Raw genomic sequence first — 56,207 nt, forward strand, 5'->3', positions numbered from 1 at the left:
CCCTACCGTGAACAGGCCCGATAGCAGTCGAATGGGCTTCATGAGGCAGCCCGCGCGGCGCCTTCAGTAATGGCTTTGCGCAATTTGGCCTCAAGCCCGCGCTGCTTGCTTTCGGAATAGTACTTCAATCCGAACATGTCCTTGACATAAAAGGTATCGACCACCTGTTCGCCATAGGTCGCGATGACCGCGTTGGCGATATAGATATTGGCGGCGGCCAACGTTCGGGTCAGGTCATAGAGCAGGCCGGGCCGGTCGCGGGTGTCCACCTCGATGATCGTATAGATCTCGGACCCGTCATTGTCGAAGGTAATATGCGTCGGTACGTTGAAAGCCTTTTCGCGCTTTTTGATCTTGTCGCGCGACTTGAGCGCGTCCCGCGCCACGACTTCGCCCTTCAGCGTCTTGTGGATCATCTGCGTCAGGCGCGGCAGGCGCGCGGTTTCAAACGGGTGGCCCGCAGCATCCTGAATCCAGAAGGCGTCGGTGACATATCCATCCTTGGTGGTGTAACTGCGGGCGTCGACCACGTTGGCACCCGCCAGCGCCAGCGCGCCCGCGATGCGGGCGAAGATGCCGGGGTGGTCACCCATCGCGAAACAGGCGCGGGTGGCATCACGGTCTTCGTCCGGGTGCAGCCGGATTTCCATCGCGCCTTCATCGCCGCTTTCATCCAGAATCCGCAGCATGTCGGCGAATTCCACGTGGGTCGACAGTTTCAGGCCCTGCCAATATGGATCGTAATGCCGCGCGGTTTCGGTTTTGAGATCGACCTTGGACCAAGCCCCCAACGCCTCACGCAGCGCCTTTTTGGCTTCGGCGCCCCGGTTGGAGCGGTTGAGATCCTCCATGCCCGTTTCCAACGCGCGTTTGGTCTCGGCATGCAGCGCCCGCAACAGCGTGGCCTTCCAGTTGTTCCAGGTGTTCGGTCCGACCCCGCGAATGTCACAGACGGTAAGAACCGTAAGCAGGTCCAGCCGTTTGACAGTCTGAACCGCCTTGGCGAAATCGCGAACGGTGCGCGGGTCCGAGATATCGCGCTTTTGTGCCATGTCGGACATCAGCAGGTGATACCGCACCAGCCATTCCACGGTCTCGCTGTCGGCTTTGTTCAATCCCAGCCGCGGCGCCACCTTGCGGGCGATCCTTGCACCCAGTATCGAATGATCCTCGGGCCGCCCCTTGGCAATGTCATGCAGCAGCAGGGCGACATACAGAACCTTGCGGTTCACGCCGCGCTTGAGGATGGACGAGGCCAGCGGCAATTCCTCGATCAACTCGCCCCTTTCGATCTGGGCCAGATTGACGATGGTCTGGATCGTATGCTCGTCCACCGTATAGCTGTGATACATGTTGAACTGCATCATCGCGACGATGGGCTCGAATTCCGGTAGAAAGACCGACAGCACACCCAGTTCGTTCATGCGCCGAAGGGCACGCTCCGGGTTGCCGTGCTTGAGCATCAGGTCAAGGAAAATGCGCTGGGCTTCCTTGTCGTGACGCATGTCCTCATCAATCAGATTAAGGTTTGCTGTCACCAGCCGCATGGCGTCGGGGTGAATCAGCATTCCGGTCCGCAACCCTTCTTCGAAAAGGCGCAGCAGGTTCATCTTGTCGGCCAGAAACTTGTTTTCATCTGCCACGGCCAGCCGCCCATGCACCACCCTATAGCCGGTCTTCAGCCTGCGGCGGCGGCGAAGAATCCGTTGCAGCAAGGGGGCGCTCTTCATATGCGCGGCTTCGAGCTTGGTCAGGAAGATGCGGGTCAGTTCACCGACGCGCGTGGCTTCGCGAAAGTATTTCTGCATGAAGATTTCGACGCCCCGCCGCCCGGCGCGATCCTGATACCCCATGCGTTCGGCCACTTCGACCTGCAGATCAAAGGTCAGTTGTTCGGTGGCCCGTCCCGTCACCAGATGCAGATGTGAGCGGACCGCCCAAAGAAAATCCTCGGCCTGTACGAATGTGCTGAACTCATCCTTGGTGAACAGGCCCAGCGGCACCAGTTCCGCCACGTCCTGAACGTCATAGACATACTTGGCGATCCAATAAAGCGATTGAAGGTCGCGCAGGCCCCCTTTGCCTTCCTTCACGTTCGGTTCGACCATATAGCGCTCACCCTGTTTGTGGTGGCGCTCGTCCCGCTCGTTGAGTTTGGCCTCGATGAATTCGCTCTCCGATCCCTTGAAGAGGTCGGAACGAAGGCGCTTGTCCAACTCTTTCGCCAGCGCCCGATCTCCGACCAGAAAGCGATGTTCCAGCATCGCCGTGCGGATGGTGAAATCGTCCGCGCCAAGACGCAGGCAGTCCTTGATGGTGCGCGAGGAATGCCCGACCTTCAGCCGCAGGTCCCACAGCATGTAGAGCATGGACTCGATCACGCTCTCGGCCCAGGCCGTGATCTTGTAGGGTGTCAGGAACAGCAGGTCGACATCCGAAAACGGCGCCATCTCGCCGCGGCCATAGCCGCCAACAGCCAGAACCGCGATACGCTCGCCCTGTGTCGGATTGGCCAGTGGGTGCAGGACCTCGATGGCGACATGCAGCGCGGTATGCACCATCCCGTCGGTCAGATAGGTGTAGGCCCGCGTCAGCGGCCCCGCGGCGAAAGGTTGCCCGGCAAAGGCATCGGCAATGGCGGCGCGGCCCGTTTTCTGGACGTCGCGCAGAATCCGCACGACCTCGGCGCGCAGGGCCGTGTTGTCGTCACAGGTTCCCTGCAACTCGGCGATGCGCGCGCGCACGGCGTCATGATCAAAAATCGCTTCGGGCGCGCAGATCAACTCGCCATCGGGTCGGGATAAGGTTGCCGGATCAGAAACCGGCGCCGGAGAAGCTTGCTGGGGCAGGGTCAATCACAACCACCTGTTTGTTCTGGATCGTGGCCACGGCCAGTCCGCGTTCATTTGTACCATCGGGCCGCAAACGGAATATGCCGCCCACCCCCTGAAAACCCGCGCCTTGCGTCAGGGCCGCACCCGTCAATGCATCCGATTTGCCCGAGTTGACCAGTGCGCCGATTGCCGCGATACCGTCATAGGCCAGACCGCCGATGGGATGCGGCGAACCGCCATAGGTCGCCTGATAGCGCGCGTTGAAAGCCTGGGCCTTGGATGGGTCGGGCAGGGCGAACCAGCCTCCCTGAACGCCCGGCAGTTCCAGCGTCTGCGCCGGGATGTCCCAGCGTGTCAGTCCGATGAACTGCGTGATTGCGGGCGACACGCCCGCTTCGGGCAACAGCTGGCTGTAAAGTGGCAGGGCACCGGCTGTGGTCGCGGTCAAAAAGAGCGAATCCGCGCCTGATGCATCCACCGTCGACTTGATCGTCGGAACCGAGTTGATGACCCCCTGTTGTGAGCGTTCATATCCAACATCACCCGCCTTGCGCACACTGGTCTGGCCAATGGCACGGTCGATGGCGGCTTTGCCGACTTGCCCCGCCTCGTCATTGCTATAGACCACAACCATGTTGGTCTTGCCCTGCCGCGCTGCATAGTTGGCCAGGCGGTTGGCGGTGTTGTCGAAGGTCGGCCCAAGAACAAAGACGTTTCCACCGGCGATGTTGGTGTTGTTCGAAAAAGACAGCAGGTTGACGTTGTCGTCCAGCACGGCCAGCCCCGCCGAGTTTGCGGCCTGCGCATAAACCGGACCGAGGATGATCTTGGCCCCGTCATCCACCGCCTGTTGCGCCACCGCTGCCGCCGTGGTCGCATTGCCCGCCGTGTCATAGACCCGCAGATCGATCTGAACGTTCTGTAAATCAGCGATGGCCAGCCGCGCCGAATTCTCAAGGCTTTGCGCGAGAACCGCGTCGCCCGACTGCGGCGAGCCGAGCGGCACAAGCAGGGCGACCGGCACCGGTTTGGATGTGTTGATCGACGGACCGCCGCTGGTGGCGACAGGATCGCAGGCCGAGAGGAAAAGGGTTGTTGCAATTGCAATTGAGGACAGGGCCAGTTTGCGGGCGGGCTTGCCAAGGCTGAACATCTAAATCAAAACTCCCTGATCTGGCGGTCTGAGGTGCCGCCTTGTGTCGAGCCGCGATAATAAACGTCACGCAGAAGGGGTCCAGCGTTGAATTTCCAAAAGACCAGATTGTCGCCCGGCCTGTACTTTGTCGCAACGCCGATCGGTACTGCCCGCGATATCACGCTCCGGGCGCTGGACGTTCTGGCCTCGGCGGATGTGGTTGCAGCAGAAGATACCCGCAGTCTGCGCCGGTTGATGGAGATACATGGCGTCCCACTGGAGGGGCGGCGGATTCTGGCTTATCACGATCACAGCGGGACGGCGGCACGGGAAAAACTGCTGGAGGCATTGTCCGAAGGCGCGTCCGTCGCCTATGCCTCCGAGGCGGGAATGCCGCTGATTGCCGATCCGGGATACGATCTGGGGCGGCGGGCGACAGAGGCCGGGCATATGGTTACCTGCGCGCCCGGTGCTTCGGCGGCCTTGACCGCGCTTACGTTGGCGGGGCTGCCGACGGACGCTTTCTTTTTCGCAGGCTTTCTGCCCAACGCATCCGGGGCGCGGCGGACGCGCCTTGAGGCGTTGCGCGAAATACCCGGAACGCTGGTCATCTACGAATCCCCCAAGCGGATCGCGGCGAGCCTGTCGGACATGGCCGAGGCGCTGGGCGGCGACCGGTCGGCGGCGCTGTGCCGGGAGTTAACCAAGAAGTTCGAAGAGGTCCGGCGCGGATCGCTGAACGAGCTTGCCGAGGCGTATAAGGGGGTGCCCGTCAAGGGAGAGATCGTGGTGCTGATCGACCGCACGCGTTCACAAAGCGTTAGCGACTCGGATGTAGAAGAGGCCTTGCGGACCGCGCTGGAAACCCATTCGGTGCGGGATGCGGCGGATCTTGTGGCCAAGATGTATGACCTGCCGCGCCGCCCGATCTATCAAATGGCGTTGAAGCTGGGAAAAGGGTGATATGGGGAACAATTCGGCGCGCGGATCGACGGCTTATCATTCCGGTCTGGCCGCCGAAGACCGCATTGCGGCCGATTATCGGCAGCGGGGTTTTATCATCGCTCAAAGGCGCTGGCGCGGCACCAGCGGCGAGATCGACCTAATCGCGCGGAACGGGGAAGGCCTGGTTTTCATCGAAGTCAAGAAAAGCAGGAGTTTCGACCGCGCTGCCGAGGCTCTGAGTCGCAGGCAAATTCAGCGAATCGTGATCTCGGCCGAAGAATTTCTGGCAAGCGAGCCGGACGGACAACTTACCAACATCCGGTTCGATGTCGCCCTTGTCGATGCGGCGGGCACGTTTCAAATTCTCGAAAACGCGTTTGATTTGACCTGAACGCCATTGCGCCCCCCGGCCCGCTGCGCCATGTATCTGGCGTGAAATTGAGGGACGCGCCATGAAAATCGCCTTTCAGATGGACCCGATCGGGGCCGTGGACATCAACGCGGACAGCTCGTTTCGCCTGGCCGAGGAAGCGCAGGCGCGCGGGTATGAGCTTTTTTTCTATGGGCCGGACCATCTGGCCTATCAGGAGGGGCGGATCACCGCGCGCGGCCATGACATGACGGTGCAGCGGGTTGCGGACAACCCGGCGGTACTGGGCCCCGAGCGCGAGGTCGATCTGGGCGAATTCGATGTGGTCTGGCTGCGGCAGGACCCGCCATTCGACATGCACTATATCACCTCGACCCACTTGCTGGACCGGCTCAGGGGGCAGACACTGGTGGTGAACGATCCGTTCTGGGTCCGGAACTATCCCGAAAAACTGCTGGTTCTGGACTTTCCGGATCTGACACCTCCGACCACGATTGCGCGCGACCTCCAGACCATCAGGGCGTTCAAGGCCAGACATGGCGACATCATATTGAAACCGCTCTATGGAAATGGCGGGGCAGGCGTATTCCGGCTGGATGAGAATGATCGCAACCTGTCCTCGCTGCACGAGCTTTTCACCGGTTTCTCGCGTGAGCCGCTGATCGTGCAGAAATTCCTGCCGGATGTCCGCAATGGCGACAAGCGGGTGATTCTAGTCGATGGCGAGGCGGTCGGCGCGATCAACCGCGTCCCGGCCGAGGGCGAGACCCGGTCGAATATGCACGTGGGCGGCCGTCCGGAAAAGATCGGCCTTTCCGAGCGTGATCATGAGATTTGCGCGGCCATCGGACCGTTGCTCAGGGAAAAGGGGCAGATCTTTGTCGGCATCGACGTGATCGGGGATTACCTGACCGAGATCAACGTGACCTCACCCACCGGCATTCAGGAACTGGAACGCTTCAACGGCGTCAACATTGCCGAAAAGGTCTGGCAGGCCATCGAGGCCCGGGTCTAGGCCGTTACACGGGCGCTAATCCGAAAACTCAGAGCTTCGGCCACATGAGGGCGGCGTACATCGTCTGCGCCGTCCAGATCGGCGATGGTGCGCGCCACCCGCAGAATGCGGTGATAGGCGCGGGCCGAAAGACCAAAACGGTCGGCCGCCTTCAGCAACAAATCCTTGCCCTGGGCATCGGGCGTGGCGATCTGTTCCAGCGAATTGCCTTCCGCATCGGCATTCTGGCGGATCGACGGATGGTCGCGAAAGCGCTCCGCCTGTATTTCGCGGGCTGCTGCGACCCGCGCCGCAACGGTGGCGGAATTGTCGCCCGAGGGCGGCAGGTCAAGATCGGTGAATCCGACCGGGGGCACCTCCATTCGCAGATCGAACCGGTCCATCAGCGGGCCTGAAATTCGCCCCAGGTAATCGTCGCCGCAATTGGGCACGCGGGCGCAGGCGCGGCCGGGGTCGGTCAGATATCCGCATTTGCACGGGTTCGCCGCGGCCACCAGCATGAAACGGCAGGGATATTTCACATGTGCGTTGGCGCGGGCGATCATGACCTCACCGGTCTCGATCGGCTGGCGCAGGGTTTCCAATACGGTGCGCGGGAATTCGGGGAATTCATCCATGAACAACACGCCGTTGTGCGCCAGCGAAATCTCGCCCGGCTTCGCCCCCTTGCCGCCGCCCACGATGGCGGCCATCGAAGCGGTGTGATGCGGTTCGCGAAAGGGGCGCGTTCGGCTGATGCCGCCTTCGTCCAGCAAACCGCATAGCGATTGGATCATCGAGGTTTCCAATGCCTCCGGTGCGGTCAGGGGGGGCAGAATGCCGGGGATGCGCGCGGCCAGCATGGATTTACCCGATCCGGGCGTACCGATCATGATCAGGTGGTGCCGCCCGGCGGCGGCAATCTCGAGCGCGCGTTTGGCCCGTTCCTGACCTTTCACATCACGCAGGTCGCGCGAACAGGGCGACAGGTCGACCTCGCCCGGTTTGGCCTCGGGCAAAGGCGACTGGCCCGAGAAATGCCTGACAACCGCGCCCAGACTGTCCGCTCCGATCACCTGCGTCGCCCCGACCCATGCCGCCTCGGCGCTGGAGGTGCTGGGACAGAGCAGGATACGGTCATGCGCGGCGGCGGTCATGGCGGCGGGCAGAGCTCCGACGACCGGCATCAGCGCCCCGTCCAGTGACAGCTCACCCAGCGAGACCGCGCCTTCGACCGCGTCCAGCGGAATGATCTCCAGCGCCGCCAAAAGCGCCATGGCAATGGGCAGGTCGAAATGGCTGCCTTCTTTGGGCAGATCAGCAGGTGACAGGTTGATCGTTACCCGCTTGGACGGCAGCGCGATGGCCATCGAACTGAGCGCGCTGCGCACTCGATCGCGGGCCTCGGACACCGCCTTGTCCGGCAGGCCGACGATGGAGAACGCGGGAAGGCCCGGTGTGACGGCGCATTGCACCTCGACCGGGCGGGCCTCGACCCCTTGAAACGCGACGGTATGGGCGCGGGCGACCATTTTTCTCCTGCTCGTGGTTAACAGAAGATTGCTAAGCCCATTTGAGTTTAGGAAAGGTTAAGACATTGCCTTCTATTGCCCGATCATTTGCAGGAATTTGGGCCAGGCGCCCGGATCGGCCACGGTTTTGTCGCGGCAAAAACGGTTGCACATGCCCCAGTACTGCCCCTCGAATTCAAGAAAATCTGTTACGGGTTTGCCGGAATAGGGACAGGCCGAGTTGGCCGATGGGCCGTTTTCGACCGGCCTGGCTGACTGAATTGTGCCGATGGGCCACGGTTTCGTCGGCAGGTCCCTGGCATAGGGGAACGGATCATATTGAACCGTAAGCCCCATTGCCCGCCATTGCCGAACGGAAATATTCCCGAGCAATTCAAGGCAATATTCGCGACTGGTCTCTGAGACCGGCAAACCATACCCGATGATCCGGGCGGCGACGGGAGTATAGAATACATCAGCGAGCGAATAGGCGCCAAACAGGGGTCCGGTTTCCGCACCGGACGCCGCGCGGGCGTGCTCCCAAAGGGTCTGAATCCGGTCCAGATCCACAAGGGTTTCGGAGGATGGGGAAAAGCCAACGTAACAATGCTTCAACTGCATCGGGCATTCCCCGCGCAGGGCGTGAAACCCGGCCGACATTTCGGCGCAAAGCCACCGGGCCGCGGCGCGCAGCGCCGGGTCTGATGGCCAAAGCCCGGCATCCGGATGGTGCTCGGCCAATGTCTCGGCAATGGCCAGGCTTTCACCGACCACGGTTCCGTCCGGCATGCGAAGTGCCGGAACAAGCCGGGCCGGGGCCAGAGGCTCCATATCCGCGGCCATCGTGCCGGAATAGAGGCCCACCATATTCGAGCGGAAGGGGATGCCGAATTTCTCGAGCATCAGCCATCCACGCAGCGACCAACTGGAAAACAGGCGATCACCGATGAAAAGATCATAGGTCATGCGCCAAGGTTATTCGCGGATCCGGTGATCAGAAAATGCTCATTTGTTGGCGATGCCATCACGGCTGATGATTGATCCGTTCCACGGCCCATGCGTTTTCCAGCCGGATAATCTCGGTAACGGACAGGTTGTCGATCCTGTGGCTGAACGCCGCTTCGGCGTCTAAGCCCAATGCGCGCTGCACCTGACTGAGGATGACCCCGAAATGGGCGACCACGATCAGATCCCGGCCGTGATGGCCGGAAATCAGGGCATCGATGGCGCGATCCACACGGGCGCGAACCTGGTTCCAGCTTTCGCCCTGCGGTGGGCGGACCTTTCCGGGGTTGTCCCAATAGGCACGGGCCAGGTGCGGGTCTTCGGCTTCGATCTCGGCATAAGTGCGCAACTCCCAAGTGCCGAAATTGATTTCCCGCAGGTCGGCGAGATGCGGCAGGCGCGTTCGAACGCCCTGGATGGCGGTTGCGGTGTCGGCGGCGCGGGAAAGATCCGAGGAGATGACCAGCGCATCCTGCGGCAGATGCGCCTCCAGACGCGCAATGGCCGCGTGATCGCTCAGATCGGCGGCCAGATCGGACCAGCCGACCATGGTTTTGGCGTGGGTGGGGCCATGGCGGACGAAGTGGAGTCGGGTCACGGCATTTGCCCTTTCAGAACCAATGGCAGACCGGCAGTGACCTGAACCACCAGATCGGCTTGCGCGGCCAAAGCGATATTCAGCCGCCCCTGCGCTTCGCGGAACTGTCGCGACAGCGCGTTGTCGGGGACGATCCCCTGTCCAACCTCGTTGCTGACGATGACCACTTGCGCCGCACAGTTGCGCAACGCCGCCAAAAGATCCACCACCGCCTGCTCCAGATCGCTCTCGGCAAGCAGGTGGTTTGTAAGCCACATCGTGGCGCAATCGATCAGGCAGATCTGATCCGAGTCGAGTTTGCAAAGGTGGGGCTCAAGCGCCAAAGGCGCCTCGATTGTGGTCCACCCATCGCCGCGTTGTGCAATATGTTGCTCAATTTTTAGGCGCATCTCGTCATCAAACACTTGTGATGTGGCGAAATAAACGCGAGATTTACTAGTGGAAACAACAAATTGCTCGGCAAATGCCGATTTTCCCGAGGCTGCGCCGCCAAGAATAAAGGTTAAACTGGGGTGCACTTTTATTACCTTTCTTAGTGATCCACCCGGTTTTGTCCTGCGTATCGACCGTATCAGCGCATTACAAGCCCGCCCCGAGCCTGCAATTTGGGAGAGATGCATGGCACTGGACCACCCGCAAGATCTGTCGATATCGCGACAGGCCATGAAGGCGGAATTGCTGGACGCCGAGACCGAATTGCGTCTGGCCTATGCCTGGCGCGATGATCGGGATGTCGAAGCGCTTCACCGTCTGATCAACGCCTACATGCGACTGGCGATTTCGATGGCGGCCAAGTTCAAGCGCTATGGCGCACCGATGAATGATCTCATTCAGGAGGCAGGGCTGGGATTGATGAAGGCCGCCGACAAGTTCGATCCCGACCGTGGCGTGCGGTTTTCGACCTATGCGGTCTGGTGGATCAAGGCCAGCATTCAGGACTATGTCATGCGCAACTGGTCGATGGTGCGCACCGGGTCGACGTCGTCGCAGAAATCCTTGTTTTTCAACATGCGCCGTGTGCAGGCGCGGCTGGAACGCGAAGCCGTGAATGACGGCGTGGCGCTGGACAAACATCAGCTGCACCAGATGATCGCGGCCGAGATTGGTGTGCCCCTGCGCGATGTCGAGATGATGGAGGGGCGGCTTTCGGGTTCGGACTTTTCCCTCAACGCGGTGCAATCCGCCGAAGACGAAGGACGGGAGTGGATCGACACGCTTGAGGATGACAGCGAACAAGCTGCAGAGGCAATTGAAAACAAGCATGACACCCGGCAGTTACGCGAATGGCTTTTGTCAGCGATGCAGGATCTGAACGAGCGCGAGCGGTTCATCGTGCGTGAACGCAAATTGAGAGAACCGGCGCGGACGCTGGAAAGCCTTGGACGCGAACTGAACCTGTCGAAGGAACGCGTGCGGCAATTGGAAGCCGCAGCCTTTGCCAAGATGCGCAAGAGCCTTGAAGCGCAATCGCGCGAGGTGCAACACTTCCTCGTATGAGACATATTGCGATTCTGGTCAGTGCCTGTGCGGCATTCCTGGCCGCTCCGTTCGGGGCGGCTTTGGCGTCTGATGCAATCCCGGCGGATGTGCTGGGACAAATGCAGCAGGCCGATATTGTTCTTCTCGGTGAAACCCATGACAACCGGCATCACCACCTGCGGCAGGCCGAGGCCGTTGCGGCAATCGAACCCGGGGCGATGGTCTGGGAGATGCTGACCGAAGAGGGCGCGGCACGGGTCACCGCACAGGCGGTGTCGGATCCGGAAAAGCTGGCCATAACATTGAAATGGGCCGAACTGGGCTGGCCGCCGCTGAGCATGTATCTGCCCGTCTTCAAGGCGTCGTCCGGCGCGCCGGTCTATGGCGGTCTGGTGCCGCGAGAGGCCGCTCAGGCCGCGATGAAAAGCAGTGCCGTAGCCGCAATGGGCGCGGATGCGGCGCGATATGGTCTCAACATTCCTTTGCCGGAAGAAGAACAGGCCGCGCGTGAGGCCGACCAACAGGCGGCGCATTGCGATGCGATGCCGCCCGAGATGCTGCCCAACCTCGTCGCCATTCAGCGTTTGCGGGATGCGGTTCTGACCCGCGCGATTTTGCGGGCGGTCGAGGAAACCGGCGGCCCGGTTGTGGTCATCACCGGCAACGGTCATGCCCGCAAGGACAGGGGCATTCCCACGTATCTGGAACGAATGGCGCCGGGTCTGCGCGTGTTCGCGCTGGGTCAGTCCGAAGACGGGGCGGTTGTAGGCACGTTTGATGCAGTGATCGACAGCCCCGCGGCAGAGCGAGACGACCCCTGCGAGGTTTTCCGGAAACAGGACTGAGCCCGCCGGGATTATCCACTGGCGCAAGGATGGGGTCTTGCCTAATGTCGGGGCCGTCCGGGTTGTGAGAGAGGCAGGAAATGCTGGCGTCGAAACGTATCTTGCTGATCATCGGGGGCGGGATTGCCGCCTACAAGTCGCTCGACCTGATCCGGCGGCTTCGCGAACGTGGCGCGTCGGTGGCATCGGTTCTGACGGCTGCGGGCGGCGAGTTCGTGACGCCGCTTGCAGTGTCGGCACTGGCCGGAGAAAAGGTCTACCGCGACCTGTTTGATCTGACGGACGAGGCCGAGATGGGGCATATCCAGCTGTCGCGCTCTGCCGACCTGGTGGTGGTCGCGCCTGCCACGGCCGATCTGATGGGCAAGATGGCGGCGGGTCTGGCGAACGATCTGGCCTCGACCCTGCTGTTGGCGACCGACACGCCGGTCTTGCTCGCTCCCGCGATGAACGTACGCATGTGGACCCATCCGGCGACACAGCGCAACCGGGCGCAACTTGCGGCCGATGGGGTTCGTTTTGCCGGACCGAACGAGGGCGACATGGCCTGTGGTGAGTTCGGTCCGGGGCGCATGGCGGAACCGATGGAGATCGTGGCGGCCATCGAACAGGTACTGTGCGACGGCCCGCTGAAGGGCAAGCGGGTACTGGTCACCTCGGGGCCGACACATGAGCCGATCGACCCCGTTCGTTATATCGCCAACCGGTCGTCGGGCGCACAAGGCGCGGCCGTTGCGCGGGCGCTTGCGGCGCTGGGCGCCGAGGTGGTTTTTGTCACCGGTCCCGCCGAAGTGCCGCCACCGGATGGGGTGCAAGTGGTACGGGTGCAGACGGCGCAGGAGATGTCGGATGCAGTGGACGCCGCCTTGCCGGTCGATGCCGGAATTTTTGCGGCGGCGGTGGCGGATTGGCGGGTGGCCAGCGCCTCGGATCGCAAGCTGAAGAAAAGTCGCGATGGACTGCCAGTGCTGGAATTCGCCGAAAACCCGGACATTCTGAGGCGTGTCTCTCGGATGGAAAACGGGCGGCCGGGGCTGGTCGTGGGATTTGCTGCCGAAACCGACAACGTGGTGGAACATGCCACGGCAAAGCGGGCGCGCAAGGGCTGTGACTGGATCGTGGCCAATGACGTCAGCCCTGAAACAGGGATCATGGGCGGGGCTGAAAACGCCGTTGTTCTGATCACCGGCGCTGGGTCCGAGGAATGGCCGCGCATGGCTAAGGAGGCCGTCGCCGCCCAATTGGCCCAACGGATCGCGGCGGCGCTGAAGGAATAAAGTCGCCTGTGGCGACCGAGTTGAGAACGAGAAGATTCAGGGGGCATGAAAATGGTGGCAATCCGCGTGATCCGGGAAGCGGGCGCTGATCCCGAAGTGGCGTTACCGTCTTACGAAACGGTGGGCGCGGCGGGGGCGGATGTGCGCGCCAATCTGCCGGACCGCGGTGTCGTTCGGCTAGAGCCGGGGCAGCGCGCGCTGGTTCCCACGGGGTTGAGAATAGAGATACCCGAAGGGTTCGAGGTGCAGGTGCGTCCGCGATCGGGACTTGCGCTCAAGCATGGTATCACGCTGCCCAATACGCCCGGAACCATCGACAGCGATTATCGCGGGCCGCTCGGTGTGATCGTACTGAATGCGGGGCAGGAACGGTTCGAGATATCCCATGGCGACAGGATTGCGCAACTGGTGGTGGCCCCGGTGCTGCAGGCGCGTTTCGAACTGACCGAAGCCCTTTCGGACACGTCGCGCGGCGCAGGCGGCTTTGGGTCGACGGGGCGCGGCTGATGCTTCTGGTTCTGGTCCTGGCCGCTGCTTTGTGGGGGCTTGGCTATGTGATGGGAGTGTCGCGGACGGCGCGCCTTGTCCCGGTCGGCATCCTTTTTGCCGGGGTCCTGTCGATACAGTTCCTTTTGCCCGATGGCCATGGTTTGCGCGAAGCAACCGGCAAATCGCCGGCCCTTTGGCTCATCCTTGGCGGGATGGTTGTTTTGGGTCTGGTCTATTCCCGCCTTTTGGCGGCATTGCGTGACAGGGCTGTCGCAGCCAAACCAGAGGAGAAACAGATGCAACCGGGCAAATTCTCGGATAGTGAGCTGGAACGCTATGCCCGCCACATCGTTCTGCGCGAACTGGGCGGGCCGGGTCAAAAGCGCCTGAAACAGGCGAGGGTTCTGGTGATCGGCGCCGGGGGTCTGGGTGCGCCCGCGCTGCAGTATCTGGCGGCGGCGGGGGTCGGAACCATTGGTGTCATCGACGATGACGAGGTCGAAAACGCCAACCTGCAGCGGCAGGTGATCCACCGCGATGCCGATATCGGCACGCCCAAGGTGTTTTCCGCGCAATCCGCGATGGTGGCGCAAAACCCCAATGTGGTCGTGCGCCCCTATCATCGCCGCCTGACCGAAGATATCGCGCAGGACCTGTTTGACGACTATGATCTCATCCTTGACGGCACGGACAATTTCGATACCCGCTATCTGGCAAACCGCACCGCGGTGGCGCTGGGCAAGCCTCTGATTTCTGGCGCATTGGCACAATGGGAAGGGCAGTTGAGCGTTTTCCATCCCGCGAAAACCGGCCCGTGTTATCAATGCATTTTCCCCGAAGCGCCGGCAGAGGGCCTTGCACCGTCCTGTGCCGAGGCCGGGGTGATCGGGCCATTGCCGGGTGTTGTCGGATCGATGATGGCGGTCGAGGCCGTCAAACTGATCACCGGGGCCGGAGCGCCGCTGATCGGTGAGATGCTGATCTATGACGCACTCTATGGCGAATCCCGCAAGATCACGCTTGGCAAACGCGCCGGTTGCCCGGTTTGCGGGCCGGGCCTCTGACGGGTGCAACCGCCGCGAGCCTAGGCGCGCGGCCCGGCCCAACGCCGCAGGGCGCATCCAGGATGCGCCCAAAGGGGCGGGAGCACCGCGTCTATCCCAGCGCACGGTCGAGGTCGGCGATCAGATCCCCGGCATCCTCCAACCCCACGGACAGGCGGAAAATCCCGTCTCCCGCATAGGCGCGGTAATCTTCCAGCTGCGCGCCGCTCAGGCGGAAAGAGGTTTCCATCAGCCCCGCTGTTTCCATCCAGAAAATTAGGGACCGGTGGTGACCCAGCGACACCGCATAGTGGATCACTTCCAACCGGTCGATCATTTGCTGCGCCACGCGTTGCCCGGTGGCGGCGTCACCGACCTGGAACGAGATCATGCCCGACATGTTGCCCATCTGGCGCGTGGCCAGATCGGCCTGTGGATGCGTCGGCAGACCGGGGTAAATCACTTTGGTTACCCGGGGGTCGGCATCCAGCCATTCCGCAACTGCAGTGGCTCCAGACTCGTGCGCCTTCATCCGCAAGGGAAGGGTCGAAGCCCCCCGCGCGATCAGCCACGCGTTGAAGGGGGACAGGATGCCGCCTTGGTGGATCGCGGCCTCGGCGCGCATGCGCCCGATCAGTTCTGCGGATCCTGTCACGGCGCCCCCGACCGCGTCCCCATGCCCGCCGATATATTTGGTGATCGAATGCATCACCAGATCCACGCCCAGCCCGACCGTGTCCATTCCAAGCGGAGAGGCGAACGTGGCGTCGCAACTCAGCAGCGCCCCCGCCGCACGGGCCAGTTTCGAAATCGCCGCCAGATCGGTGAGCCGCCCGATCGGATTGACCGGCGTTTCCGTGTGGATCAGCTTCGTATCGGGCCTGACGGCTGCGGCGACGGCATCCAGATCCGACATGTTCACCGCCGAGACTTCGATTCCCATTCGGGGCAGCGTATCGCGGGCCAGTTCGGCCACTCCGGCATAGGAGACATCCGAAACAATCAAGTGATCGCCCGCCGAGAGAAACGTAAAGAAAATGGCCGAGGCTGCGGCCATACCCGAAGCCAGACACAGGCAGGCCTCGGTTCCCTGAAGCGCCGCAATCTTGGTTTCCAGACCTGCCACCGTCGGATTGGCCCAGCGGGTATAAGCATATGGGCTATCCGGCGTCAGATCACGGGCGGAAAACCCCGAGATGTCATCGGACAGAAAGGTCGAACTCATATGGATGGGCGGGGCCGAGGCGTTGGTCGTCGGGTCGGGCGGGTCGCCTGCGTGAATGGCCGTGGTCATCGGCCCTGGTCGGTGGTTGGTCCTGATCATATCAATTCTCCCGTTTGGCCGAACCTGCGTTTGTTGGCCGGGGAACGCAAGTGGGCTTGAAACCTGGTGCGTCGTGATGCTTGCCTCGCCTCTGGACCAATCCGATGCGCCAACCTAGCTTGACCGGCAAAGGAGATTCGCATGACCAACCCGATCCTCGCCGACTGGCAAACCCCTTTTGGAATCGCCCCCTTCACCCAAATCGAAGATGATGATTTTGCGCCGGCGCTGGAGCAGGCGCTGAAGGCCCACAAGACCGAGATCGACGCGATCGCAACCCACCCCGAGGCGCCCAGCTTTGCCAACACGGTCGAGGCGCTGGAAGCTGCCGGAGAGATGCTGGACAAGGTGTTGGGCGTGTTCTTCACGGTTGCCGGGGCCGACAGCAACCCCAAACGGGAAGCGTTGCAGCGCGAGTTTTCGCCCAGATTGGCCGCGCATTATTCCGAGATTTCATCGAACAAGACGCTGTTTCGGCGACTGGCGGCGATCTGGCAGCAGCGGGATGGGCTGGACCTCACTGATGAGCAACAGCGGGTCCTGATGCTGACCCATCGCGGTTTTGTCCGGGCGGGCGCGGCGCTGGAGGGCGCGGATGATGCCCGGATGAAAGAGATCAAGTCGCGGCTTGCCGAACTGGGAACGGCTTTTACTCAGAATCTTCTTGCCGACGAACGGGACTGGTTCATGCCCCTGTCCGAAGCGGATCTGGAAGGCTTGCCCGAGTTTGTCATCAGTGCGGCGCGTGAGGCGGGAAAGGAAAAAGAGGCCGCCGGTCCTGTGGTCACCCTGTCGCGGTCCCTGATCGTGCCGTTCCTTCAATTCTCACCCCGGCGCGATCTGCGCGAGACGGCCTATCGCGCCTGGGCGGCACGCGGTGCCAATGGCGGGCAAACCGACAACCGGGCCATCGCCACCGAAATTCTGCGGTTGCGCGAGGAACGCGCCGGGTTGCTGGGCTATGACAATTTTGCCGCCTACAAGCTGGAAACCGAAATGGCGCGCACGCCCGCGCGCGTTCACGAGTTGCTGATGCAGGTTTGGCTGCCTGCCAGAGAACGGGCCGAGACGGATGCCGAGGTGTTGACCGGCATGATGCAGACTGATGGGATCAATGGCGCGCTGGAGCCGTGGGACTGGCGTTATTATGCGGAAAAACGGCGCAAGGCCGAGCATGATTTGGACGAGGCGGCGCTCAAGCCCTATCTGCAACTCGACCGCCTGATCGAAGCCGCCTTCGCTTGTTCCAACCGCCTGTTCGGGCTCGAGTTTCGTCCGCTTGACGTGCCGCTGTATCATCCCGACTGCCGCGCCTGGGACGTGACACGCGACGGGCGGCATGTCGCCGTCTTCATCGGGGATTACTTTGCACGCGGTTCGAAACGGTCGGGCGCGTGGTGCAGCGCGATGCGGCAACAGGCGAAGTTTCCCAGGGTGCAGACGCCTGTGGTTATCAATGTCTGCAATTTCGCCAAGGGCGAACCGGCGCTGTTGTCCTATGACGATGCGCGCACGTTGTTTCATGAATTTGGTCATGCGTTGCACCAGATGCTGTCGAATGTGACCTATGAAAGCATCTCGGGCACGTCCGTTGCGCGTGATTTCGTCGAACTCCCCAGCCAGCTTTACGAACATTGGCTTGAAGTGCCCGAGGTTCTGTCCGAATTCGCGCTCCATGCCGAAACCGGCGAACCGATGCCGCCGGAGATGCTGGAAAAGGTGCTGGGTGCCGCGAATTTCGATCAGGGCTTTCAGACCGTTGAGTATGTGGCCTCGGCACTGGTCGATCTGGCCTTTCACAATGGACCGGCACCAGCCGATCCGATGGCGAAACAGGCCGAAGTCCTGGCGGGTATCGGGATGCCTCATCCGATCGGCATGCGGCACGCCACGCCGCATTTCGCGCATGTCTTTGCAGGCGACGGATATAGCTCGGGCTACTACAGTTACATGTGGTCCGAAGTGATGGATGCAGATGCCTTCGCGGCCTTCGAAGAAGCCGGTAGCGCATTCGATCCTGAGCGGGCAAGGGCGCTGGAAAAGAACATTCTGTCGACCGGTGGCTCGAAAGAGGCCGAGGATCTCTATCTCGCCTTCCGTGGGCGCTTGCCGGGGGTCGATGCGTTGCTCAAAGGGCGGGGGCTGATTGCAGCCTGAACGGATTGAGCCTTTGGGACAGTCTCGTGTGGCCTGGCCTTTTCGCGGGAAGAGCGGCGGGGCTCAGTACCCCGCCTTACGGTCAACCAGATGCAACAACGGTTCTCCGGTTTCGCCACGCCGAATGTTTTCGGCGATCACCTGTGCTGCTGTCACGGGGCGTGTTTCAGAGGCGATGTGAGGTGTTACCGTGACGTTGGGATGCGCCCAATAGGGGTGGTCCCCGGGCAGTGGCTCGGTTCGGAATACGTCAAGCGTCGCGTGCGCGATTTGGCCCGAGTCCAGTGCGGTCAAAAGGGCGTCGTCATCGATCAGCGGACCGCGGCCGGGATTGATGATCCGGGCGCCTTTGGGCATCCATGCCAGTGTTTCTGTGTTCAGCGTGTTTTCGGTGGCCGGGGTGTCGGGCAACAGCAAAACGGCGATCTCGGCAGTCGATAGCGCCCGGTTCAATCCGTCCTGTCCACTGAGGCAACGGATGCCGGGGATATCTCTGTCCGTGCGGCTCCAGCCGGAGACATCGAAATTCAGGGCCGCAAGCGCTCGCGCTGCCGCCTCGCCCAAAGCGCCGAGGCCCAGAATGGTGACGCTGCGATTCTTCGCCAGCGGCGGCACATCCTGCCGCCATTCCCCGTTCAGGCCGCGGATATGAGCGTCCATGCCAAGATGATAGCGCAGCACGTGGCCCACCACCCATTCCGTCATCCCCTGCGTCAGGCCATGGTCGACCATCCGTGCCAGCGGAACCGTCAGGGTCTCGTTCGTGACGATGCTTTCCACCCCGGCCCAAAGGCTCAGAACCGCCTTGAGGCGCGTCATCGGCGTGAAATCCCGCAACCCGCCATTGGGGGCGTAGACGACATAGTCGACTTCGGCCGGTTCGAAATCCGTAGCCAATTTGAAATCCAGTCCGGATTCAGTCAGGTATCGGCGCAGCAGCGGTTCATAGACCGGCCAAATAGCGGCGCGCGCGGAAAAAAGCACATTGATCGTCATGGTCGGGTCTTTCAGATGCTAGCGGGGGTTATGGATGTGAGCGCTTTGCACGATGCCGAAAGCGGCCATCAGAACCAGCATTGCCGAGCCGCCGTAGCTGACCATTGGCAGCGGAACGCCGACGACCGGCGCCAGCCCCATGACCATCGACATGTTGACCGCGAAGAACAGGAAGAAATTCAGCGAGATGCCAAGCGTGACAAGCGACGAGAACCGGTCTTTTGTCTTCAGCGCGGTGACAAGGCAGAAAACAAGGATCAGTGAATAGAGAGACAACAGCGAAAAGCCCCCTACGAACCCGAACTCTTCGGCCAGGGTGGTGAAGATGAAATCAGTGTGCTTTTCGGGCAGAAAGTTCAGCCGCGACTGGGTGCCCTGCATGAATCCCCGCCCGTTCCAGCCGCCCGAGCCCAGCGCGATCTTGGATTGGGTAATGTGATAGCCCGCGCCAAGCGGATCGGTGGAGGGATCCAGAAACGTGTCGATGCGGCGGAACTGATAATCCTTGAGCAACTGCCAGTCGGTGCCCCGGCTTTTGAACACGGTGGTGAGCAATCCGACACCCGCCGCGATGACCGCCGCGAAATACGCCCAGTGGACCCCTGCCAGAAACATCAGCCCGCCACCCGCCGCCAGCAGCAGGATCGATGTGCCCAGGTCGGGCTGCTTGAGAACCAGCGCCGTCGGCAACAGGATAAGAAGCACTGGCAAAAACACCCAAAGCGGGCGCGAGATCTTGTGCTCCGGCAGCCAGTCGTAATAGGCCGCCAGAACCATGACCAAAGTGATCTTCATCAGCTCTGACGGTTGCAGACGCATGAAGCCCAGATCGATCCAGCGCTGCGCGCCCATGCCGACTGTGCCCATGACCTCGACCAGAACCAAAAGCCCAATCGATCCCAGATAGGCCAGCACGGACATGTTTCGCCAGAACCAGATCGGCACCATGGCGACCATGAACATGACCGCAAGCCCAAGGCCAAAGCGCTCGATCTGAGGTTTGGCCCAGGGGGTGAACGATCCACCCGCCACCGAGTAGAGCATCAGAAAACCGACACAGGCCACGCTGGCCAACAACAGGGCAAGCGGCCAGTTCAGGTACAGAAACTTGCGCAGGCCCGTTGGCGTGGATTTGACGGAATGTTCAAGATAGCTCATGCGCGATCCTTTTCGTCGGGCCGCGCCTTTGGTCGATGGTCGCGTTCAAGCCTTTGCTGCTGTTCCCTGATTCGTTCACGGTCCGCGACCGGGTAAGCCTCCAGCGGCGGTGTTCCCTGATACAATGCCTGCAACATGATGTCCCGCGCCACGGGGGCTGCGGCCTTGGAGCCGCCACCGCCATGCTCGACCACGACCGAAAGAGCGTATTTCGGATTGTCGAAGGGGGCAAAACAGACAAAAAGCGCGTGGTCGCGTCGTTCCCACGGCAGGTCTTCGTTTCGGATCACGCCGGCGGCGCGTTCGGCGGCGGTGATGTTGCGAACCTGGCTGGTGCCGGTTTTGCCCGCCATGCGAAAGGTGTCCTCGATGATCCGGCTGCGATACGCCGTGCCGCGCCGGTCGTTCGAGACCGCGAACATCGCGTTGCGCAACCGGCGAAGGTTGTTCTTGTTAACATCCAGTTCTTCACCCGCCCCCGATGGCTGCTCCATCCCGTCGATCGACTTGACAAGCCGCGGGGTAACCGCGCGGCCTGTGGCGATACGCGCCGACATCACCGCAAGCTGAAGCGGCGAGGCGAGCATAAAGCCCTGACCGATCGAAGAGTTCGCAGTGTCGCCAATCAGCCATTCCTCGCCGTGAATGCGAGATTTCCAGTCCTGATTGGGAGCAAGCCCTTCGGCCACGGCGGACATCGGGATATCGTGCTTGATCCCCAGTCCGAATTTGTTGGCCATCTCCGAGATCCGGTCGATCCCGACCCTCAGAGCCACGTCGTAGTAATAGACGTCACAGCTTTGCTTGAGCGAGTCGAGCAGGTTCATGTACCCGTGTCCACCGCGCTTCCAGCAGTGGAAACGCCGGCTGCCGACCTTGTGGAAGCCGGGGCAATACACCGTGTCTGCGGAACCAACAACGCCCGCCTCCAGCGCGGCCATTGCCGTGATCATCTTGAAGGTCGAGCCGGGCGGATAGGTGCCCTGAACGCTCTTGTTTGCCAGCGGTCGGTATTTGTCTTCGGTCAAGGCCCGGTAGTCGGCGACCGAAATTCCGCGAACGAACAGGTTCGGATCAAAACTGGGTGCTGAAGCGATGGCGCGCAGATCTCCGGTTTCGCAATCGATGACGACGGCGGCGGCGCTTTCGCCCGCCAGCCTGGCCTGAGCGTATTGCTGCAGATCCGCGTCAACGGAAAGCTGCAGGTCGGACCCGGCCTGGCCTTCGCGCCGATCCAGTTCGCGCATGATGCGGCCGGTGGCATTCACCTCGACCCGTTTTGCGCCTGCCTTGCCGCGCAGGATATCCTCGCGTTTGGCTTCCAACCCGACTTTTCCAATCTGGAACCGGGGGATGCGTAGAACCGGTTCCGGGTCGGACATCTGGCTGAGATCATAGTCGCTGACCGGGCCGACATAGCCCACCACATGGGCGAAATCCTCGTAACGGGGATAGACCCGCGCCAGGCCGACCTCGGGCGTGATGCCGGGCAGGGCGGGCGCGTTGATGGCGACCTTCGAGATATCCTCCCACGTCACCTGATCGGCCAACGTCACCGGCAGGAACGGGGCCGAGCGGCGCATCTCGGCGCGGGCGCGTTCCAGTTCCTCTTCGCTGAGCGGAATGAGTTTGGACAGGCTCGCAAAGACCTGTTCCACATCTCCGGCATCCTCGCGCACGATGACGATGCGGTAGGACGGGGAATTCTGGCCGATGATCTGACCGTTGCGGTCGAATATTTCGCCCCGGTTGGGTGGAATGAGGCGAATGTTGATGCGGTTTTCCTCGGCCAGAAGTCGGAACTGGTCTGCCTGCTCGACCTGCATGTACCGCATCCGCATGGTCAGTCCGCCGACGAACGCGGCCTGCAGGCCACCCAGGATCAGCGCCCGCCGCGAAAAGCGGCGATGGATGCGGCCAAGTTCTTTGGGATTTCGTTTCATGCGCGTCTTCCCAACGCTTCGCTCTCGGCTGCCGTGAGTCGCCTGATGCCGAGAACGGACTGGGTGACCCACACCACCAGCGGATAGACAACAATGGTCAAGACCAGTTGCAGCGCAACCAGCCAGATCGACACCAGATCGACCGCGGTCAGGCCAAGAACAAGCCGGTTGCCAATCGTCAGGGCCGTCAGCACCGTCGCCACGGTCATCCACTCGCCGACGAACCCCGCATCCCGGGTCGTGGCGGAAACCGATTGCAGGTATGCGCAGGCCATCACCATCAAAGCGGCCAGCAATCCCGGCGGGCGCTGCAACAGAAGATCCGCCAACAATACGACAAAGGCGACGCTGAGGACCGGCACATAGTCCGGGCGACGCAAAGTCCATGCAAAGGTCATCGCGATCAGCAGGTCGGGAGGCGCCCATCGCGAGGGCAAGGTGCTTAATGGCAGCAGGTGAAAGAACATGATGATGAGCGCCAAGCCGACATAAAGCAGGCGCATCATCCACAGGTGGGAGGGCGACAGCCTATCCATCGGCGGCCTCCTCGGGTCGCAGCGCGGCTGCGGGCCCATCCGGGGACACAATTCCGCCGGGGTCGGTGATCGGTTCGGCAGGATGAAAGCGCAGCACACGCAGGAATTCGAGGCGTTCAAAATCGGCGGACAGTCTCACCCGCAGGCGACCGCCCGGATCCTGGGCAACCTGTCCGATCAGCAAACCCGCGGGGAACACGCCGCCGTCACCCGATGAAATCACGCGATCCCCCGGACGCACCAGTTCGCGATTTTCCAGAAAGTCGATCGCGGGCGCGGCTGTGTTGTCGCCGGCCACCAAGGCCGTCTGGCCCGAGGGCTGAATGGTGGCCGGTATGGCGCTGGCCGCATCCGTCAGCAGGATCACCCGCGCGGTATCATCGCCGACCCCGGATATCCGCCCGACAAGCCCGATACCGTCCATTGCGGCCCAGCCGTCCACGATGCCGTCCCGCGCGCCCACGTTAAGCAGGACCGATTGCCGGAACGGGGAACCGCTATCTGCCATCACGACACCGGTCACATAGGTCAGGCGTGGATCGAGACGCACGTTGTTGAGGTCCAGCAGACGCGCGTTTTCCTGTTCCAGCTGCAGCGCCGCTTCTTTCCACGCCCGCATCTGCCGCAATTCGCTGCGCAACTCTCGGTTCTGCTCGCTCAGCCGATGATAGCTTTGAAAATCCCGGACAAGGTTGATCGCACCGGTCACCGGCACCATCGCCCAGTCCATCGACGGCACCACCTCGTCAACGACACGGGCACGGAACCGTTCGACGCGGGGGCTGTCGATCCGCCAGACCAGAAAGATTCCGAAAAGGCACAACAAAAATACCCCCAAAAGCAGGCGGCGCAGGGGGGCGGTAAAGTCGTCACGCTGTGATCGGTCCTTTGCCACAGGACTCCTTCCGGTGCATGTCGCGCCGCCGCATCGACCTTTGCGTCAGAGGGTGCGCGCCTCAGCTGTCGTAGTCAATCGCGTGGCGCAGTTGTTTTTCGTATTCCAGGGCCTTGCCGGTGCCCAAAGCCACGCAATTCAGGCTTTCATCGGCGATGGACACGGCCAGTCCGGTCTGTTCGCGCAGCGCCAGATCGAGATCGCCCAGCAAGGCGCCGCCGCCGGTCAGCATCACGCCACGGTCGACAATGTCGGCGGCCAGATCGGGCGGGGTGGTTTCCAGCGCGGTCATTACCGCTTCGCAGATCTGTTGCACCGGTTCCGACAACGCCTCGGCCACCTGGGCCTGACTGATCTCGATCTCCTTCGGAACCCCATTGAGCAGGTCACGGCCCCGGATCTGCATCGACTGGCCACGCCCGTCATCGGGCATGCGCGCCGTGCCGATCGTGGTCTTTATGCGTTCGGCCGTGCTTTCGCCCACCAGCAGGTTCTGCTGACGACGCAGATAGTTGATGATCGCCTCGTCCATCCGGTCGCCGCCAACGCGGACCGAACGGGCATAGACGATATCGCCCAGCGACAGAACCGCCACTTCGGTGGTACCGCCGCCGATGTCGACGACCATGTTGCCGGTCGGATCGGTGATCGGCATGCCCGCGCCGATGGCCGCGGCGATGGGTTCGGCGATCAGCCCGGCGCGTCGGGCGCCGGCAGACAGAACCGACTGGCGGATCGCACGTTTCTCCACCGGAGTCGCGCCATGGGGGACACAGACGATGATTTTCGGCTTGGAGAAGGTCGAGCGTTTATGCACTTTGCGGATAAAGTGCTTGATCATCTCTTCGGCGGTGTCGAAGTCGGCAATCACGCCCTCTCGCATCGGGCGGATCGCCTCGATCGAACCCGGGGTGCGACCCAGCATCAGCTTGGCATCCTCTCCCACGGCCAAAACCTTTTTTACCCCGTCCTTGACGTGATAGGCCACCACCGACGGCTCTGACAGGATCACGCCGCGACCTTTGACATAGACCAGCGTGTTCGCGGTCCCGAGGTCGATCGCCATGTCCGACGAGAACAGGCCGCCCAGATTACCTAAGATCCCCATGTATGTGACCCTGCTTGCCAGAATTTATTCTTCTTCCCACGACTCGACGGGTCAGGGACGGATGACTTATAGGGCGCGAAGCCGCCCGGTAAAAGGGCTGATTCCATGTAAATCAGCGCCTTTTCGCCTCTTTCGGAAGGACTTTAGAAGCAACGATGCTTTCGTATCAACACATTTACCATGCCGGCAATCTGGCGGATGTGCAAAAGCACGCGCTGTTGGCTGCGGCGCTGGACTATCTGACCCGCAAGGACAAGCCGTTGAGTTATATCGAAACCCATTCCGGCCGCGGGCTGTACCGGCTGGATGCGGCAGAGGCCATGCGCACGGGCGAGGCGGCGGCGGGGATCGGACGCGCCCGGCGCGAGGCATGGTTCGACGCGGATCATCCGCTGTCACGCGCGATTGATTCCGTGCGGGCGCAATTTGGTAGCGACAGCTATCCCGGCTCTCCACTGATCGCGGCCGGCTTGTTGCGGCCGCAGGATAGCCTGCATTTTGCGGAACTGCACCCGCAAGAGCACGCCGCGCTGGTTTCGGCGCTGAAGCCGTTCACCGCCAGGGCATACAAGCAGGACGGGTTCGAACTGGCCCAGTCCCTGCTGCCGCCCACGCCCCGGCGCGGTGCCATGCTGATCGATCCGAGTTATGAGGTGAAATCGGACTATGATCGCTTGCCCGGTCTCATCGCCAAGATGCACCGCGCATGGAATGTCGGGGTGATCGCGCTTTGGTACCCGATCCTGACCGATGCGCGGCACAAGCCCATGCTGCAGGCGCTTGAACGGCAGAACCTGCCCAAGGCGCTGCGGCACGAAGTGCGGTTCCCGCCGGTTCGCGACGGCCACCGGATGATCGGCTCGGGCATGTTTTTCGTGAATGCCCCTTTCGGTCTCGAAGTTGAGGTTGCACGGTTGAACCGGATCTTTGCGGGCCTGTGAAACGATCGCTTCCGCGACTATCGCCAAAGGACGAAACCTGCATAGGTTGCACAGTATCAAAAGGCTTGGAGAACCGCCCGTACCAAGCCTAGAATGCCCCGACGGAGGGGCGCGATGGATCGAAGGCTGGCAGCCGTATTGGCGGCGGATATGGTGGGGTACAGCCGGTTGATGGAGGCTGACGAGGCGGGAACTCTTGCCCGGCTGAGGACGCATCGCATCGAATTGATTGATCCGGCGATCAAAAAGAATCAGGGTAAGATCATCAAGACGACCGGAGACGGAATGCTGGTGGAGTTTGCCAGCGCACTCAACGCCGTCGCGTGCGCCGTCGAGGTACAAAGCCGGATGCTCCGCCGAAACTTCGACGTACCGGAAGATCAGCGGATTCAATTCCGGATCGGCATCAATCTGGGCGATATCATCTTTGAAGACGACGACATCTTTGGCAGTGGCGTCAATGTCGCCGCGCGGCTGGAACAGTCGGCGGGCGTGGGCGATGTGGTGATCTCGGGGGCCGTGCACGATCAGGTCAGGCAGCAGATGGATCTGGGCTTTGAAGACCTCGGGGAACTGACGCTCAAGAATATCACGCATTCGGTTCGCGCCTATCGTATCGAGCTGGATGGCCCCGGCGCGGTTGCCGCGCACGAAAACCGCGCGAAAGACGAAGATACCCGCGTTGTCAAACCCTCGATCGCGGTCCTGCCCTTTGCCAATATGAGCGGCGACCCCGAGCAGGAGTTTTTCGTGGACGGCCTGACCGAAGACCTGTTGACGGAACTCAGTCGCCGCCACGAGCTGTTCGTGATCTCGCGAAACTCCAGTTTCGTCTACAAGGGTCAGTCGGTGAACATCCCGGAAGTCGCCGGGAAACTGGGGGCGCAATACGTCGTCGAAGGCAGTGTACGCAAAGCCGGAAACCGGGTCAGGATCACCGTGCAGTTGATCGACAGCGTCAACGACGCCCATGTCTGGGCCGAGAAATACGATCGCGAGCTGGACGACATTTTCACGCTCCAGGACGAGATCACCGCCTCGGTGGTCGCAACCTTGCCGGGGCGGATCGAGGCCTCGAAAACGGATGATCTGGTGCGTAGGAAACCGTCGAGCCTGGCCGCTTATGAATGTGTTCTGGCGGCAAAGGTGCTGCATCACCGCAGCACACCCGAGGATAACGCCGAGGCGGTCCGACTGGTGGACCGGGCGATCGAACTCGACCCCGATTATGCCCACGCCCATGCCTGGCGCGGCTGTATACGTGGACAGGCCTGGGGTTACGGCTGGGATCCCGATTCCACCGCCGCGCTGGCAGATGCCGAGGCGTCGATCAAAAAGGCCGCGGCGCTGGACGACAACGACGCGGATGTGCACCGCCTGATGGCCGCGCTGGACATCGTGCGCAACAACCTGAACAAGGCGCGGTATCATCAGGAACGGGCGCTGTCGCTCAATCCGAATTACGATCTTGTCGTCGTGCAGATGGGGGAATTGCTGACGTGGATGGGCAAACCGGATGAAGGGGCTGAGTGGATCGAAAAGGCGATGCGTTTGAACCCGCATCATCCGCCCCGGTTCTGGAGCCACCTCGGCAAGGCCCATTTTTGCGGCCGCCGCTACGAAGAAGCGATCGACGATTTTCAGCGTCTGACCGATCTGGACATGACGCAGAACGCGTTTGTCGCGGCATGCCACGCATGGCTGGGGCACGAGGAACAAGCGAGGCGTCACGCCGATGCCGTGCGGGCGGCCAATCCCGATTTCCGGATCAGCGGGTTGTTGGATACGCTGCACTATACCCGCGACGAAGACATCCGGCATTTCCGGGAAGGTCTGGAAAAAGCCGGGCTGTCCTAAATCCCGAACACGGCTTGAAGGGCGGGCCTGATCAAGGCCCGCTCATGTTTTTCAGGTCAGGTCTTTGTAGCTGATCTCGCGCGCATCGGCGCCGGGGCCTGTTTTTTCCCGCCGTACAATCAGGCGGTTCAGCGCGTTGATATAGGCTTTGGCCGAAGCGACCACGGTGTCGGTGTTGGCGGACTGGCCGGTAGCGATCATTCCGTCCTCTCCCAGCCGGACCGATACGGTCGCCTGCGCGTCGGTGCCTTCGGTCACCGCATGAACCTGATAAAGTTGCAGATGTGCCTTGTTCGGATAAAGCATGCGGATGGCCCTGAACGTCGCGTCAACCGGGCCGTCCCCATGTTCGGTGGCGCTGGCATCCTTGCCGTCGATTTCCATCTCGACGGTGGCTTCCGCAGGGCCGCCGGTGCCACAGATCACCTTCATCGACACAAGTTGCAGATGATCTTTGGCGTCGCTGCCCGAATGCATCAGCGCAATGAGGTCGTCGTCGAACACTTCCTTTTTACGGTCGGCCAGTTCCTTGAACCGCACGAAAACATCCTTGAGCTGATTGTCTCCAACCTCGTAGCCGAGGGTGTTCAGCTTGTCCTTGAGCGCCGCGCGCCCCGAATGCTTGCCAAGCGGCAGGGACGTGCCCGACAGGCCGATATCCTCGGGGCGCATGATCTCAAAGTTTTCGCGGTTCTTCAGCATCCCGTCCTGATGGATGCCGCTTTCATGGGCAAAGGCATTCTTGCCGACGATGGCCTTGTTGAACTGCACGTTAAATCCCGACACGGTCGCCACCCGGCGCGAGATATGCATGATTTTGCTGGTGTCGATGCCGGTACGCCAGGGCATGATGTCGTTGCGGGTGCGCAGCGCCATCACCACCTCTTCCAGGGCAGTGTTGCCCGCGCGTTCTCCAAGACCGTTGATGGTGCATTCGATCTGACGCGCCCCCCCTGCAACGGCCGCCAGCGAGTTCGCAGTCGCCATGCCAAGGTCGTTGTGGCAGTGAGTGGCAAACACCACCTCATCCGCGCCCGGAACCGCTTCGATCAGGCGCTTGATCAGGTCGGCGGATTCCACCGGAGCGGTGTAGCCTACGGTGTCGGGAATGTTGATCGTGGTCGCGCCCGCCTTGATGGCGATCTCGATCACGCGGCACAGGTAGTCCCACTCGGTCCGGGTGGCATCCATCGGCGACCATTGCACGTTTTCGCAAAGGTTGCGCGCATGGCTGACGGTTTCATGGATCTTCTCGGCCATCTCGTCCATGGTCAGGTTCGGAATGGCGCGATGCAGCGGTGACGTGCCGATAAAGGTGTGGATGCGGTTTTTTTCGGCGTGCCTGATCGCCTCCCAGCAACGGTCGATATCGGCGAAATTGGCGCGGGCCAGACCGCAGATGCGGCTGTTTTTCGAGCGCTGGGCGATCTCGGTCACCGCCTTGAAGTCACCCTCGGAGGCGATGGGAAAGCCGGCCTCGATGATGTCGACGCCCATCTCGTCCAGCAGTTCGGCGATCTCAAGCTTTTCGTCATGGGTCATGGTCGCGCCGGGGCTTTGTTCGCCGTCGCGGAGCGTGGTGTCAAAGATCAAGACGCGGTCTTGGTCGGTCACGTTTGTCATGGGGGTCACTTTCTTGTCTGTCCTAAAGCCACTTGGCGCGCGGGCGTCCTCCTCTGAGCGGGCGCGCCGACGGGCACGCTCAGAGGCGGATTAGGATCAGTAGGCCGCGCAGAATCGCGCCACGGGTGGTGGTGGCGGCTGAAGGGATATCTGCGCGGTTGATCATGAAGCAGAGTTTATACAGCCATCAACGAGAATGGGAAGCGCCAATTTGACCGAAATTTACTCTGATTCGGCCGCAAGCCGCCCCTCAAACTCCCCGAAGCAATTGTGACCGCAAAGATGCGAAGGGCCCAGTGCTATTCGTTTTGCGCCGCGCCCTCAACCGGTGCGGATTGCGGTGCGGGCTCGTCGTTCTGCACCAGCGCGCCGTTTTCCCAGGTGCCGCTTTCTTCCTGACCGTCGGAATAGCGCATCCTGCCTTCGCCCTGGCGCTTGCCGTTAAGGAAGCTGCCCTCGTAGATGTCGCCATTGGCATAGGTCGCGGTGCCGATGCCGGTGATCTTGCCCTCGGTCCATTGGCCGGAATATTTGAATCCGTCCGGCATCACGATCCCGCCCTGCCCGTGGCGCTGCCCGTTGGCATACTGGCCGGTATAAACCGACCCGTCGGGATAGGTGGCCTTGCCCTCGCCATGGCGCAGACCGTTGGCCCAGTCGCCGTCAAACCGATAGCCGTCGGGATAGGTCATCACGCCCTTGCCGTGATTGCGGGCGTTGCGGAACTGGCCTTTGTAAACGATGCCGTTGGCATAGACCGTGGTGCCATCGCCTTCGATCACCCCGGCAATCCAGTCGCCGTCATAGCTGGACCCGTCGGGATAGGTGATCTTGCCCTTGCCCTCGGCCAGATCGGCCTGGAATTCGCCGACATAGATCGAGCCGTCCGGATAGGTCATGCGACCTTCGCCCTCGATCTGGCCTTTGGTCCAGTCACCGGTGTAGCGGAAGCCGTCCGTGCCGACGAAATTGCCCTGACCGTGGCGTTGATCATCCAAAAAGTCGCCTTCATAGATGTCGCCGTCCGCTCCGATGGTTTTGCCTTTACCTTCGCGGCGGCCGACCCGAAATTCGCCCTGATAGACATCTCCGTTGGGGTAGGTCAGTTCTCCGCTTCCGCTCATCTGGCCATCGGACCAGTCGCCGGCATAGGATACGCCGTCGGAAAACTGCACGGTGCCCTTGCCGTGCCGCGCGCCCGCGCGCACGTCGCCTTCGTAGACCGAGCCGTCGGCATAGGTGAACTTGCCCTGCCCGTCCTGCTGTCCGTCGACCCAGTCACCTTCGTAGACATAGCTGTCCGCGACGCGCAGCGTTCCCTTGCCATGATGCAGGCCGTTCCTGAATTCGCCCTCGTACTGGCTGCCGCTCGTGAAAATGGCGAGGCCCCTGCCATCGAAGACACCATCCTTCCACTCGCCTTCATAGGTGCCGCCATCGGCGTAGACGATCCTTCCGGTGCCATGCGGTTTGCCCTTGGCAAAATCGCCCTCGTAGATAGAGCCGTCGGGAAAGCGCGCGGTGCCCTTGCCTTCGATCTCACCTTCGACCCATTGGCCGTTGTATTCATAGCCGTTGGGCAGGCGATAGGTGCCGTTGCCGTGTTGCAGCCCGCCTTTGAACGTGCCCTCATAGACGCCGCCGACATCGTCCTCGGTCGTCAGGATTTGCCCTTCCTGCGCCCATGCGGATCCGGCCAGCGCCGCGAATGCCGCCGTTGTCATTGTTTTGCGGATCGAGACCATCGCTGCCCCTGCTTGCCTTGTTTGCACCAAAAAACCACTGCTCGGTGGGACGGAACTTAAAATACCGGCGATGGCGGGGCAATGTCTTTTGCCGCAATGGCCTTTTCCTCGGGGCGCGATCTGGTAAATGGCTTGGAATGGATGAGAGCAGGGGGGCGTCATGGCCGACCGTTTCCGTATCACGCTGGCGCAGCTCAACCCGGTGGTTGGCGATCTGTCCGGCAATGCCGACAAGGCGTTGCGGGCTTGGGAGGAGGGGCGCGCGGCCGGGGCCGACCTTGTGGCCCTGCCCGAGATGTTCATCACCGGGTACAACACGCAGGATCTGGTGATGAAGCCTGCGTTCCACGAGGCCGCGATTGCAAAGATCCAGACCCTGGCCACGGAATGCGCCGATGGTCCGGCGCTGGCGATCGGGGGGCCGTGGGTCGAGGACGGCAAGCTTTACAATGCCTATCTGATCCTGAGGGGCGGCAAGATCGCCAGCAGGGCGCTGAAGCATCACCTGCCGAACGAAACCGTGTTCGACGAGGTGCGCATCTTTGATGCCGGGCCGCTGGGCGGGCCATATTCGGTGGGCAATACCCGTATCGGCAGCCCGATCTGCGAAGACGCCTGGCACGAGGACGTGGCGGAAACGCTGGCGGAAACCGGGGCGGAGTTCCTCCTGATTCCGAACGGATCACCCTATTTTCGCGACAAGTATGATGTCCGGATCAACTACATGGTGGCCCGTGTGGTCGAGACCGGTCTGCCGCTGATCTATCTCAATATGGTCGGCGGGCAGGACGATCAGGTGTTCGACGGCGGCACCTTCGCGCTCAATCCCGGCGGCGATCTGGCGTTGCGGATGCCGGTTTTTGACGAGGCGATCGCCCATCTCGATCTGGAGCGCGGTGACGAGGGCTGGCGGGTCGCACCCGGAGGGATCGCGCCGTTGCCCGACGAATGGGAACAGGATTACCGCACCATGGTGCAGTCGTTGCGCGACTATATGTCCAAGACCGGGTTCGGCAAGGCGGTGCTGGGCCTGTCGGGCGGGGTCGATTCGGCGCTGGTGGCGGCCATCGCGGTCGATGCGCTGGGGGCAGAAAACGTGCGCTGTGTCATGCTGCCGTCGGAATATACCAGCGCCGGGTCGCTGGAGGATGCCGAGGCCGTGGCGCGGGCGCTGGGGGTTCAGTACGATTATGTGCCGATATCCGAAAGCCGGGTGGCGGTGGAAGCGACGCTTGCGCCCCTGTTTGCCGACCGGCAGCCGGACATCACCGAAGAGAACATCCAGTCGCGCCTGCGCGGGCTGCTGTTGATGGCGATATCGAACAAATTCGGCGAGATGCTGTTGACCACGGGTAACAAATCCGAGGTCGCGGTGGGCTATGCCACCATCTATGGCGACATGAACGGGGGCTACAATCCGATCAAGGACCTGTACAAGACCCGCGTGTTCGAGACCTGTCGCTGGCGCAACGCCAATCATCGCGGCTGGATGAAGGGGCCTGAGGGCGAGGTGATCAGGCCCTCGGTCATCGACAAACCCCCAAGTGCCGAGCTGCGGGCGGATCAGAAAGACAGCGACAGCCTGCCGGACTATCCGGTTCTAGACGCGATACTGGAAATTCTGGTGGATCAGGACGGCTCGCTTGCCGATTGCGTGGCCGCCGGGTTCGAGCGCGAGGTGGCACGGCGGGTCGAGCATCTGCTTTACATCAGCGAGTACAAGCGGTTCCAGTCCGCCCCCGGCGCCCGCCTGACCCGGCGGTCGTTCTGGCTGGACCGGCGCTATCCCATCGTCAATCGCTGGCGCGATCCGGGCTGAAGTCGATATTCAGCCGCAGTTACGCCTTAATTTAGCCATTTATGCGGCGAAAATGTCGGGTTGCAGGCGGGATTGCCGCTAGCAGGGTGATTCAATTCACGAAATTCATGCGTATTGTTTCCGCCCTCGATGAAGTAGCGGTGATTTGGCCGAGCATTTGGGGGAATGCGAGGGGTCAATGTTGGAAGAGTTTGACAAACCGATTCATACCGCGCCGAGGCTGGACTCGATGCGGGGTGAAGAGCGGAGTTTGGATGAGAAAAGAACGGATGCCGCGATCAACGCGATCCTGAGCGGCAAGGCGCTTGAACCGGTCGAAGAGGGGGACGGCTGGATCAGGCCGGCCGACACGACGCGGCCCGGCAAGGACGCCGCAGGATGGAAGATCGGGTTGATCGGACCGATTCCCGTGCGCAAGAACCGGTACGAACCGACATGGCCGCACGTATTTATCGTGACGGTTGTGTTGATCGTGCTGTGGCGCCCATTGCTGTTGCCGTTGCTTGCGGCCTTGTTTTTGGCTGTATTTCTAGTGTCGTACTGGACGCTGGGTCACGAGCGTGCGGTCGAGTTGGCGGAGCAGGGGATGGTTTGGCTTGAACGCAAGCGCCCGGATCTGGCGGATCGGCTCAGGCAGCGGCTGGCCCGTCTGTCGAAAGCCGCGAACCGGATCGTTGGGTTTCTGCCGGAACGCTGGGTCGAGGGGCTGTACCTGCCGGATTTCGAGCCGGTCGAAGATCTGCCGGAGAAAATGCGGCACGACCCGTTTGACCGGTTGAAAGGAGACGGGTCCAATCGGTGACGCGGGCGAATTGCCTTATCAAGTCACCAGACCTGGCCAGACACGAAATGGGCGGCCGAGGCGACGCGGTTGCCTATTGTTTTTGAAACAATTTGTTTCCAGAGCATCGTTAAATTGCCACATTTATGACACAATTAAGCGCCATTTTGGCCTCAACTGGGGCGGAATTGACGTATTTTGAGTGGCGTAGCCACATGTCTTAATTCCTCGAGCGTACATAAGTTTTTGAATTCCGGGATTGAACCCGGAAGGTATCGAGTATTTTGGGACGAGTGTTTGGTGGTGTGATGGTAAACGGTTATGACAAGCCTCTCCATTCCTTGCCGGAATGGAAAATGATGCGTTCTTTTGGGTGTAAGTTCGACGAAATCGGCATCGACAAAGTGATCGCCAATATTCTGGGGGACCCACACAACAAACCGCGCAAGAGGGGGCGCCCGCTTTGGTTGGGTGAAAAATGGCGGGTCGCAGAGTGATGCCGCGATCTGCGTGCGTGCAAGTAGCGGGCTGACGAGCCGAGGGGGAATCGGCGGTGTCTTTGGGGCGACATGTGAGTGGTGCCCCAAAGACACAAGTCAACGGGGATGCCACGCATCTTTCCAGGTCAGAAAACATTTTTGGGCGTCTTTAGGCAAATGAACGCCAACGTCACTGGCAGGATTGCGCCGCATTGCGCATGAGGTCGGCCAGCCCTCTTTTCTTCGGTAACGTACTTGTTATGTGCAGGCGTAGAAACCCGCTGCATTGGGGCTGCCATGAAACTAAATGCTTTGGAAATTGTATGTATCCTGTTGGCCAGTTCCTTGGCCGCAGCTGCTTTTATTGGGGCAATTCACGCCCTGTTGACGGCGGTTTAAGCCGAACTTTCCGATCTCAACCCAACGGAGCGTGGTTGTGATCCCTCAGAAAGACCATCGTTGAAAATACGGCGTGCCGCCGAGAGGATGACCGGGCGGCCACAGTTCCGGGGTGAGGAGCCGGCCCGGAGCCAATTTCGCTTTCTTCGGCCGGCAAAGCCGGACATCAATGAGGCTGATGAATCTGTATTTGAGCCATTGATGCCCGGCCCCAAGCCCACTTCGTTCGAATCCGATCTGGCCCTTCCGAAAAGCGTCGACGCCGTGGTGATCGGGGGCGGCATCATCGGCACGTCGACCGCCCTCGAACTGGCGGACCGTGGTGTATCCGTTCTGCTGTGCGAAAAAGGGCAGATCGGAGCCGAGCAAAGCTCGCGGAATTGGGGTTGGGTGCGGCTGGGGATGCGCGACCCCCGCGAGATCCCGCTGATGCAAGCGGCGCGCGAAATCTGGCAGGGGCTGGACGAACGGCTTGGCCGTCAGACCGGATACAGGCAGGCGGGTATCGTCTTTGCCGATTCGGGGCGGCGCGGGCGTGACCGGCAAGAACGTTGGCTGACGCAGGTCGAGGGCTTGCAGACCGGGGCGCGTTTGCTGGGCAACGCTGAACTTGCCGCATTGATGCCGGGTCACAGCGGGACGATCACGTCGGGTCTTCATATGCCACAGGATGGCCGGGCCGAACCGCAACTGGCCGCGCCGGCCATTGCCGAGGGGGCACGGGACCGGGGGGCGGCAGTGATGTCGAATTGCGCGGTACGCTCGGTCGATGTCGAGGCGGGGCGCGTCGCCGGGGTCGTGACCGAACGGGGGCGGGTGACCTGCGACCGCGTGGTGCTGGCGGGCGGGGCGTGGTCGCGGCTGTTTGCCGGTAACGCCGATATCTTTCTGCCGCAACTCAAGGTTCTGAACACGGCGATGCGAACCTCTCCGGTCGAGGGGCTGCCGGAGACCGCGTTCTGGTCGGATGACTTTGCCATGCGCAAGCGGGCCGATGGCGGGTATTCCATCGCATCCGGTCATGACAATATCGTGGATATCGTTCCCGACAGTTTCAGGCTCGGCCACCGCTATCTGCCCGCCCTGTGCCAGGACTGGAAATCGTTGCGGTTCCGGGTGTCACGCCATTGGGCCGAAGAGGCCCGGCAAGACCGGTCATGGCTGCCCAGCGACGTCACCCCTTTCGAGCATTGCCGTGTCCTTGACCCCGAGCCGTCATGGCGGGTGGTGCGCAGGGCCTGGGCCAAGGCCTGTCAGGCGTTTCCGGCACTTGCCTCGGCCGAGATTGTGCAAAGCTGGGCGGGGTATATGGATGTCACCCCCGACGCGATTCCAGTGATCTCCGAGGTGAACGATTTGCCGGGGATGTTCATCGCCACTGGGTTTTCCGGACACGGGTTTGGCATCGGACCGGCGGCGGGGCGGCTGGCGGCCGATCTCGTGACCGCCGGCACGCCCTGTGTCGACCCGCATGAATTCCGCCTGTCACGATTCACTGACGGATCGCGCGTGCGCCCTGATCCGGGCTATTGATCCGTCTCAGCCCATCATCTGATAGCTGACGGGGACAAAGCGGAATCCGTCGCCCCGTGGCTCCACGTAACCTGCGGCCGGGAAGGGCATGTGGTAACCGATCATCGGAACGCGGTCCGCCGCCAGCATGCCCAACACCCGCCGGCGCGAGGCCGTGGCCGCCGCCTTGTCGACGTCAAAGCTGCCCTCCCATTCGGGATGGGCGAAGGACCACACATAGTGATTGGCAAGATCCGCCGTTAGCACCAGGCGCTGGCCCCCGTTTTCGATATGATAGGCCATGTGGCCGGGCGTGTGACCGAATGCGGCCATTGCGGTGATGCCCGGCACGATCTCGCCGCCATCCTCGGCAAAGGTGATCCTGTCGGCCAGGGGGGTGACATTTCGGGCGACCAGATCACCGACGCGGTTGCCTGCCTCCATCCCCGACCAGAAGTCGTACTCCTTTGCGGCGGTGACATAGCGGGCATTGGCAAAGGTCGGGGCGTCGTCGGTTATCAGGCCGCCGATATGGTCAGGATGCATATGGGTGATGACCACCACGTCGATCGCGTCCGGGCTGGTGCCGGCTGCGGCCAGTGCCTTGTGGATTCCGCCCTGACCGAGGCCGGTATCGAACAGAACACGTTCGGAGCCGGTATCGATCAGGGTCGGGGTAAAGAAGAATTGCGCCGAGTCTGCGGAAATGAAGTTTTCCGCCGAAACGCGGGCGAATTCCTCGTCGCTGGCACCGCCGCCAAAGATCTCCCGGACGCCATCGCGGGGAAAGCTGCCGTCGAGAAGAGCCGTCACCGAAAACGTGCCCAACCTGAAGGGCCGGGTGATGTGCGTTTCGCCGGCGGCGCTGTCTTCCACAGCCAGTGCCGGTTTCGCGGTTGCAGCCAGCGGCAGAGCGGCAGCGGCGCCCAGCGCCGACCGGCGTGACAGTTTCAACGCCATGGATCGAACTCCCTGAAGATCGAATTTATGCGGAAAAGCTAGGGCGTTTGCGGGGCGGGGCTATTGTGCGGGAACGCAGAAGGGATGTGCAGCCGCGCGGAATGCTGTAGAAATGGGCCGTGGCGAAGGCAGACAACAAAACCGTTCCTACCGGTGAGTCGGTGAAGGCGTTTCTGGCGGGTGTGGAACCTGCCCGCCGGGCCGAGGACGCGCGCTGTCTGGACCGGTTGTTTCGCGAGGTTACCGGATTTGAGCCACTGATGTGGGGGGCGTCGATGGTCGGCTATGGCCGGTATCACTATGTCTACAAGACCGGGCGCGAAGGCGATTTCCTGGCCACCGGATTTTCGCCGCGCAAATCCGCGCTGTCGATCTACATCATGCCGGGATACGCGGATTTCGGGGAAATTCTTGCCCGGCTGGGCAAGCACAGGATCGGCAAGTCCTGCCTTTATGTGAACAAGCTGGCGGATATCGACACCGATGTGCTGGCCGAGCTGATCCGGGCGGGGTTGAGGGATCTGGCGGCCCATTGGCCGGTCGAACCGACCTGAGTCGTATTATCTTTTCGAGCATATCCCCGCCGGAGGCACGCACCGGAAGGGCGCGCTCAGTCCCGCTGGACAAAATGCCGCCCATGTGACAAGAGCCGCGCAACAGGAGACACCCATGACCACCACCCGTTTCGCCCCGTCGCCTACCGGATATATCCACGTTGGCAACCTGCGTACCGCGCTGATGAATTACCTGATCGCCCGCAAGGCGGGCGGCACGTTCATCCTGCGTATCGACGACACCGACCCGGAGCGGTCGAAGGAAGAATATGTCGATGCCATCAAGCAGGATCTGGAGTGGCTGGGCCTGCACTGGGACCGGATCGAGCGTCAGTCGGACCGGCTGGACCGCTATGCCGAAGCCGCCGACAAGCTGCGTGAGATGGGGCGGTTCTATGAGGCGTTCGAGACGCCGACCGAGCTGGATCTGAAGCGCAAGAAACTGCTGAACATGGGCAAGCCGCCGGTCTATGACCGTGCCGCGCTGAACCTCAGCGAGACCGAGAAAGAGGCGCTGCGCGCCGAGCGCGGCAACGGCGTTTGGCGGTTCAAGCTCGATCATGAACGGATCGAATGGACCGACGGCATTCTGGGTGACATCTCGATCGACGCCGCCTCGGTTTCCGACCCGGTGCTGATCAAGGCGGACGGGCAGGTGTTGTATACGCTGGCCTCGGTGGTGGACGACACGGAAATGGGCGTGACGAATGTCGTGCGCGGGTCCGACCACGTGACCAACACCGCCACCCAGATCCAGATCATCAGGGCGCTGGGCGGCACGCCCCCCGGCTTTGCCCACCACTCGCTGCTGACCGGACCGCAGGGCGAGGCGCTGTCGAAACGTCTGGGCACGCTGGCCCTGCGCGACCTGCGCGAGCAGGGAGTTCAACCGATGGCGTTGCTGAGCTTGATGGCGCGCCTGGGGTCCTCGGACCCGGTTGAAATGCGAAACGACATGGCGGAACTGATCGACGGGTTCGACGTGACTCGGTTCGGCGCCGCGCCGACCAAGTTCGACGTGCAGGACCTGTTCCCGCTGACCGCGAAATACCTCCAGGCACTGCCTCTGTCCGAAGTGGCGGATGCGGTGGCGGTGGCGGGCGTGCCCGCCGATCTGGCCGAACCGTTCTGGCTGATGGCGCGCGAAAACATCACCACGCTGAACGATCTTCAAGGCTGGTGGGAGCTGTGCCGCGACGGCGCCGAGCCGCTGGTCGACGACGAAGATCGCGCGTTCATCGCCGAGGCGATGGCGCTGTTGCCCCAAGGCCCGTATGACGGGGAGACTTGGGGTTCGTGGACCAAGGCAGTCAAGGAGGCCACGGGCCGCAAGGGCAAGGGATTGTTCATGCCGCTCCGCAAGGCGATCACCGGCATGGAGCGGGGGCCGGAAATGGCCGCGCTGTTGCCGTTGATGCAGGTGATCCGCGCCCGCGGTTGAGTGAACGCACCCGTGCGAGCGCGTGCCTTCGGCGAGAGTATTATTTGAAAAGATGAAGGGGGGCGGGGCGCGCGGGCACCCGCCCTTTTTTCGTCAGGCGGTCTGGATAATTTTTGCCGAGATCGCCCCGAGTCGGTCGTCGACGAATTCGCTCTCTTCCGGGCGGAGTTGCTGATGGCGGGGATAACGCGGCTCGGCCCGGTCATTCAGGATCGGTGCCTCCCACCCGTCGGTGGTGGCGAAGAAACGGTCGGCGCCGTCCGGCCCATAGGCGCGCAGATAGCCCTGGATCACCACATCGATATAGCTGAGCAGGATCGGATAGCGGTCGGACGGCTCGGAATGACGGTGTTCCGGCACGGCATAGACGGCGATCTCGACCGCGCCCTTCAGCGGGTGCGCGATGGCATGGGTGGCGGGGATCCGGTCATAGGCCCATTCGCGTTCGTCCAGCGCGGCCCAGTCGTTTTTGGGCACATGGGCGATCATGCCCTCGATCTCGCTGTCCTGAGCGGGGATGGCGGTCAGAAAGGCCACCGGGCGCAGATCGGTGTGCCGCCAGGCCCGCCGCCAGCCCCGCAGCGTGGCGGGTCGTGGGTCTGGAAAATCATGTGTCGCGAGGTTTACGAGGCTGCCGTAGCCAAAGAAATAGGGATCTTTCATCGGATTGGTTGTCATGTGAGCAATTGATGTATGTCAAACAGTTTTTTTCGGGCATGTGCAATAAGTCTCTATCGTGAAATCCGAGGAGGAACACATGCGCATTACCAAAAGGACGAATATTGCTGTCCGCCTGCTGATGTATTGTGCCGCGCATCAGGACCGGCTGGTCACGAAATCCGAGATCGCCGAGGTGTGCAATATCTCCGAAAACCATTTGGCGCAGGTGATCAATCAGTTGAGCCAGTTGTCGTATCTGAGTACGCAGCGTGGCCGGAACGGAGGGATGTCGCTTGGGCGGCCCGCAGACCAGATTCGGATCGGTGAAGTGTTCCGCGATGTCGAGGGCAATCTTCCGATCGCCGAGTGTTTTGCCGATGCCGACAATACCTGTCCGCTTACGGACGCCTGCCGGTTGCGGCTGGCGCTGCGGGACGCGGCTCAGGCGTTTTATGCGTCGCTGGACGATATCACGCTGGATGCGCTGGTTTGCGACAACGCGGATTTGCTGAAAATTCTGCAGCCGGTGGCCTGCACACGCCAAAGCGTTTTGAGCGCTGGCTGAACCGGAGCCACTGGAGGTCAGTCATTGGCCCGCAGGACATGCGCGGGGCGGGCCGAGAGCGGCCGCCAGGCAAAGATCAGGCCGGCGGCGAGGGTGACGGAGATGCCGGTGCCAATGATGGCGACGGCAGAGGACCAGATGACGGCGAAATTCGTATCGAACACGTAGGTGGCGACGGCCCAGCCGCCCAGCATTCCGGCGGCCAGCGCCACGATGCCGGCGGCCGCGCCAAGAATGGCCGCGCGCAAGGCGAAACTGAGCAGGATGCGGTGGCGGGTGGCTCCAAGTGTTTTCAGGATTGCGGCCTCGTGCCTGCGGGCGGGCTCGCCCGCCGCGGCGGCGCCGATCAGCACCAGAAACCCGGTCAGAAGCGAGACCCCCGCGCCATATGAGGTGGCGGTGGCCAACCCGCCCAGCAGATCAGATACGCGGTCGATGGCGTCGCGGACCCGGATGGCGGTAATGTTGGGAAAGCGCGCGGCGAGATCACTCAGGATCGCCGCTTCGGCCTGTTCGTCGGCATAGACGGTAGCGATGAAACTGTGCGGTGCGGCGGCCAGGGCCGAGGGGTTCATCGACATGATGAAACCCATGCCCGCCGTCGAAAAATCCACTTCGCGGAACGAGGTGATTTCGGCGGTGATATCGCGGCCCAGGATATTGACGGTCAGCATGTCGCCAAGGGCGAGCCCCATTTCCGCGGCCTCTTCGGCAGCGAAGCTGACGAGGGGCGGGCCGGAATAGTCCCGAGGCCACCACTCGCCGGCGGTCAGGCGAGTTTTCGGCGGCGGCGTATCTGAATAGGTCACCCCCCGGTCGCCGTGCAGAACCCAGTGATCGCCCGCGACGTCACGGGCAGGTTTTCCGTTAATCCGGGTGATGATACCGCGCAGCATGGGCGCGCTTTCCACGCCGCTGACAGCAGGGTCGCTGGACAGACGCCCGGAAAAGTCGGGCATCTGATCTTTCTGGATATCGACGAAGAAATAAGAAGGTGCCACGTCGGGCAGGTTGCCCGAGATGGCTCGGCGCAGGTTGCCGTCGATCTGCCCGACCGCCGCGAGAACCGAAAGGCCGAGGCCAAGGGACAGTACGACCGGGGCGGCCCCCTCGCGCGGACCGGATATGGCGGCCAGCGCCCAGCGCAGGACGGGGCGGCCCCGTGCGCCCGGCAGGGCGAGGCGGGCAAGCGACCGGATGCCAAGGGCCGAGGCGGCCAGCAGGATCAGCGCACCAGCAAGACCGCCTGCCGTCCAGAGGGTCAGTAGGGGAGCGCCATTGAACGTGGCCGCCAGTCCGACCAGCAAGGCCAGCGCGAAGGTGGTTGCTAGCAGGTAGCGGGCGCGCGGCAATGTACGGGACGCCGACAGGGCGTCGCGAAAGAGGGCGGCGGCGCGGATGTCTTCGGTGCGGGCCAGCGGCCAGAGGGTGAAGACGAAGGCTGCGATCAGGCCATAGAGTGCGGCCTCGAACAGCGGTGCGGGGTAGAGGGCGAAGGCCGCCGGAACCGGCAGGCGGGCCTGCAGAAGCGGGGCCAGCAGAACGGGGGCGAGGCCGCCCAGCAGCAGGCCGGTCAGGATGCCGAGGAGCGAGAGCGCGCCGATCTGCAGGAAATAGGTTTGAAAGACCGTAGCGCGATCTGCGCCGAGCGTGCGCAAAGTGGCGATGGTGGCGGTCTTTTCCGTCAGATAGGCGCGGACGGCGGCAGAGACGCCGACGCCGCCCACGGCAAGGCCGGACAGGCCCACGAGGATCAGGAAAGCTCCGAGCCGGGAAACGAACTCGGCAATGCCGGGGGCGCCGTTGCGGGCGTCGGTCCAGTGCAGGCCGGCGTTCTGAAAGGTGCGTTTTGCATCGCGGGCGGCCGCTGTAAGGTCGGTGCCGGGGGGCAAATCGAGTCGGTATTTGGTGGAAAACAACGTGCCCGGCTGCAACAGGCCCGAAGCGGCAAGGCTTTCGGTCAGAACCAATGTGCGCGGACCAAGGGCGAACCCGTCGGCCGCGCCGTCGGGTTCGTGGGCAAGGGCGGCCATCAGGATGAAATCCTGCGTACCGAGCCGGAACCTGTCGCCCGGTTGCAGCCCCAGCCGGTCGATCAGGACACGTTGCATGACGGCACCGGGCAGCCCGTCGCGGCCCGCCAATGCTTGCGGCAGGGCCATGTCAGGGGACAGGCGGGCGGTGCCGACCAAAGGATAAGCAGCGTCAACGGCCTTGACCTGCGTCAGCGCGCGTTCGGCTTCTTCGCCCCGGCCCACCACTGCCATCGATCGGAAATCGACGACCTCGGACACCGCGTCCGCCCTGGCGTTCATCCAGGCGCGTTCGGTGTCGGTGGCAAAGCGATAGGTGAATTCCAGTTCGGCATCGCCGCCGAGCAATGCGGCCCCCTCACGGGCCAGCCCCGCCTCGATGGCCGCGCGGACCGATCCGACGGCGGCGATGGCTGCGACGCCAAGCGCGAGGCAGGCGAGGAAAACACGGAACCCCTGCAACCCGCCGCGCAATTCGCGCCGAGCGATGCGGGCGGCTTGTGGCAGGCTCATTCGGCAGCCTCGCTTTGGGTTTCGACGTCGACGCGACCATCACGCAGCCGAATCACCCGGTCGCAACTATGTGCCAGCTGGTGGCTGTGAGTCACCAGTACCAGGGTTGCGCCATGCCGGTCGCGCAGACGGAAAAGCAGGTCGATGATGGCGTTGCCGTTGGCCTCGTCCAGATTGCCGGTGGGCTCGTCGGCCAGAAGGATCTGCGGCCGCGGGGCCGAGGCGCGGGCAAGCGCGACTCGCTGCTGTTCGCCGCCTGACAGCTGCGCCGGGTAATGGGCCAGACGGTGTGACAGGCCAACCGCGTCAAGCTCGGCCTCGGCGCGGGCAAAGGCATCGCGGTGGCCGGCCAGTTCCAAGGGTGTTGCGACATTCTCAAGCGCCGTCATGGTGGGGATGAGGTGGAAGTTCTGGAACACCACGCCCATATTGTCCCGCCGGAACCGGGCAAGACTGTCCTCGTCCAGCCGCGTCAGATCCCGTCCCAGAGCGGTGATCGACCCACGCGTTGCCTGCTCCAGCCCGCTCATCAGCATCAGCAGCGATGACTTGCCCGACCCGGATGGACCGACAAGGCCAAGGGTCTCGCCACGCTGCACGACGAGGGAGATGCCGTGCAGGATATCGACGCGTCCGGCATTGCTTTCCAGCGACAAAGAGGCATCTTTGAGGATAAGCACGGGGTCGGTCATCGGCTGGTCCTTGGCGTCGGGTATCTGTTTCGATATGGAGCCAAATCGCACATGCGCAAGATGTTAACCGCTGGTCTGCTGGTTGCAATCTGTACCTCTGCCGCCGCCGAAACGGTGGTTGTCGCGGCGCTTGGGGATTCGCTGACACAAGGCTATGGCCTGATCGAGCAGGAGGGGTTCGTGCCCCGGATGCGCGACTGGTTGGCAGAACAAGGGGCGGATGTGCGTCTGATCAACGCGGGGGTGTCGGGTGATACCACGGCGGGTGGCGCGGCGCGGGTCGAATGGGCGCTGACGCCGGATGTGAACGCGATGATTGTGGCGCTGGGCGGCAATGACATGTTGCGCGGCATCGATCCGGCCGAGGCGCAGGCCAATCTGGATCATATCCTGACCGTCGCGGACCGGGCCGGGGTCGAGGTGCTGCTGATCGGGCTGGAAGCGCCGGGCAATTTCGGGCCGGACTACAAGGCGGCCTTCGACGCGATCTATCCCGATCTGGCCAGGAGCCACGATGCTTTGCTGGCTACGGATTTTTTCGCGGGGCTGGAGACGGACGACCCTTCGGCCATCCGGCAGATGATGCAGCCCGACGGAATACATCCCAACGCCAGGGGCGTCGTGGCCATTGTCGAAAATCTTGGCCCCCATGTTCTGGAACTGGTGGATCGCGCCACCGCCGCGAGGTGAAGCGCTATGCCGGGCCGCCTGTTTCTCACCATGCCGGTTGCACAGGTGGCGCAAGGCCTTGTCGTGCCGGTCGGGGGGCTGGGCGATGAGGCGCCGCGCCGCAACATTCAACCGGGACAACCAATCGTCGTGCTGGACAGGGATGGGTTAAGGCGGATGCGCTGGGGGATGATCCCGGTCGGGCGGGTCAATGCGCGCGGGCGTCCGGTGATGGAGACGATCATCAACGCGCGTTCGGAGACCGTTTTCGAGAAATCGGCCTTTGAGGGCGTCGGCCGCGCGGTGGTTCCCGCGAACGGCTGGTATGAATGGACCGGAGAAAAAAGGCGCAAGACCGCGTGGCGGATTTCGGATGCCGAGGGCGGGTTGCTGTATTTTGCGGCCATCACCGACCGGTGGCAGGCCTCCGCCACCGTAGCCGTGGATCAGGTTGCCATTGTGACCTGCAAACCGAACAATGATGTCCGCCCCATTCATCACCGGATGGGTGTTCTGCTGGAGGCACGGGATATTCCGATTTGGCTGAACGGGCCGGATGGGCAGGCCGGGAAACTGACGCGCCCCTGGCCCGAGGGCCGGCTGATGATCGAGAAGGCAGAAGGCGTGGACTGGACGGCCCCGTGACAGCGTTCAGTGGGTGTATTCCAGTTCCATCAATTCCTCATGCGTGTAGGTCTGCTTGATGATGCCATCGTCGCCGGGGCGAAAACCGGGGTCTTGTGGCAAACAAGCCAGACCACAGATCTGATAGGTGATCATGGCGCTGCTGTTGATGTACCAGAGCCGCCCGCCTGGAGTGGCGACATAGCCGTTGACGCCCTCGTCGCGGTCTGCCTCCAGGTCCAGAACGGTCGGAATCTCGGCCGGTGTATAGGCGTCATAAGCCCCATGCGTGTGCAGCGAGGCAATCGGGGTGAAACCGCTTTTCGGCAATATCGGCGTACAGCCGTTTTCGTCACCGCGGGTCATCACGGTAAAAGCCAGATGCCCGGACGGGTTTCTGCCCAGATATCCGCAATACTCGAACCTGACGGCAAAAGACAGATGCTGAAGCGGCTCAAAGCGGGATCTGACCATCGCAACCTCGGATGCGGGCGGTTCGTATGGTGGCGCGGCCAGACCTGCTCCGGGCCAGATCAAACAGGCGATTGTCCACATCCGGATCATGGCCCTGGCCTCTCTGCTGTGCCAGGATCAAACAACGGTTACAACCGTACCGATAGGCACCCTTTCATACAGATCGATGACATGTTCGTTCAGCATCCGAATGCAGCCGTTGGAAACCGCCTGACCGATGGTCCGGGGCTGGTTGGTGCCATGGATGCGGAAATACGTGTCTTTGCCGTTCTGGAACAGATACAGCGCGCGCGCGCCCAGCGGATTGTCGGCGCCGCCCGGCTGAACGTAGTCGTTATTGGCGAATTTCCCGTAGGCTACCGGGTCGCGCTCGATCATCTCCTGTGTGGGGCGCCAGGTCGGCCATTCTTTCTTGACGTCGATGGTCGCGGTTCCGGTGAACTCCAACCCGGCCTTGCCCACGCCACATCCATAGCGCATCGCCTTTCTGGGTTCGGTTACGTAGTAGAGGTAAAAGGAGCGTGGCACGATCAGCAACTGGCCGGGCAGGAACTGTTTCTTGATCCTGACGACCTGCGGTACCGGATCATACTCGACCGCTTTCCTGGCGACGGCAGCACCCGGAACAACGCCGGCGATTGCAGCGGCAAGGAATGCGCGGCGGGAAATCATTTCAAACCCCTTTCCAACAACAAAACCAATAAGTCCAGTTTCGGCGGCAGGCCCGTGCCGGTCAATCCGTCTTGCGGGAAAAACAGAAAAGTGATGCAGCGGTTGCTGTTGTCAGGGCACAGGCAATTACCCAGCCGAAATACCAGACCTGTCCCGCAAGCATGTCTTCGGCATAAGAGGCGGCGAACCACATCTTGCCGCCCTGCGCGGCCAGAAACGCCGCCAGCGCAAAGAAAGCGAACCCCATCAGTTGGACCATGCGCGGGATCGACAGGACCCATGCCACCCCGACCAGCGCAAGGCCGATGGGCAGGCCGACCCAGATTACCTTGTCCGCCCACCATGGATGCGCGCCGAGTTCCTGCGGCAGCGAGATCAGGTGAGCAAATCCAGCAAGGGTCAATCCGGAAAGGGCGGGCAAAAGAGGGTGGGCGATTTTTCTCATGATTTAAACTTGGGCGGCTGTCGGTGAATGCGGAAGTCTTCTGACAGCCTTGTGATAGGTGGATCGTCTCCACGGTGAACCGGTATTGAAAGATTCGGTTAAGCGCAATTGCGCCTGTCTGGTTTCGATCTTAATTGAAAAATGTGTTAATTCAGAGGCCTCGCTGTGAGTGACAAGACCTTGACCTGTTTGAATTGCGGTCAACTGAACCGGATACCTGGGGCCAGGATTCTGGCCGGACCCAAGTGCGCCAGCTGCGGCTCTGCGTTGGTGAGCGGTAAGGCGACGGAGGTCGACCCGGCAATCCTGGAGAAGGCTGCCAGGCATGACGATCTGCCGCTTGTGGTGGATTTCTGGGCGCCCTGGTGCGGTCCGTGCAAGATGATGGGGCCGGAATTTTCAAGGGCTGCGGGCAAGCTTGTGGGGCAGGCAAGGCTGGTCAAGCTGGATACGCAGAAATACCGGTCGGCCGGCGGACGTTATCGCATCCGGGGCATTCCGACCATGGTGGCCTTTGAAAGGGGCAAGGAAAAGAAACGCCAGTCCGGCGCGCTGCGCGAAGGGCAGATCGTCGGCTGGGTGAAAGCATAGGGCGGGGAATTTCCCCGCCCAGTCAGTGGCTTATGCCAATGCGATGTTGTCGGCGCTTTCGCGGCCATCGCGGCCCGAGCGCAGGTCATAGGTGACCTTCTGGTTGTCGGCCAGGCCGGTCAGGCCGGAGCGTTCGACGGACGAGATGTGCACGAACACGTCCTTGCCGCCATCTTCGGGTGCGATGAAGCCGTAGCCTTTGGTGGTATTGAACCATTTTACGGTGCCTGCGGGCATTCCGTTATCTCCTTGATATGTGCTGCCCGCGTTGGTGCGACAGCCTGGCGTCGTTGTCTGTATCGATAGACTGAACGCCGGAATCGGAGACAGTAGGTCGAATAGAAAAACGTAAGCCCACCGGATATGGCATCGGCAGGGGCAAGTGACAAGGAAATGTTCGAATTATACCGGATTTTTGCGGTCAATTGCCCATATTGTACACTTCCGGGCGGAAAAAATCAGACCTTGCGAACGCCGAGTCTGCCCCTGTTTTCGTCGCGGCCGCGAAGGGCGTGAAAGCACCAGGCCAGCAATCCGAGCAGCAGCGGGACCAAAAGCGACAGGGCCAGATAGGTTGCGATTGCGAGCCAGATAGAATGACCCAGAACAAACACCTGCGCGAGGGCGGTGACCAGGCCGGTGAGGCTGCCGAAGAAAATCAGAACGAGGGACATAGCGTGGGACTCCCAATGATCTCATTTCAGAAGATCAGGGGAATGCGGCGCAGATGTGGCCGAGAAAGGGCGAAACGATGCGGGGCGCGGGTAATGGGGGAGATTTGGGGTGGTTCACCGATCCTTAACAAGTCCGATGCGATATGCCGGTATGACCAATTACCGCCGTGTCCGCATTCCCGGAGCCAAGTACTTTTTCACCGTGTCATTGGCCGACCGGTCGTCGGACCTGTTAACGCGTGAGGTTAGGTGTTTGCGTGACGCCTATGCCGCGACCCGGCGGGAACGGCCTTTCTGGTGTGATGCCTTTGTGGTGTTGCCCGATCATTTGCATGCGGTTTGGACCTTGCCGCCGGGTGACACGGATTTTTCGACACGTTGGGGTGCGATCAAATCGAGGTTTGCGCGCGGGGTGAAGGCATCAGGAGCGATGGGGTGGAACCCCATCCTACGATCCGGCTCGAAATTCGCGAAGGGGGACGCGGGGATTTGGCAGCGGCGGTTTTGGGAGCATTGCATTCGCGATGAAAGCGATTACCGCAATCACATGGCGTATTGTTTGGGTAATCCGGTCAAGCATGGGTTGGTGAATCACCCTACCGATTGGCCGTATTCGTCGATACACCGCGATATTCGTGCGGGTCGGGTTGATCCGGAGTGGAGCGGTGTGGTCGCCGAGGGTGCGTTCGGAGAGCCGTAGGATGGGGTTTTACCCCATCAATTGAGAGTTGGAGCTTGGAGGTGGTTGGAAGTGCGGGAACCGACCGCATGAGTGACTGGGCATGCGTTTTGATCGAGAGATGGGGTAAAACCCCATCCTACGCTTGCTAGGCTTGTTTATTCAGATATTCCCAGATCAGAGCGCATAGCACTCAAAACTTGGCGCACTGCAGCTTTGCGCTCGTCTGTTCCCGGCCTGGTTGCAACAAGAATGCTGACGGCGTTTCGAACTTGTGGCGGAGCTACCAATTCGCAACGGGCTACCCAATGACCAACATGCAGAGCGGCCTCTTCAGTTCCATCGATCTCGGAGCGGTGCATCGCCTGCCAAAGTCCGACATATGCGTCTTTACGCTCCTGAAACCGGAGCGACTGACGACTATCTGATCGGGCTAGGAACCATTGAATGGTTACCGTGATCAGTGAGCCGAGGCCCAAAGCTCCAACAAGTGTGATCCAGTCCGTCACCGCACAAACTTCTTGTGCTTCAACCGCTTGGGCTCCAGCGCGTCCGGTCCCAGACGCCGCTTCTTGTCCTCTTCGTAATCCTCGAAGTTGCCCTCGAACCATTCCACATGGGCGTCGCCCTCGAAGGCCAGGATATGGGTACAGATGCGGTCGAGGAAGAAGCGGTCGTGGCTGATGACGACGGCGCAGCCGGCGAAATCGACCAGGGCGTCCTCCAAAGCGCGGAGGGTTTCGACGTCGAGGTCGTTGGTCGGTTCGTCGAGCAGCAGGACGTTGCCGCCCTCTTTCAGCAGACGCGCCATGTGAACGCGGTTGCGCTCACCGCCTGACAGCAGGGAGACCTTTTTCTGCTGGTCGCCGCCCTTGAAGTTGAAGGACGAGCAATAGGCGCGGGAATTGACCTGCGCGTCGCCCAGCTGGATGATCTCGGCGCCGCCGGTGATCGCCTCCCACACGGTGTCGTTATCCTTGAGGTCATCGCGGGACTGGTCGACATAGGAGAGCTGCACGGTGTCGCCGTATTCGATGGTGCCGGCGTCGGGCTGTTCTTGGCCGGTGAGCATCTTGAAGAGCGTCGATTTACCGGCGCCGTTGGGGCCGATGACGCCGACGATGCCGCCGGGGGGCAGGGCGAAGTCGAGCTTTTCGATCAGTTGCTTGTCGCCCATGTGCTTGGCCAGCCCGTTGACCTCGATCACCTTGCCTCCAAGGCGCTGGCCATTGGGGATGACGATCTGGGCGCGGGTGATTTTCTCGCGCTCGGACTGGGCGGCCAGTTCGTTATAGGCGTTGATCCGGGCCTTTTGCTTGGCCTGACGGGCCTTTTGGCCCTGCCGCATCCACTCCAGTTCGCGCTGGAGCGTCTTTTGCTTGGACTTGTCCTCGCGCGCTTCCTGCTCCAGCCGTTTGGCCTTTTGTTCCAGCCAGGCGGAATAGTTGCCCTCGTAGGGGATGCCACGACCGCGGTCGAGTTCGAGGATCCAGCCGGTGATGTCGTCCAGGAAATAGCGGTCGTGGGTGACGATCAGGATGGTGCCCTTGTAGTCGATCAGGTGCTGTTGCAGCCAGGCGATGGTCTCGGCGTCGAGGTGGTTGGTGGGTTCGTCCAGCAGCAGCATTTCGGGCGCTTCGAGCAGCAACTTGCAGAGCGCGACGCGGCGTTTCTCACCACCCGAGAGGGTTTCGACATTGGCGTCGTCGGGGGGGCAGCGCAGCGCCTCCATCGAGACGTCGATCTGGCTGTCGAGATCCCAGAGGTTTTCGGCGTCGATCTGGTCCTGCAGCTTGGCCATCTCGTCGGCGGTTTCATCGCTGTAGTTCATCGCCAGATCGTTGTAGCGGTCGAGAATGTCCTTTTTGGCCTTGACCCCCAGCATGACGTTTTCGCGCACGGTGAGGCCCGGGTCGAGCTGCGGCTCCTGCGGGAGGTAGCCGACCTTGGCCCCTTCGGCGGCCCAGGCTTCACCGGTGAAATCGGTATCGAGGCCCGCCATGATCTTCATCAGTGTCGATTTACCGGCGCCGTTGACGCCCACGACGCCGATTTTCACGCCGGGCAGGAAGCTCAGGTGGATGTTTTCAAAGCACTTCTTGCCACCTGGATAGGTCTTGGAGACACCCTGCATGTGGTAGACATATTGATAGGCGGCCATGTTGCGTCCTCTGGTACGGGGAATTCGGGTTGGCCGGTGTGATAGCGGATGCGATGGGTGGGGGCAATCGGGATAAGAGGGTAGCGCCCGGAGCGCGAATCCGTCTGAGCAATCTACGTGAGTGTGTGCTCTTCGATTTGCCGCAACAAGGCTTCGGCACAGGCCGGAATGTACTGTTCTGGAGCGAGGGGTTGCAGGCAAGGTGCGCCTTGCAACACCCGCTTCATGCGCGAGACGACCGCGAACGCGTCGAATTTGATGCCGGTTTCACACAGGTAAATCTGGCCGGAATCCCGTTCGACAACGAAGTCGTGATGATAGAAACCGAGGCCCAGCGCCTCGCCCAGACGCGCTGTCAGTTCCACCAGCTCTTCTTTTCGTTTCGCAAACAGTTCATCAAAGAAATGAGAGACCAGATTTGCTTTCTTTGGGGTGTCGACACCGTGGACCGACAGATTGCCGGAAGCCACCGAAGAGAGTCCCACAAAGCCGTGCACGAGTTCGCGCCCCACGGCAAGCACCCGTACCGATGAACGAAACTCTTCACCTTCGAACTCGCGGCGGGTTTCGATGAAGCGTGTGTTGTAGCGGCCTTGTTCTCCGTTTGAAAGGTGTTCGACCAGCCGGACAGGTTTGCTTGTACCTTCATTCAGATTGGAAAATATCATCGCACCTTCAGGTACCTTGGTTTCCGGCATGAGTATCCCCCGTCGGGTGAGATACGCATTGGTTTTGTGTTTTCGATTGAGGATCGGCCCCACCTGTACCGGGTTGAATACCACATTTGCTGCGGCTTCGGCCTTCAGCATGGTTTCTGAAACCGGTGCCTCGAACAATTCATTATAAAGATTGATGAGGACGACCGGCTCGCGCGAAGAGGTGATTTCAGAAAGTACGTCCCTTTCTTCAAAAATGAACACTGGCTGCCAGCCTGCATCGGTCAGACATTTCAGGAATCTCGGAAAAAAGAACTTTGGTTCGACCTTTCCTCGGCCGCGAATGGCCGTTCGTGTCACAGCGCTAAAGACGATTTTTCCTTTGCGGGGGCTGTGGGCAGGAGCAATTGGCCCGATTGAACTGAGCTCATTTTGTTTTCGCGCGCGGACTCTGCGTTCTCTGCGTGTCAAATCCGGATGCGCTGTGCGGTCATCTTGGTCCGGCGAGGTCAAATTTGAATGCTCCTGGGAAATTCAATCAACGTCATAAGTTGAGTATTCATTCAAACCAAATCACCAAAACGGTCAATAGGCTGGCAAGCGGTATGATGACATGTTGCCAAGACAACATTGAAATGCTGGGCGTATTCGGATTGGTGGCGTGATGGCCAACCTGGCAGGATGGGGCAAGCTGGCGATGACGTGAATTTGCATGCGGTCAGCGAGCAGGTATTGCATGAGCGCGGCTGGAGAGGGAAAACAATGTCGGAATTGCGGGAGCTCGTTGCGGGATGGGCGCAGCCCGGGTGTGTCGATTGGATCGGCTTGCGGCCAGATCGGCGGGCCGAGATGGAAGTTGTGGGCGCGGTTATGGTCCGGGCCGACGGGCTGGATGGCGACCGCAGCCGTGTGGGCAAGCGGGCGGTGACGTTGATTCAACAGGAGCATTTGGCGGCGATTGGGTCTTATCTGGGGCAAGGGCCGGTGGCTCCCGATATTCTGCGGCGCAATCTGGTGGTCTCGGGGATCAATCTGGCGGCGCTCAAGGGGCGCGAAGTGCAGGTGGGGGAGGCCATTTTGCGCTTTACCGTGATTTGCGCGCCGTGCGGCCGGATGGAAGAGGCGTTGGGCAAGGGGGGCTATTCGGCGGTGCGCGGACATGGCGGCTGGTGCGCCGAAGTGGTGCGTCCCGGGCGGGTTCGGCTGGGGGACGAGGTCAGGCCAGCCGATTGACAAGGGCCGCCAGTTCTGAACAACAGCGAAGAATGATGAGGCATTCCATACCCTTTGCAAGGCCTGGTCAGGTCATTGGCCTGCTGGGCGGTTCGTTCGATCCGCCGCATCAGGGCCACGCCCACATCACGCGCGAGGCGATGAAGGCGTTCGGGCTTGACCGTGTCTGGTGGCTGGTCTCGCCCGGAAACCCGCTGAAAGAGCGAGGCCCCGCGCCGCTGGAGCAACGGATGGCGGCGGCCCGTGACCTGATGCGCCATCCCCGGGTCGAGGTCACCGATTTCGAGGCGAAAATCGGCACGCGGGCGACGGCGGACACGCTGGTGGCGCTCAGGGCGCTTTATCCGGGGGTGCGGTTCGTCTGGCTGATGGGGGCCGACAATCTGGCGCAGCTTCACAAATGGCGTGACTGGCGGTCGATCATGGAAACCGTTCCGGTTGGCGTGGTTGCGCGGCCGGGGGATCGCATTTCGGCACGGATGTCGCCGGCGGCGCGCGCCTTTGGGCGGCATCGGATCGACGGGCAGGCCCGCCATTTGCTGGGGCGATCCGAGGCGCCCGCCTGGTGTTTCGCCGATGTGCCGATGGTGCATGTCAGTTCGACGCAAATCCGGCAGCGCGGAAAATGGGCGTAGATTTTCGAATTGAGCGCCTGCGCGGCTCTCATTTCCATTTTAACGATCGGGGGTCGCGCCGTTGGAAAATGTCGACAATTTTGCCCCGGCGCATGAAAATCTGTCCGGAACTTCTTGTCGGGCGGCGATCTCTGAGATTCAATTGAGTCATGTTTGAGCGAATTTCTCGTCGTGCATTTCTGAGCGGGCTCGGGGCCGCGCTGAGCCCGGTTGCCGGTTGGGCCGGCGCGCCCGAAACGTCGCTCAGGCCGCAGTTGCGTCCTGCTGGGTTGAGCGAACCCGAGCGGATCATCCGGGCGGCGGGGCTGCCGGGGGATGTGGTCTTTGCGGTTGCCGATGCGAAGACGGGCAAGCCTCTGGAGGCGGTGGGCGCTGGCAGCGGGTTGCCGCCGGCGAGCGTCGCCAAGGCGCTGACTGCGCTTTACGCGCTGGACGTTTTGGGGGCGGAACACCGTTTTGAAACGCGGGTGATTGCGGCCGGGCCGGTTGAAAACGGCATTCTGGATGGGGATCTGGTCCTTGCGGGTGGCGGAGATCCCCTTTTGGACACCGAGGCGCTGGCGACGTTGGCAGCGAACCTCAGAGAGGCCGGTCTGCGCGAGGTGCGAGGTGCGTTCAAGGTGTATGACGGCGCGTTGCCCTTTGTACAAACCATCGACCCCGAACAGCCCGATCATGTCGGATACAGCCCTGCGGTGAGTGGAATAGCGCTGAATTTCAACCGCGTGCACTTTGAATGGAAGCGGGGCGCAAAGAATTATGACGTGAGCATGGATGCGCGCACCGCCAATTATAAGCCGCGAGTGGAAATGGCGAAGATGGCGGTCGCCGACCGGAACCTGCCGGTTTACACCTATGAGGCTGGTGACCGGATCGACAACTGGACGGTGGCCAGGGGCGCACTGGGCAAGGGCGGCGCGCGATGGCTGCCAGTGCGGAAACCGGCGCTATACGCAGGCGACGTGTTTCGGACGCTGGCGCGGGTGAACGGGATCGTTCTGAACCGGGTGGAGGTGATCCGTGTGTTGCCCGAAGGTGCCGTTCTGGCCGCGCATCAAAGCGCGCCGCTTGGGAAAATCCTGAAGGGAATGCTGAGATATTCCAACAACCTGACCGCTGAGATGGTGGGGATGGCCGCCTCGGCGGCGCGGGGTGTCCCGCCCGGAGACCTGCGCGATTCGGCGTCGGAGATGAACCGTTGGGCGATCGAGAATTACAGCGCCTTTCGCACGGAAATGGTGGATCATTCCGGGCTTGGCGGTGCTTCCCGCATGGCGCCGGGGGATCTGGTGCGGGCGCTGGTCGCGGCGCGCAGGGAGAACCTCTTGCGGCCACTGCTCAAGCCTTTTGCGCTAAAGGACAGCAAGGGACGCCCGATCAAGGGGCATCCTGTCAGGGTTGACGCCAAGACTGGGACGTTGAATTTCGTGTCCGGGCTGGGCGGGTTCGTGACCACAGCCGGGGGCACAGAACTGGCCTTTGCCATCTTTACCGCCGATATCGCCCGGCGTGCGCAGATCCGCCGTGCGGACCGGGAGCGCCCGAAAGGCGCCCGGTCGTGGAACCGGCAGTCCAGAAAACTGCAGCAGGCGCTGCTGGAACGCTGGGGCAACCTGTACGGAAGCTGAGAGAGCTCAGACCACGTGCCGTGCCCGCGCCCCGCGTTCGATGGCGGCGGCGTGCAGGCGGTCGACGTTCAGCTCGTAGCGGATTTCTTCGAGCAGGCGCAGTTCGGTTTCCGCCAGCTTTCCGTCGGCGGCGGCCACGTCGCAGGCCAGAGCATAGGCGGTTTCGTTCAGCCGTTCCGGCAGGTTGTCGCGGATCAGGCCGAACAGTGCGTCCAGCCCGTCTTCCTGTTCGAACAGGTCGAACACGGTCTGCGAGATCCGCTGCATGCGGTCGATGTCGTAGTTCGCGAAGACCGGCAGCATGTTCACGGCGGTCTGGATCTTGACCAGTTCGGCGGTACGGATGTTTTCATCCGAGGCGGACACCGCCACCATGATCGCGACAAGGCAATCCTGCGGGGTCATCGGGTGGGGGGCTTGCTCGGTCATGGTGACGTCCTGATGAAATCTGTGGTTTCCGCGCAAGATACGGATAGCGCTGACGCTATTCAACTCTTGCGCGCTCTTATTTCGAAGAACACGTTTTTGGTGTATAATCGGGGTGTTTTTTTCAGGAAATTTGGAGGTAAGTCATGACTGGTGTCAATGTACTCTTGGAATTTGCTTCGGAACGTCCTGACGCTCTTGAAATGCACGGTGCGGCTGTCAAAGCGCCAAATGAGGCGGAGCGGCAGGCGGCGGATCTTCTGGCGGGCGTCGGCGGGGCCGGTATCGAATTCGAAGAGGGGTTTGCCCCGGTGCCGATGTTTTCAGATATCGACGAGGCCGTGGGGGGCGATTTCGTGGAATCGGTGCAGCCGATGAATCCGGACCTGGCCCCGACGAGCCGGACAGTGGTGTTGCCCGCGCAAGTGAGCCGGGAGCGTCTGGGCGAGTTGCAGGACAATCCCAATGTGAAGGTCTGGCCGAACTCGCGGCTGACGCTCTATTCGGCGCGGGAGGCGATTGACGAGGCGAGATCAGACAGCGGCGTCGATTGCCGACCGTTCCGCGATGCGGTCGAGATCGATGTTCTGCGTGATCTGCTGGGGACCGACACGCTGTGGAACAGCGGGTTTCGGGGGCAGAACATTATCGTCGGAATTCTCGATGAGGGGGTAAACGGCGATGAGTACCCGGTGGTTGGCGGCTTTTCCCGCCCCGGTGCCGGGTTGCAGCCCGGCGCGGCGGCGATTGGCAGCCACGGGTCGATGTGCGCGGCCGACGTGCTGGTGGCGGCGCCGGCGGCGCGGATTTATGACTATCCGTTCCTGGGTATCCCGAATTCGGGCGGCGCGTTGCAGATGTTCCAGGCCGTTCTGGATCAGTGGAACACGGATGGAACACCGCAGATCACCAATAACTCTTACGGGTTTGTCGGAGTGCCCAGCCCCGTGCATTTCCCTAATCACGAGGTGAACGACATCAACCACCCGGTGCACCGGAAAGTGCGCGAGGTCGTGTCGGCCGGTGTGGCCTGTTTCTTTGCGGCGGGCAATTGCGGGCAGAACTGCCCCAGCGGCAATTGCCATTCCTCGGGCATCGGGCCGGGCGTGTCGATCCATGCATCCAACAGTCTGGCCGAGGTGATCACCGTGGCCGCCGTCAACAGCCGGCACGAGCGGATCGGCTATTCCAGCCAGGGGCCGGGCATGTTCGAGGCGCAAAAACCCGATATCGCCAGCTATTCGCATTTCTTCGGCAATTTCGGTCCGGGCCGTCCGGCGGGTGCGGGTGGCACGCCGTTCGACAACGGCACCTCGGCGGCGACGCCGGTGGCGGCGGGAGTTGGCGCGGCGCTGTTGTCGGCCAATCCGGCGCTGACGCCGGCCGAGCTGAAATTCCTGCTGATGGAATCGGCGACAAGCCTT

Annotated in this window: 54 protein-coding genes (2 of these 54 only partly in view); 26 read left to right on the forward strand and 28 right to left on the reverse strand. The window is 61.8% G+C overall.

What is annotated here, in order from left to right; genetic code table 11:
• The 3 genes in view from murJ to ACR0AO_RS10900 are tightly spaced (each overlapping or abutting the next) and all read right to left on the reverse strand, a layout consistent with a single transcriptional unit that may run on beyond the window.
• Window positions 1–42, reverse strand: partial view of a murein biosynthesis integral membrane protein MurJ gene (gene murJ / locus ACR0AO_RS10890; RefSeq protein WP_480603295.1) — the 5' end (the start) only. It extends 1,500 nt beyond the left edge of the window; the window shows 42 of its 1,542 coding nt (coding positions 1–42); its start codon is at window positions 40–42; the stop codon falls past the left edge of the window.
• Entirely contained in the window at window positions 39–2,855 is a 2,817-nt protein-coding gene (locus tag ACR0AO_RS10895) for a [protein-PII] uridylyltransferase (RefSeq protein WP_480603297.1), read from the reverse strand. The genes murJ and ACR0AO_RS10895 overlap by 4 nt, the downstream gene beginning before the upstream one ends.
• A complete protein-coding gene (locus ACR0AO_RS10900) occupies window positions 2,815–3,987 on the reverse strand; it encodes a penicillin-binding protein activator (protein WP_480603299.1) in 1,173 nt (390 codons plus the stop codon). The genes ACR0AO_RS10895 and ACR0AO_RS10900 overlap by 41 nt, the downstream gene beginning before the upstream one ends.
• An 87-nt stretch (window positions 3,988–4,074) precedes the next feature.
• On the opposite strand from ACR0AO_RS10900, the gene rsmI reads away from it, so the two are divergent.
• From rsmI to gshB, 3 genes are all read left to right on the forward strand, one after another.
• Complete coding sequence (rsmI, locus tag ACR0AO_RS10905; protein ID WP_480603301.1) at window positions 4,075–4,932, forward strand: 16S rRNA (cytidine(1402)-2'-O)-methyltransferase; 858 nt, start codon at window positions 4,075–4,077, stop codon at window positions 4,930–4,932.
• A 1-nt stretch (window position 4,933) separates the two neighbouring features.
• Window positions 4,934–5,305: a YraN family protein gene (locus tag ACR0AO_RS10910; protein ID WP_480603302.1), complete on the forward strand. Its 372-nt coding sequence runs from the start codon at window positions 4,934–4,936 to the stop codon at window positions 5,303–5,305.
• Window positions 5,306–5,366: 61 nt separating this feature from the next.
• A complete protein-coding gene (gene gshB / locus ACR0AO_RS10915) occupies window positions 5,367–6,299 on the forward strand; it encodes a glutathione synthase (protein ID WP_480603304.1) in 933 nt (310 codons plus the stop codon).
• On the opposite strand, the gene ACR0AO_RS10920 is transcribed toward gshB, so the two are convergent.
• From ACR0AO_RS10920 to cobU, 4 genes are all read right to left on the reverse strand, one after another.
• On the reverse strand, window positions 6,296–7,810 hold the full coding sequence (locus tag ACR0AO_RS10920) for a YifB family Mg chelatase-like AAA ATPase (RefSeq protein ID WP_480603307.1): 1,515 nt from the start codon (window positions 7,808–7,810) through the stop codon (window positions 6,296–6,298). The two genes, gshB and ACR0AO_RS10920, sit on opposite strands and share 4 nt — an antisense overlap.
• A gap of 72 nt (window positions 7,811–7,882) precedes the next feature.
• Window positions 7,883–8,755 carry a glutathione S-transferase gene (locus ACR0AO_RS10925; RefSeq protein ID WP_480603309.1) on the reverse strand — a complete coding sequence of 291 codons (873 nt, stop codon included), beginning with the start codon at window positions 8,753–8,755 and terminating at the stop codon, window positions 7,883–7,885.
• A 58-nt stretch (window positions 8,756–8,813) separates the two neighbouring features.
• Window positions 8,814–9,392, reverse strand: a complete 579-nt coding sequence (locus ACR0AO_RS10930) for a histidine phosphatase family protein (protein WP_480603312.1) — start codon at window positions 9,390–9,392, stop codon at window positions 8,814–8,816.
• Window positions 9,389–9,910: a bifunctional adenosylcobinamide kinase/adenosylcobinamide-phosphate guanylyltransferase gene (gene cobU, locus ACR0AO_RS10935; RefSeq protein ID WP_480603314.1), complete on the reverse strand. Its 522-nt coding sequence runs from the start codon at window positions 9,908–9,910 to the stop codon at window positions 9,389–9,391. The genes ACR0AO_RS10930 and cobU overlap by 4 nt, the downstream gene beginning before the upstream one ends.
• A 100-nt stretch (window positions 9,911–10,010) precedes the next feature.
• Between cobU and ACR0AO_RS10940 the strand changes: the two genes are divergently transcribed.
• The 5 genes from ACR0AO_RS10940 to ACR0AO_RS10960 all read left to right on the forward strand — a co-directional run bounded on the left by ACR0AO_RS10940 (window position 10,011) and on the right by ACR0AO_RS10960 (window position 14,546).
• Window positions 10,011–10,889 (forward strand): RNA polymerase factor sigma-32, encoded by an 879-nt coding sequence (locus ACR0AO_RS10940; protein ID WP_480603315.1) that lies wholly within the window; start codon window positions 10,011–10,013, stop codon window positions 10,887–10,889.
• Window positions 10,886–11,716 (forward strand): ChaN family lipoprotein, encoded by an 831-nt coding sequence (locus tag ACR0AO_RS10945; RefSeq protein ID WP_480603318.1) that lies wholly within the window; start codon window positions 10,886–10,888, stop codon window positions 11,714–11,716. Before ACR0AO_RS10940 ends, ACR0AO_RS10945 begins: the two co-directional genes overlap by 4 nt.
• 80 nt (window positions 11,717–11,796) lie before the next feature.
• Window positions 11,797–12,993, forward strand: a complete 1,197-nt coding sequence (gene coaBC, locus ACR0AO_RS10950) for a bifunctional phosphopantothenoylcysteine decarboxylase/phosphopantothenate--cysteine ligase CoaBC (protein ID WP_480603320.1) — start codon at window positions 11,797–11,799, stop codon at window positions 12,991–12,993.
• Between the two features lie 51 nt (window positions 12,994–13,044).
• On the forward strand, window positions 13,045–13,500 hold the full coding sequence (gene dut, locus ACR0AO_RS10955) for a dUTP diphosphatase (RefSeq protein ID WP_480603663.1): 456 nt from the start codon (window positions 13,045–13,047) through the stop codon (window positions 13,498–13,500).
• The gene (locus ACR0AO_RS10960) at window positions 13,500–14,546 is read left to right on the forward strand and encodes a HesA/MoeB/ThiF family protein (protein ID WP_480603322.1); all 1,047 of its coding nucleotides are present in this window, start codon (window positions 13,500–13,502) and stop codon (window positions 14,544–14,546) included. The genes dut and ACR0AO_RS10960 overlap by 1 nt, the downstream gene beginning before the upstream one ends.
• Before the next feature lie 91 nt (window positions 14,547–14,637).
• Here the strand turns inward: ACR0AO_RS10960 and ACR0AO_RS10965 are convergent, their stop codons facing one another.
• Window positions 14,638–15,849, reverse strand: a complete 1,212-nt coding sequence (locus ACR0AO_RS10965) for a trans-sulfuration enzyme family protein (protein WP_480603325.1) — start codon at window positions 15,847–15,849, stop codon at window positions 14,638–14,640.
• Window positions 15,850–15,990: 141 nt separating this feature from the next.
• Between ACR0AO_RS10965 and ACR0AO_RS10970 the strand changes: the two genes are divergently transcribed.
• Entirely contained in the window at window positions 15,991–18,006 is a 2,016-nt protein-coding gene (locus tag ACR0AO_RS10970) for a M3 family metallopeptidase (protein WP_480603327.1), read from the forward strand.
• 63 nt (window positions 18,007–18,069) lie between these two features.
• Here the strand turns inward: ACR0AO_RS10970 and ACR0AO_RS10975 are convergent, their stop codons facing one another.
• The 6 genes from ACR0AO_RS10975 to ACR0AO_RS11000 all read right to left on the reverse strand — a co-directional run bounded on the left by ACR0AO_RS10975 (window position 18,070) and on the right by ACR0AO_RS11000 (window position 24,642).
• Window positions 18,070–19,002, reverse strand: coding sequence for a 2-hydroxyacid dehydrogenase (locus tag ACR0AO_RS10975; RefSeq protein WP_480603329.1), 933 nt, complete (start codon window positions 19,000–19,002; stop codon window positions 18,070–18,072).
• A gap of 18 nt (window positions 19,003–19,020) precedes the next feature.
• Complete coding sequence (gene rodA, locus ACR0AO_RS10980) at window positions 19,021–20,160, reverse strand: rod shape-determining protein RodA (RefSeq protein WP_480603331.1); 1,140 nt, start codon at window positions 20,158–20,160, stop codon at window positions 19,021–19,023.
• Window positions 20,157–22,103, reverse strand: coding sequence for a penicillin-binding protein 2 (mrdA, locus tag ACR0AO_RS10985; RefSeq protein WP_480603333.1), 1,947 nt, complete (start codon window positions 22,101–22,103; stop codon window positions 20,157–20,159). Before mrdA ends, rodA begins: the two co-directional genes overlap by 4 nt.
• Complete coding sequence (locus ACR0AO_RS10990; protein WP_480603334.1) at window positions 22,100–22,639, reverse strand: rod shape-determining protein MreD; 540 nt, start codon at window positions 22,637–22,639, stop codon at window positions 22,100–22,102. Before ACR0AO_RS10990 ends, mrdA begins: the two co-directional genes overlap by 4 nt.
• Window positions 22,632–23,534, reverse strand: a complete 903-nt coding sequence (mreC, locus tag ACR0AO_RS10995) for a rod shape-determining protein MreC (RefSeq protein ID WP_480603335.1) — start codon at window positions 23,532–23,534, stop codon at window positions 22,632–22,634. Before mreC ends, ACR0AO_RS10990 begins: the two co-directional genes overlap by 8 nt.
• 61 nt (window positions 23,535–23,595) lie before the next feature.
• Window positions 23,596–24,642, reverse strand: a complete 1,047-nt coding sequence (locus ACR0AO_RS11000; protein ID WP_480603338.1) for a rod shape-determining protein — start codon at window positions 24,640–24,642, stop codon at window positions 23,596–23,598.
• Window positions 24,643–24,797: 155 nt separating this feature from the next.
• On the opposite strand from ACR0AO_RS11000, the gene rlmJ reads away from it, so the two are divergent.
• Both rlmJ and ACR0AO_RS11010 read left to right on the forward strand, forming a co-directional pair.
• Complete coding sequence (rlmJ, locus tag ACR0AO_RS11005) at window positions 24,798–25,583, forward strand: 23S rRNA (adenine(2030)-N(6))-methyltransferase RlmJ (protein WP_480603340.1); 786 nt, start codon at window positions 24,798–24,800, stop codon at window positions 25,581–25,583.
• Between the two features lie 114 nt (window positions 25,584–25,697).
• A complete protein-coding gene (locus ACR0AO_RS11010) occupies window positions 25,698–27,440 on the forward strand; it encodes an adenylate/guanylate cyclase domain-containing protein (protein WP_480603342.1) in 1,743 nt (580 codons plus the stop codon).
• Window positions 27,441–27,491: 51 nt separating this feature from the next.
• Here ACR0AO_RS11010 and ACR0AO_RS11015 read toward each other — a convergent pair whose 3' ends face one another.
• On the reverse strand, window positions 27,492–29,063 hold the full coding sequence (locus tag ACR0AO_RS11015; RefSeq protein ID WP_480603344.1) for a 2-isopropylmalate synthase: 1,572 nt from the start codon (window positions 29,061–29,063) through the stop codon (window positions 27,492–27,494).
• A 299-nt stretch (window positions 29,064–29,362) separates the two neighbouring features.
• The gene (locus tag ACR0AO_RS11020) at window positions 29,363–30,808 is read right to left on the reverse strand and encodes an MORN repeat-containing protein (RefSeq protein WP_480603346.1); all 1,446 of its coding nucleotides are present in this window, start codon (window positions 30,806–30,808) and stop codon (window positions 29,363–29,365) included.
• A gap of 160 nt (window positions 30,809–30,968) precedes the next feature.
• Between ACR0AO_RS11020 and ACR0AO_RS11025 the strand changes: the two genes are divergently transcribed.
• The 4 genes from ACR0AO_RS11025 (at window position 30,969) to ACR0AO_RS11040 (ending at window position 35,819) form a co-directional block, all read left to right on the forward strand.
• On the forward strand, window positions 30,969–32,627 hold the full coding sequence (locus ACR0AO_RS11025) for an NAD+ synthase (RefSeq protein WP_480603349.1): 1,659 nt from the start codon (window positions 30,969–30,971) through the stop codon (window positions 32,625–32,627).
• 250 nt (window positions 32,628–32,877) lie between these two features.
• Window positions 32,878–33,429, forward strand: coding sequence for a hypothetical protein (locus ACR0AO_RS11030; RefSeq protein ID WP_480603351.1), 552 nt, complete (start codon window positions 32,878–32,880; stop codon window positions 33,427–33,429).
• Window positions 33,430–33,716: 287 nt separating this feature from the next.
• Window positions 33,717–33,905, forward strand: coding sequence for a hypothetical protein (locus ACR0AO_RS11035; protein ID WP_480603353.1), 189 nt, complete (start codon window positions 33,717–33,719; stop codon window positions 33,903–33,905).
• Window positions 33,906–34,487: 582 nt separating this feature from the next.
• On the forward strand, window positions 34,488–35,819 hold the full coding sequence (locus tag ACR0AO_RS11040; RefSeq protein WP_480603355.1) for an NAD(P)/FAD-dependent oxidoreductase: 1,332 nt from the start codon (window positions 34,488–34,490) through the stop codon (window positions 35,817–35,819).
• Window positions 35,820–35,825: 6 nt separating this feature from the next.
• Here ACR0AO_RS11040 and ACR0AO_RS11045 read toward each other — a convergent pair whose 3' ends face one another.
• The gene (locus ACR0AO_RS11045) at window positions 35,826–36,758 is read right to left on the reverse strand and encodes an MBL fold metallo-hydrolase (RefSeq protein WP_480603357.1); all 933 of its coding nucleotides are present in this window, start codon (window positions 36,756–36,758) and stop codon (window positions 35,826–35,828) included.
• Between the two features lie 119 nt (window positions 36,759–36,877).
• Between ACR0AO_RS11045 and ACR0AO_RS11050 the strand changes: the two genes are divergently transcribed.
• Together ACR0AO_RS11050 and gltX are read left to right on the forward strand one after the other, a co-directional pair.
• The gene (locus ACR0AO_RS11050; protein ID WP_480603359.1) at window positions 36,878–37,312 is read left to right on the forward strand and encodes a DUF1801 domain-containing protein; all 435 of its coding nucleotides are present in this window, start codon (window positions 36,878–36,880) and stop codon (window positions 37,310–37,312) included.
• A gap of 115 nt (window positions 37,313–37,427) precedes the next feature.
• A complete protein-coding gene (gltX, locus tag ACR0AO_RS11055; RefSeq protein ID WP_480603360.1) occupies window positions 37,428–38,753 on the forward strand; it encodes a glutamate--tRNA ligase in 1,326 nt (441 codons plus the stop codon).
• Between the two features lie 93 nt (window positions 38,754–38,846).
• On the opposite strand, the gene ACR0AO_RS11060 is transcribed toward gltX, so the two are convergent.
• The gene (locus tag ACR0AO_RS11060; protein ID WP_480603362.1) at window positions 38,847–39,416 is read right to left on the reverse strand and encodes a gamma-glutamylcyclotransferase family protein; all 570 of its coding nucleotides are present in this window, start codon (window positions 39,414–39,416) and stop codon (window positions 38,847–38,849) included.
• Window positions 39,417–39,510: 94 nt separating this feature from the next.
• On the opposite strand from ACR0AO_RS11060, the gene ACR0AO_RS11065 reads away from it, so the two are divergent.
• Complete coding sequence (locus ACR0AO_RS11065; RefSeq protein ID WP_480603364.1) at window positions 39,511–39,978, forward strand: RrF2 family transcriptional regulator; 468 nt, start codon at window positions 39,511–39,513, stop codon at window positions 39,976–39,978.
• Window positions 39,979–39,995: 17 nt separating this feature from the next.
• Here the strand turns inward: ACR0AO_RS11065 and ACR0AO_RS11070 are convergent, their stop codons facing one another.
• Together ACR0AO_RS11070 and ACR0AO_RS11075 are read right to left on the reverse strand one after the other, a co-directional pair.
• The gene (locus ACR0AO_RS11070; protein ID WP_480603366.1) at window positions 39,996–42,524 is read right to left on the reverse strand and encodes an ABC transporter permease; all 2,529 of its coding nucleotides are present in this window, start codon (window positions 42,522–42,524) and stop codon (window positions 39,996–39,998) included.
• Complete coding sequence (locus ACR0AO_RS11075; protein WP_480603368.1) at window positions 42,521–43,216, reverse strand: ABC transporter ATP-binding protein; 696 nt, start codon at window positions 43,214–43,216, stop codon at window positions 42,521–42,523. Before ACR0AO_RS11075 ends, ACR0AO_RS11070 begins: the two co-directional genes overlap by 4 nt.
• Window positions 43,217–43,267: 51 nt before the next feature.
• Here ACR0AO_RS11075 and ACR0AO_RS11080 point away from each other — a divergent pair, with 51 nt between their 5' ends.
• Window positions 43,268–43,906 (forward strand): arylesterase, encoded by a 639-nt coding sequence (locus ACR0AO_RS11080; RefSeq protein WP_480603370.1) that lies wholly within the window; start codon window positions 43,268–43,270, stop codon window positions 43,904–43,906.
• Between the two features lie 6 nt (window positions 43,907–43,912).
• Complete coding sequence (locus ACR0AO_RS11085; protein ID WP_480603372.1) at window positions 43,913–44,530, forward strand: SOS response-associated peptidase; 618 nt, start codon at window positions 43,913–43,915, stop codon at window positions 44,528–44,530.
• Window positions 44,531–44,536: 6 nt separating this feature from the next.
• Here the strand turns inward: ACR0AO_RS11085 and ACR0AO_RS11090 are convergent, their stop codons facing one another.
• From ACR0AO_RS11090 to ACR0AO_RS11100, 3 genes are all read right to left on the reverse strand, one after another.
• Window positions 44,537–45,073: a DUF4329 domain-containing protein gene (locus ACR0AO_RS11090; protein ID WP_480603374.1), complete on the reverse strand. Its 537-nt coding sequence runs from the start codon at window positions 45,071–45,073 to the stop codon at window positions 44,537–44,539.
• Between the two features lie 27 nt (window positions 45,074–45,100).
• Complete coding sequence (locus tag ACR0AO_RS11095; RefSeq protein ID WP_480603376.1) at window positions 45,101–45,655, reverse strand: L,D-transpeptidase; 555 nt, start codon at window positions 45,653–45,655, stop codon at window positions 45,101–45,103.
• 61 nt (window positions 45,656–45,716) lie between these two features.
• Window positions 45,717–46,100, reverse strand: coding sequence for a hypothetical protein (locus tag ACR0AO_RS11100; RefSeq protein WP_480603377.1), 384 nt, complete (start codon window positions 46,098–46,100; stop codon window positions 45,717–45,719).
• A 165-nt stretch (window positions 46,101–46,265) separates the two neighbouring features.
• Between ACR0AO_RS11100 and ACR0AO_RS11105 the strand changes: the two genes are divergently transcribed.
• Window positions 46,266–46,691, forward strand: a complete 426-nt coding sequence (locus ACR0AO_RS11105) for a thioredoxin domain-containing protein (RefSeq protein ID WP_480603379.1) — start codon at window positions 46,266–46,268, stop codon at window positions 46,689–46,691.
• 30 nt (window positions 46,692–46,721) lie between these two features.
• Here ACR0AO_RS11105 and ACR0AO_RS11110 read toward each other — a convergent pair whose 3' ends face one another.
• Both ACR0AO_RS11110 and ACR0AO_RS11115 read right to left on the reverse strand, forming a co-directional pair.
• Window positions 46,722–46,928 carry a cold-shock protein gene (locus ACR0AO_RS11110; RefSeq protein ID WP_480603381.1) on the reverse strand — a complete coding sequence of 69 codons (207 nt, stop codon included), beginning with the start codon at window positions 46,926–46,928 and terminating at the stop codon, window positions 46,722–46,724.
• Window positions 46,929–47,149: 221 nt separating this feature from the next.
• Window positions 47,150–47,365, reverse strand: coding sequence for a hypothetical protein (locus ACR0AO_RS11115; protein ID WP_480603383.1), 216 nt, complete (start codon window positions 47,363–47,365; stop codon window positions 47,150–47,152).
• A gap of 151 nt (window positions 47,366–47,516) precedes the next feature.
• Between ACR0AO_RS11115 and ACR0AO_RS11120 the strand changes: the two genes are divergently transcribed.
• Window positions 47,517–48,065, forward strand: a complete 549-nt coding sequence (locus ACR0AO_RS11120) for an REP-associated tyrosine transposase (protein WP_480603385.1) — start codon at window positions 47,517–47,519, stop codon at window positions 48,063–48,065.
• 484 nt (window positions 48,066–48,549) lie between these two features.
• Here ACR0AO_RS11120 and ettA read toward each other — a convergent pair whose 3' ends face one another.
• Both ettA and ACR0AO_RS11130 read right to left on the reverse strand, forming a co-directional pair.
• Window positions 48,550–50,205 carry an energy-dependent translational throttle protein EttA gene (ettA, locus tag ACR0AO_RS11125; RefSeq protein ID WP_480603387.1) on the reverse strand — a complete coding sequence of 552 codons (1,656 nt, stop codon included), beginning with the start codon at window positions 50,203–50,205 and terminating at the stop codon, window positions 48,550–48,552.
• Between the two features lie 113 nt (window positions 50,206–50,318).
• A complete protein-coding gene (locus ACR0AO_RS11130; RefSeq protein WP_480603389.1) occupies window positions 50,319–51,374 on the reverse strand; it encodes a hypothetical protein in 1,056 nt (351 codons plus the stop codon).
• A gap of 249 nt (window positions 51,375–51,623) precedes the next feature.
• Here ACR0AO_RS11130 and ACR0AO_RS11135 point away from each other — a divergent pair, with 249 nt between their 5' ends.
• The 3 genes from ACR0AO_RS11135 (at window position 51,624) to dacB (ending at window position 54,357) form a co-directional block, all read left to right on the forward strand.
• Window positions 51,624–52,094, forward strand: coding sequence for an MOSC domain-containing protein (locus tag ACR0AO_RS11135; protein WP_480603391.1), 471 nt, complete (start codon window positions 51,624–51,626; stop codon window positions 52,092–52,094).
• 35 nt (window positions 52,095–52,129) lie between these two features.
• Window positions 52,130–52,729 (forward strand): nicotinate-nucleotide adenylyltransferase, encoded by a 600-nt coding sequence (locus tag ACR0AO_RS11140; protein ID WP_480603665.1) that lies wholly within the window; start codon window positions 52,130–52,132, stop codon window positions 52,727–52,729.
• 149 nt (window positions 52,730–52,878) lie between these two features.
• A complete protein-coding gene (dacB, locus tag ACR0AO_RS11145) occupies window positions 52,879–54,357 on the forward strand; it encodes a D-alanyl-D-alanine carboxypeptidase/D-alanyl-D-alanine endopeptidase (RefSeq protein ID WP_480603393.1) in 1,479 nt (492 codons plus the stop codon).
• A 6-nt stretch (window positions 54,358–54,363) separates the two neighbouring features.
• Here the strand turns inward: dacB and ACR0AO_RS11150 are convergent, their stop codons facing one another.
• The gene (locus ACR0AO_RS11150; RefSeq protein ID WP_480603395.1) at window positions 54,364–54,786 is read right to left on the reverse strand and encodes a tellurite resistance TerB family protein; all 423 of its coding nucleotides are present in this window, start codon (window positions 54,784–54,786) and stop codon (window positions 54,364–54,366) included.
• A 143-nt stretch (window positions 54,787–54,929) separates the two neighbouring features.
• On the opposite strand from ACR0AO_RS11150, the gene ACR0AO_RS11155 reads away from it, so the two are divergent.
• Window positions 54,930–56,207 carry the 5' portion of a S8 family peptidase gene (locus tag ACR0AO_RS11155; protein WP_480603397.1) on the forward strand. It continues 99 nt past the right edge of the window, so only the first 1,278 of its 1,377 coding nucleotides appear in the window; the start codon lies at window positions 54,930–54,932; its stop codon lies beyond the right edge, outside the window.

It is taken from the genome of Ruegeria sp. AF8, assembly GCF_056541825.1.

Bases quoted from the DNA above. Each gene is read 5' to 3' on its own strand.
- ACR0AO_RS10900 (WP_480603299.1), bottom strand. From the start codon at position 3,987: ATGTTCAGCCTTGGCAAGCCCGCCCGCAAACTGGCCCTGTCCTCAATT.
- ACR0AO_RS10910 (WP_480603302.1), top strand. From the start codon at position 4,934: ATGGGGAACAATTCGGCGCGCGGATCGACGGCTTATCATTCCGGTCTG.
- gshB (WP_480603304.1), top strand. From the start codon at position 5,367: ATGAAAATCGCCTTTCAGATGGACCCGATCGGGGCCGTGGACATCAAC.
- ACR0AO_RS10920 (WP_480603307.1), bottom strand. From the start codon at position 7,810: ATGGTCGCCCGCGCCCATACCGTCGCGTTTCAAGGGGTCGAGGCCCGC.
- ACR0AO_RS10925 (WP_480603309.1), bottom strand. From the start codon at position 8,755: ATGACCTATGATCTTTTCATCGGTGATCGCCTGTTTTCCAGTTGGTCG.
- ACR0AO_RS10940 (WP_480603315.1), top strand. From the start codon at position 10,011: ATGGCACTGGACCACCCGCAAGATCTGTCGATATCGCGACAGGCCATG.
- ACR0AO_RS10945 (WP_480603318.1), top strand. From the start codon at position 10,886: ATGAGACATATTGCGATTCTGGTCAGTGCCTGTGCGGCATTCCTGGCC.
- coaBC (WP_480603320.1), top strand. From the start codon at position 11,797: ATGCTGGCGTCGAAACGTATCTTGCTGATCATCGGGGGCGGGATTGCC.
- dut (WP_480603663.1), top strand. From the start codon at position 13,045: ATGGTGGCAATCCGCGTGATCCGGGAAGCGGGCGCTGATCCCGAAGTG.
- ACR0AO_RS10960 (WP_480603322.1), top strand. From the start codon at position 13,500: ATGCTTCTGGTTCTGGTCCTGGCCGCTGCTTTGTGGGGGCTTGGCTAT.
- ACR0AO_RS10965 (WP_480603325.1), bottom strand. From the start codon at position 15,849: ATGATCAGGACCAACCACCGACCAGGGCCGATGACCACGGCCATTCAC.
- ACR0AO_RS10970 (WP_480603327.1), top strand. From the start codon at position 15,991: ATGACCAACCCGATCCTCGCCGACTGGCAAACCCCTTTTGGAATCGCC.
- ACR0AO_RS10975 (WP_480603329.1), bottom strand. From the start codon at position 19,002: ATGACGATCAATGTGCTTTTTTCCGCGCGCGCCGCTATTTGGCCGGTC.
- rodA (WP_480603331.1), bottom strand. From the start codon at position 20,160: ATGAGCTATCTTGAACATTCCGTCAAATCCACGCCAACGGGCCTGCGC.
- mrdA (WP_480603333.1), bottom strand. From the start codon at position 22,103: ATGAAACGAAATCCCAAAGAACTTGGCCGCATCCATCGCCGCTTTTCG.
- ACR0AO_RS10990 (WP_480603334.1), bottom strand. From the start codon at position 22,639: ATGGATAGGCTGTCGCCCTCCCACCTGTGGATGATGCGCCTGCTTTAT.
- ACR0AO_RS11000 (WP_480603338.1), bottom strand. From the start codon at position 24,642: ATGGGGATCTTAGGTAATCTGGGCGGCCTGTTCTCGTCGGACATGGCG.
- rlmJ (WP_480603340.1), top strand. From the start codon at position 24,798: ATGCTTTCGTATCAACACATTTACCATGCCGGCAATCTGGCGGATGTG.
- ACR0AO_RS11010 (WP_480603342.1), top strand. From the start codon at position 25,698: ATGGATCGAAGGCTGGCAGCCGTATTGGCGGCGGATATGGTGGGGTAC.
- ACR0AO_RS11015 (WP_480603344.1), bottom strand. From the start codon at position 29,063: ATGACAAACGTGACCGACCAAGACCGCGTCTTGATCTTTGACACCACG.
- ACR0AO_RS11020 (WP_480603346.1), bottom strand. From the start codon at position 30,808: ATGGTCTCGATCCGCAAAACAATGACAACGGCGGCATTCGCGGCGCTG.
- ACR0AO_RS11025 (WP_480603349.1), top strand. From the start codon at position 30,969: ATGGCCGACCGTTTCCGTATCACGCTGGCGCAGCTCAACCCGGTGGTT.
- ACR0AO_RS11035 (WP_480603353.1), top strand. From the start codon at position 33,717: ATGGTAAACGGTTATGACAAGCCTCTCCATTCCTTGCCGGAATGGAAA.
- ACR0AO_RS11040 (WP_480603355.1), top strand. From the start codon at position 34,488: ATGCCCGGCCCCAAGCCCACTTCGTTCGAATCCGATCTGGCCCTTCCG.
- ACR0AO_RS11045 (WP_480603357.1), bottom strand. From the start codon at position 36,758: ATGGCGTTGAAACTGTCACGCCGGTCGGCGCTGGGCGCCGCTGCCGCT.
- gltX (WP_480603360.1), top strand. From the start codon at position 37,428: ATGACCACCACCCGTTTCGCCCCGTCGCCTACCGGATATATCCACGTT.
- ACR0AO_RS11060 (WP_480603362.1), bottom strand. From the start codon at position 39,416: ATGAAAGATCCCTATTTCTTTGGCTACGGCAGCCTCGTAAACCTCGCG.
- ACR0AO_RS11065 (WP_480603364.1), top strand. From the start codon at position 39,511: ATGCGCATTACCAAAAGGACGAATATTGCTGTCCGCCTGCTGATGTAT.
- ACR0AO_RS11070 (WP_480603366.1), bottom strand. From the start codon at position 42,524: ATGAGCCTGCCACAAGCCGCCCGCATCGCTCGGCGCGAATTGCGCGGC.
- ACR0AO_RS11075 (WP_480603368.1), bottom strand. From the start codon at position 43,216: ATGACCGACCCCGTGCTTATCCTCAAAGATGCCTCTTTGTCGCTGGAA.
- ACR0AO_RS11080 (WP_480603370.1), top strand. From the start codon at position 43,268: ATGCGCAAGATGTTAACCGCTGGTCTGCTGGTTGCAATCTGTACCTCT.
- ACR0AO_RS11085 (WP_480603372.1), top strand. From the start codon at position 43,913: ATGCCGGGCCGCCTGTTTCTCACCATGCCGGTTGCACAGGTGGCGCAA.
- ACR0AO_RS11090 (WP_480603374.1), bottom strand. From the start codon at position 45,073: ATGATCCGGATGTGGACAATCGCCTGTTTGATCTGGCCCGGAGCAGGT.
- ACR0AO_RS11095 (WP_480603376.1), bottom strand. From the start codon at position 45,655: ATGATTTCCCGCCGCGCATTCCTTGCCGCTGCAATCGCCGGCGTTGTT.
- ACR0AO_RS11100 (WP_480603377.1), bottom strand. From the start codon at position 46,100: ATGAGAAAAATCGCCCACCCTCTTTTGCCCGCCCTTTCCGGATTGACC.
- ACR0AO_RS11110 (WP_480603381.1), bottom strand. From the start codon at position 46,928: ATGCCCGCAGGCACCGTAAAATGGTTCAATACCACCAAAGGCTACGGC.
- ACR0AO_RS11115 (WP_480603383.1), bottom strand. From the start codon at position 47,365: ATGTCCCTCGTTCTGATTTTCTTCGGCAGCCTCACCGGCCTGGTCACC.
- ACR0AO_RS11120 (WP_480603385.1), top strand. From the start codon at position 47,517: ATGACCAATTACCGCCGTGTCCGCATTCCCGGAGCCAAGTACTTTTTC.
- ettA (WP_480603387.1), bottom strand. From the start codon at position 50,205: ATGGCCGCCTATCAATATGTCTACCACATGCAGGGTGTCTCCAAGACC.
- ACR0AO_RS11135 (WP_480603391.1), top strand. From the start codon at position 51,624: ATGTCGGAATTGCGGGAGCTCGTTGCGGGATGGGCGCAGCCCGGGTGT.
- ACR0AO_RS11140 (WP_480603665.1), top strand. From the start codon at position 52,130: ATGAGGCATTCCATACCCTTTGCAAGGCCTGGTCAGGTCATTGGCCTG.
- dacB (WP_480603393.1), top strand. From the start codon at position 52,879: ATGTTTGAGCGAATTTCTCGTCGTGCATTTCTGAGCGGGCTCGGGGCC.
- ACR0AO_RS11150 (WP_480603395.1), bottom strand. From the start codon at position 54,786: ATGACCGAGCAAGCCCCCCACCCGATGACCCCGCAGGATTGCCTTGTC.